This is a genomic window from Halorubrum rutilum, assembly GCF_042665015.1.
Lineage (GTDB): Archaea > Halobacteriota > Halobacteria > Halobacteriales > Haloferacaceae > Halorubrum > Halorubrum rutilum.
Window position 1 is genome coordinate 1 of record NZ_JBHTBL010000003.1, and the last position, 55,706, is coordinate 55,706.

A 55,706-nucleotide genomic window follows, 5' to 3' on the forward strand; every position below is an offset into this window, starting at 1 on the left:
TGAAGGCCGTGCCGTCAGTGGATCCTTCCGCGCGGGTCGATCGGTCCCCCGCGAGTCCATAGCAGCCCCTCGTTTTTGCGGAGGTGCTCAAACGGCGAGAGGAAAGGCTATTAACGACGTTTCGCACCGGATTTTTTGAAAAAAGAAGATCCACGATCTGAGTGAAAGATGTCGTTCGGGCAATCGCTAACAAAACAATCTCAGACTCTCCAGAGGGAATTCGGTGAACACCGCTGAAATGTAGCTCTCAACACGATCTCCTAATATTTGACATGGACGCTTTTGATTCTGCAATCTACGCACCTCCCTTGGATTGACCAGTGTGTGAGGTATGTGAATAACCCCAGATTGCGGTTGATATTAGACACGATTGTGGTCAATTTGGTGGTGCTAGTTTAATTCGAGCCAGTTCAGTTACTTTAGAATGATTAGATCACCTCGGTACATGCAGTATAGAATAAGTCACCTGTAAAAATATGCTCAATATTACCAGAGGGCATGAACGCTATTTCAAAAACGTGAGACTCTAGCGGGTGGTATCAATGACTATCGCAGTTGACGCCGCGCTCATGAACCTGATCAGTCCAAAATTATTTATAAATTATCATGAATTAGATCCTGTAACCTCATACTAGTTCAACACCGATGTAATCAGCCTTTACTACAGAATGAGAATAAAGCCGACTAATAAAGTAAATAAACTACTTGACTAGCTGAAGTCGTAATTCTGTTCTAAGATTACGTTTCCGCTCGGGTCATGGATTATCCGGACTACCACTTCCCCACTAGGAGAAGTAATACTACTGTAGTCTAGTGATTTTTGCTCTCCAGTCTCCCAAGTCCCCTGATCAATGCTACTACTTGCGACCTGACCATCTACGGAGAGCGTGAGATCTGCCGTGTCAATTGTCTGTCCGCCGGTCTTTGTTACGTTGATGACCGACGAATTGTTGCCATCGATGGTGAAACTCGCCTGCGGTGCGGTATCACTTACTTGATCGCCCAGTCCGAGCACGAACGTCCCGATGACGGCGGCCAGAATCACAGTGATCGCGACCATGAGGATGACTCCGATCACGGGACTCACCGCGCGGTCGTCCGATTTGAATAGGTTGCTTGGTTTCATTGTTTGAACCCAGCGATCCACCGACGAAACGGCCGCTCCGTTCCGATCGGTTAGCTGGTTACCATACTGTACGTCGGAACCACTTATGTAGTTACTGGCATAAATATCAACGCCGAAAATTAGCTACGCGCGGACGCATTCGCGGATACGTCCGTAGGGTCGTGCGATTCACGTTCCGAAACTACCGGCGTCGGGTTCCCCCGATATTCGGGGATCGCAGCGGCTTCGTTTCGCGTGGGCTTCCGCGGATGTGCCGCCTCGCGCACGTCGAGCGGTAGCCCCCGCGAACCGCCGGTCTCGGTCCGTTGAAAGCGATTAAATACTCTCGGCGAATCGGTCGGGACATGGGCGTCTCAGAGATACTCGAGGGAACGAACCTCTCGCATCGCCAGATGGGCGCGATCATGATCGGCTGGCTGGTGCTCGTCACCGTGGTCGCCGTCGGGCTGCTGGTGTACACGTCGCTCAACTTCGCGTAGCCGCCCTCGCGGCAACCCCGTCGCCAACCCCCGAAGCTATCACCGGGCGGGGGGAACGACCACGCGATGGACCCCGCCGAGCGACGGATCGTGGCGTTCACTGCCGGGTCGCACGGGCTCGTTCACACGTACGAGCTCTCGATCCCGATCCTGCTGACGGTGTGGATCGCCGAGTTCTCGACGACCGCGGCCGCCCTCGGACTCGTCTCGACGGTCGGCTACGGGCTGTTCGGCGTGGGCGCGCTCCCGGGCGGCATCGTCGTCGACCGGTTCGGCTCCAAGCCGGTCATCCTCGCCTGCCTCGCCGGGATGGCGGGGTCGTTCCTCCTCGTGAGCGTCGCGCCGAACCTCGTCGCCCTCGCGCTCGCCGTCGGCGTCTGGGGCGTCACCGCGAGCGTCTACCACCCCGCGGGGCTGTCGCTGCTCTCGAAGTCGGTGGACCAGCGCGGGACCGCGCTCGGCTACCACGGGATCGGCGGCAACCTCGGGATCGCGCTCGGCCCGCTTGCGACCGCGCTGCTCCTGTTGGCGTTCGACTGGCGGATCGTCGCGGCCGCGCTCACGCTGCCGGCGGTCGCCGTCGCCGCCTACGGGGTCACCGTCGACGTTGACGCGGCGTTACCGGACCCCGCGGCCACCGACGGCGGGGAGGGAGACGACGAAAACCCGGACGCCGCCGGGAGCGGCGGCGCGAAGGGCGAGGTCTCGCTGTCGACGATCGCCGACGACACGCGCGTGCTGCTCGCGGGGGGGTTCCTGATCGTCTTCGCGTTCGTCACCTTCAGCGGGCTCTACTACCGGACGTTCCTCACGTTCCTGCCGGACCTCCTCGGCGACGTCCTCGGCGGACTCATCGACGTCCAGCTCATCGACCCGGAGAGCCCGTACGCCGAGGAGTTCGACGTCGCGCGGTACCTCTACGTCGCGATCCTCACCGTCGGCGTCTTCGGCCAGTACCTCGGCGGCCGGATCGCGGACCGGATGCCCCCGGAGCGCGGCCTGATCGTCCTGATGTCGGTGTTGGCGGTCCTCGCGCTGCTGTTCGTTCCCGCCAGCGGCGGCACCGCGACGTTCCTCGCGGTCTCGCTCGCGCTCGGCGTCGCGCTGTTCACGGTCCAGCCCCTCTCGCAGGCGACGGTCGCGGCCTACTCGCCGAGCGAGGCGCGCGGGATCTCGTTCGGCTACACCTACCTCGGGATCTTCGGCGTCGGATCGCTCGGCGCCGCGCTCGCCGGGACGGTCCTCACCCGCGCCGGCCCCCGCGAGCTGTTCCTCGTCCTCGCCGGGATCGCGGCTATGGGCGCGCTCTCGGCGGCCGCGGTCGCCCGGTTCGCGACCCGACCGGATTAGGATCGCGCGTCGCGCGTTCGGATCATCCCTCGGATCGGTCGTCGCTGTGATCGTCCTCGTGGTCGCCGCCTTCCTCCCTGTCGATTTCCTCGTCGCGCTCGTCTCCGTCGGTCTCCTCGTCGACCGCGTCGTTTCCGTCGACGTCGCCCTCCTCGCCGACCTCGATGCGGACCGGTCCGTCGTCCCCGTGCTCGCCGTGTGATTCCCCCTCCGGCACGTCCGCCGCGTCCGCGTAGTCGTCGAGCGTCGTCTCCCGGGGTTCGCCGCGGTTCCCCTCCAGTTCGCTCAGCGCGTAGCCCACGGCGTAGCCGGTCGATCCGCCCAGGAAGGCGCCGATCCCGGCGCCGACCGGGCCGCCCCGAGCGCCGAGCACGGCGCCGGTGAACCCCCCGAGGGTGGCGGCCCGCTCCGCCTCCCGTTCGGACCGGGTGCGGTCTCGGTCGGCGATCCGATCGGCGGCGCGGCCCTCGTCGCGGTCGTGAGCGGTCATACCGGCGGGTAGGGGCTCCGGCGGTCTATACGCTTCGCCGGCCGGGGACAGGGGGAGAAACTCGGCCCGGTCGGTCTCGGCCGCTCAGACGGTGTGTTTCGCCTCTTCCTCGTCGTCGACGACCTCGACGCCGCGGTTGTTCACCGCGTGGGGGTCGAGCCCCTGCTCCTGGAGGAACTGCTTGTAGAGGCGCTCGACCGTCTCGCCGTCCTTCTGCCGGTCGCTGGCGTGGTCGCACAGCTCGACGAGGTTCTCCGGCACGTCGTTCTCGTGGACGATCCAGTGGTTGATCGTGTCCGAGAGCCGGCGGATGGGCGAGGTGAAGTGGCCGTAGATGTCGAAGTTGAGCGCGTGGTGGCCCCCGAACGGGTCGTTCATGTACTTCGCGCGGGGCATCACCTTCAGCACGGCGCGCTGGATCTTGTCGAGCTGGCGGCCGGGCGACTCTTCGAGGGCGGCGTTGACCGCCTTCCGAGGATCGTCGCCCCACGCGCTGCCGGGGATGGAGACGGAGTCGAGCTCCTGGATCTCCTTCAGCGCCTCGTTCCACTGGTCCGGCGTCGGCTGCGGGTGGACGCGGTACATCGCCTCGACGCCGCGGTCCCACATCAGGGTGTGCGTCACCGCCTTGTTCGCCTTCAGCATCGACTCCTCGATGATGGTGTGCGCGCGGTCGCGGCGCGGGTTTAACACGAGCGAGCCGTCCTCCTTGCGCTGCTCGTGCATCCGGTCGGCGAGCTCGAAGGCGAGCCGGTTCTCCTCGCCGAGCGGGAGCGAGGGGTCCTCTAACCGCTCCTCGCACTGCTTGTAGGTGAGCCGCTCGTCGGAGTTGATGACGGACTTGTAGATGTCGATGTCCTCGAACGAGAGGGTCTCGTCGTCGATCTCCATCTCGACGGTGTGCGCGAGCCGGTCCTCGTCGGGGACGAGCGAGCAGACGGTCTCCGCGAGCACCGGCGGGAGCATGTGGATCGTGTAGTCGGGCAGGTAGACGGTGTTCGCCCGCTTCACCGCCTCCTCCCACATCGCCGTGTCGGGCGTGACGTAGTGGGTGACGTCGGCGATGTGGACCCACAGCCGGTAGGCGCCCTCCTCGCGCTCGATCGAGATCGCGTCGTCGAAGTCCTGCGCGTCGATCGGGTCGGTGGTCCACGTCGTGAGGTCCCGGAGGTCCTCGCGCTCGTTGATCTCGGCCTCGATCTCGTCGTAGACGCCCTCCGTCCGCGTCTCGGCCTCGCGGAGGACCTCGCTCGGGAACTCGTCGGGGATCTCGAACTCCTCGAACAGCTCCGTCCGCTTCTCGGCGAGGCGGTCCGCGAGCTCCGGCGTTATCGTCACGGGACCCTGGTCCTCGGCGGACCCCGGTTTCGGCTCGTCGTCTGACATACCGGGACCAACGCGGGTCCGTTAGAAAGGCCTGTCGGGGTTAGCGGCGCGTCGAGGCCGGACGGACGGGGTGCCCTGTCGAGACGGGGCGGAGAGTCGTCGAATACGCGCGCTAGCGGTCGCGGTCCGACGGCTCCCGATCGCGGTCGGAGCGGTCGGAGCGGCCGCGAGACCCGGTCGCGCCGGCGCCGCCCTCGTCGGCGCCCCCGTCGCCCGCGACCGCGTCGGTATATCGGGCGAGGAACTCCTCTCGCGAGAGCCCGTCGGCCTCGATCGAACAGACCAGCGACTCCAGCCCGTCGCGGGGCTGGTGGCAGAGCTCGTCGTCGCAGTCGGTACAGAGGTACTCGAACTCCTTGTCGCGCCGGTTCCAGCGGTTCCCCTCCTTGTCGTACTCGCGCGCGTCCTCGCGCAGCAGCGAGTCGCCGCACGCGATACAGGTCACCGACCGCCGGTCCCGGCTCTTCCGGGAGCGCCACATGATAGCTCCCTCGGACCCTCCCCACTTAGCGTTTGGTGCGAGGGACCGCGCGGCGCGCTCGCGCTGCCCGGGCGTCGCGGGACGCGTACAGCTATACGTCGGGCGTCGCTCTCCCCGGTATGACGATCCGCGAATCCGACCTCCCGGGCGTCGGGAAGAAGTTCGAGATCGAGCTCGACGACGGCGAGATGGTCGTCGTCATCCACAACACGGGGAAACGCGAGGTGTTCCGCCGCCCCGACCCGGACGCCGACTCGGAGAAGGCCTTCGAGTTCTCGGACGACCTCGCCCGCAAGATCGGCTCGATCATCGAGGGCGCCTACTTCCAGCCGGTCGAGCCCGACACGCAGGAGACGACGCTCCCCGGCGGAATCCTCCTGGAGTGGTACGAGCTCCAGCCGGGCTCGCCGCTGATCGGCGAGACGCTGGCGAGCGCGGACGTCGGCAACCGCACCGGGCTCGCGGTCGTCGCGATCCAGCGCGACGGCGAGGTCATCGACAGCCCGACCGCCGACACCGCGCTCCGCGAGGGCGACACGGTCATCGGCGTCGGGACGCCGGAGAACTGCGCGGCGTTCGAGGCGCTCCTCACCGAATGAGCGGCCGCGCCTTCCCCGGACCGATCCCACCGGTCGGCCGTTTCGAGGGTGACCGGTAGTGGCGCTGCTCGACGTCGGCGTCATGTTCGCCGCGGTCGCGGTCGCCGGCGCGCTCGCGAACCGCCTCGGCCAGTCCGTGATCCCCTTCTACATCGTCGCCGGGATGCTCCTCGGCGAGTTCGTCCTCGGACGGGTCGCGCTCCCGGCGGTCGGGACCGTCCACGTCCCCGAGACGGAGTTCATCGCGCTCGGCGCGGAGCTCGGGATCGTCTTCCTCCTCTTCTTCCTCGGCCTCGAGTTCAACCTCGACCGCCTGCTCGCGCGGCGGCGGCCGATCGGGGCGGCGGGGACGATCGACCTCGCGAACTTCGGCGCCGGGCTCGTCCTCGGGTGGCTCGTCTTCGGCGCGCCCCTCCCGGCGTTCCTCGTCGCCGGGATCGTCTACATCTCCTCGTCGGCGGTGATCACGAAGTCGCTCATCGACCTCGGCTGGATCGCCAACGACGAGGCCGAGCCGCTGCTCGGCACCCTCGTCTACGAGGACCTGTTCATCGCCGTCTACCTCGCCGTCGCGTCCGCCTTGGTGCTCGGCGGCGGCGACGTCGGCGCGGCCGCCGTCGACGTGGGGATCGCGATCGGGTTCATCCTTGCGCTGCTCGGGGTCGTCCGGTTCGGGGCGCCGGCGTTCGACCGGCTGGTGGCGACGGACAACAAGGAGTTCGTCGCGCTCCGGTCGATCGCGACCGTGGTGCTCGTCGCCGGCGCGGCGCTCGCGCTCGGCGTCAGCGAGGCGGTCGCCGCCTTCTTCGTCGGGATGGCGTTCGCCTCGACCGACTACGCCCACGAGATCGAGACGCTGCTCGAACCCGTCCGCGACACGTTCGCGGCGGTGTTCTTCTTCTGGATCGGGCTCGTCACCGACCCGCTGCTGTTCGGCGGCGTGGCGGCGCTGGTCGCGCTCGCGGTCCTCGTGACGACCCCGACGAAGCTCGTCACCGGCTTCCTCGCCGGGCGCGCGTTCGACCTGAACGCCAAGCGGTCGACCCGCGTCGCGCTCGGGATGACGACCCGCGGGGAGTTCTCGCTGATCATCGCGACGGTCGCCGTGAGCGGGGCGAACGCCGGGACGTTCGACCCGGCGCTGGCCGCGACGATCAACGCGTTCGCGGTCGGCTACGTGCTCGTGATGGCGGTGCTCGGGACGACGCTGATGCAGTACTCCGGGCCGTTCGAGTCGGTCGCGGTCTCGTGGTTGGATCGCGACGTGGGCGATAGGGGTGGCGAGCGTCTGTAAGCGACCGACGGCGGATCGGCGGAGAACGTCTCCGAAGTTCCGACCGGTCGGTTATCCGTGACCGGTTTCTCTGCGGTGAATCATTCCAAAGCCCCAGCCGCTCGGCTATACGGTGTTGACATCGGCTCTGTGGCGAACACGTCCAAAGCCCCAGCCGGGAGGACGGCGCACGCTCGCTGCGCTCCTCACTCGGTCGCTCACTTCGTTCGCTCCCTCCCTGCGGTGCTTGCGTCGCCTGTGCCGTCCTCCCGGCTGCCCCTTTGAGTCCCCACCCGCCCAGCACGCCACCGCAGCCTCACGCCTCCCCAGCCTTGTCGGTCGGCCGTCGCTTCGCTCCGGCCGACCGACTCCCTCGCGCGGCGCTCCTCGTGGCCGCCGGTGGCGGCCACTCGGAGGCGCGCGCCACCGCACCGGCTGTTCGCGCTATACGTCGCTCCCGACGCTCTCAGCAACTATCGGTAATCGCGGAGAAGCCGTCTACTTCTCTCCTTCCGCCAGTTCCTCGAACACGGCGTCGACCATCTCGCCGGTCTCCGCGACGATCGCGTCCATCTCCTCGTCGTCGACGGGCATCCCGAGGAGACGCGCGATCTTCATGATCGAGACGTGGTAGACGACCTGTTCGCCGGGCGACACCTCCCAGACGATCATGTTGCAGGGGAACAGCCCCCCGATGCGCTTGTCGGTCGCGTCGAGCGCGCGGTCCGCCATCCTCGGGTTGCAGGCGCCGAGGACGTAGTACGGGTCGCGGTCGGCGTCGACCTTCTCGTTCAGCATCTCGGACGGGGAGAACTCGACCGGGATCCCGAAGCCGGCGTCGAGACAGACCTCGCGGACGCGCTCGATCGCGGACTCGTGGTCGGTCGACAGCGTCGCCCGCGTCTCGCCGTACTCCTCGGGGTCCAGCTCGTGCGGATCGAAGGGGATCGCCATACCGCGACTGCGCTTCGCCGGAACAAAAAGGCCGCGGCGGCGCGGGAGCGGCGCGGAACGGAGCGGGGCGGAGCAGTGCGGGGCGGAGCAGTGCGGGACGGAGCGAGGCGGGACGGAGCGGCGGCTACTCGGTCGCGACCGGGCCGCGACCGACGAGCTCCTCCACCTCGGCGACGAACTCGCTGCGACTCTCGAACAGCGGCACCTCGGACGCCGCGAGGACCTCGTCGAGGTCGCGCGGCCCCTCCGGGCTTCGAACCGTAGCGTCACCCTCCTGGGCCACCACGTCGCTGCGCTTCGCGGGCCACGTGAGCCGGGACGCGACGCGGGCGATCGGCTCGCCCGCCACGTCCGGCCCCTCGCCGAGCTCGACGACCGGTTCGCTCTCCTCGCCCTCGTCGGTGTCGCTCATGCCCCGCGGTTCCGCTCCGGCGACACTAATGGTTTCGATGCGGACCGGCCGCCCCCTCGTCCGGCGGCGCCTCTCGCACCCGAAATAATTCGGTGTTAGAATTATCCGATCCGACACGGATGTCCGACTGCGGCGTAGGCACACGATTCCCGTGTTTCCCCTCGGGCTCCGGTCTCCCGGTGTCGGAGCCCTCGCGCTCCCCCTCTCCCGTCGTTTTCGCGCCTCCGGTTCGCTCTTCGCGCGCGGAGCGCCTCGACTCGCGCCGTGCGGCGCCGACGGTCACCGCCACCCGCGGTCGGTGTCGTTCAGCCGCTCCCGACCGTCGGCCGTGACGGCGACGAGGTCCTCGATCCGACAGCCGAACCGCCCGTCGAGGTAGACCCCCGGCTCGACCGAGACGACCGTCCCCGGCTCCAGCTCGCGGTCGTTGCCCGCGACGAGGTACGGCTCCTCGTGGACGTCGAGCCCCACCCCGTGGCCGGTCCGGTGGACGAACGCGTCGCCGTACCCCGCGGCCTCGATCACCTCCCGCGCGGCCCGGTCGACCGCCCCGGCCGCGACCCCCGGCTCGACCGCGTCGACCGCGGCGGCCTGCGCCTCCCGGACCGCCTCGTGGACGCGCTCGTACTCCGCCGGGGGGTCGCCGTCGAAGACGAGCGTGCGCGTCTGGTCGGAGGGGTAGCCGTCGACGCGCGTGCCGAAGTCGAGCACGACGGGCTCGCCCGCCCGGATCTCGCGGTCGCCGTGGCCGTGGTGCGGCTTCGCGCCGTTCGGACCGGACCCCACGATCGTCTCGAAGGCGACGCCCGTCCCGCCGTGCGCGGCCAGCCGGTCGGCGATCCGCTCGGCGAGCTCGCGCTCGGTCATCCCGACCGCGTCGGCGCCCAGGTCGCGGAGGTCGCGCACGGTCGCGTCCGCGGCGGCGGCCGCCTCGCGCAGCGCGGCCAGCTCGGCGTCGTCCTTGCGCGCCCGGAGGTCGGCGAGGGCCTCGCTGGCGAGCCCCCAGGTCGCGTCCGGCGCCGCCGCGCGGAGGTCCTGCGCGAACGTCGCCCACATCGTGTCGTCGACGAGGAGCCGTCCCCCGCGCAGGCCGCGGTCGGCGAGGAGGTCGCGGGCGGCCGCGACCGGGTCGTCGCCGTCGGCCCACGTCCGCACGTCGGCGACCGTCGTCTCCTCGCGCACTCGCGTCTCGTACAACTCCGGAACGAGGAGGGCGGGCGCGCCGTCTCCATCGTCTCCCGCCGCCGGCACCGCGAGCAGGAGGTGCCGCTCGCTCGGCTCCGCGTCGAACCCGGTGAGGTACCGGAGGTTCCGGCTCGGGAAGCAGACGAGCCCGTCGGCCTCGACCTCCCGGAGCCGCGCCGCCGCCCGGCCCCGTCGGTCGGCGTGAACGTCGTCGGTCATGGACGCCATCGGCGCGGCGGCCGCTTATAAGTAGGGACTCCTTGACGGCGCGGTAAGCTGCGCGTAACGATATACCTGGCCGCGCTACGGGAAGCCATGAGCACCGAGAACGCGTCGACGTTCGACTGCCCCGAGTGCGCCGTGACCGCCCCGTCTGCGTCCGTCCCGTACGACGCCCTCGGCTACGCGGTCTGTCCGGTCTGCTCGCACGCGACGGGCCCGGACGGAGACCGATCGGACGGGGCCTGATCCGCCGGCGCCGACCCGCCCCACGGCCCGCCCGAACCGGGTCGCTTTAGCCGCCGGGTCCGTCCTCTGTGGTATGAGCTGGGCTCTGGGACGCGACGACGAGGCGATCACCGAGTGGGAGCGCGCCGACGGCTACGCGACGGTCCGGGTCCGCGAGCGCGCCGACGGCGGGTTCGTCGTCCGGCTCGACGTGATGGAGCAGGCCGCCGACGCGTCGGCCTACGAGCGCGAGCGCTTCGCCGACCGCGAGGCCGCGCTCGACCGCGCCGCCGAGTGGCGCGAGGAGCGGGCGCTCGACGACTGAGCCCGGTCACCGCTCGGGGTGGACCGGCGCGTCGAACCCGCCCCTGACGAGCGGCTTCGCGACGTGACGGCGGGCGCTCGGGGGGACCTCGTACCAGCCGGGCGCCAGCTCGCGGTCGAGCTCGCGGGCGACCTTCCCGGGCGCGGCGGCCCCGCAGTCGCGGCAGCGGTACCCCTGCCCCCGCCCCGCCGACGACATCGATCGCCCGCAGTCCGGACAGGTCGGCACGGCCGGCTCGGTCCGCACGAGGTCCCGCACGGCGAACTTCTCCAGCTTGAGCGTCGCGGTCGGCTCCTCCGCGCTTCCCCCGTCCGGGTCGCGCCGCTCGTGCTCGCCGCACAGCGTCACCCGGTCGCCGGGTCGGAGGGCGCGCACGCGGTCGCGGAAGCGGCCGGTCGGCGCGAACGCGACGCACCGGAGGCGAACCGCGTCGCCTCCGGTCGTCCCCGCGTCGCCCCCGGCCGCCCCCGCGTCGTCCCCGGCCGTCCCCGTGTCGGTCGCCGCCCCGGGCGGCGCGACGTCGACGTGGACGTGCCCCCCCCGCCTCGTCTCCGGGTCGCTCGCGACCGCGCCGGCGACCCGGTACCCCGCGCCGTCGCGGAGGTCGCCGATCCGCCCGGGCGCGAGGTGGGCGTCGGTGCCCTGGTTCGTGAGGAAGGTCGCGGCGCGCTCGACCGGCTCGCTCTCGATTGCTTCGGCGACCTCCCGACACGCCGCTGGGTCGTCGCCGCGGATCCCGTGGAGGATCGGGCCGGGAGCGTTCGGGACGCAGACCGCCTCGCCGGTCCCGCGGTCGACGGTGTCCCAGACGGTCGGATACCCCGCGTCGGCCGCGGCGAAGACGCTCTCGACGTCGACCTCGCGGGGCGTCCCGCAGCGGTCCAGCTCGCGGTACGAGATCCGCTCCGCCGTCCAGTCGTCGAACGCGGCCGGGGCGCCGACCGCCGCGAGCGCGCCGATCCGACCCCGACCGGCGACGGCCGACGCCTCCGTCTCTCCCCCGGTCCCGAACGCGGCGTGGCGGTAGCCGTGCGCCTCGGCGAGGTCGAGGGCCTCGTCGAGCGCGAGTCGACGCCGGAGCGCGCGCCGGGCGAAGTCGGCGACCGCGTCGGGAATTCTCGCCGCCGAGGTCGGCGGTGCGTCGCCGCCCTCCTCCGGGGTGCCCGTGAGAGCGCCCGGCGCGAACGGGTCCCCGGCGACGTCGACGTCGGCGACCACGAGGCCGGGCGAGGTCCGCGGGTCGTCGGCGGCGGCGAACTCCCGGACCGCCTCCGCGGCGAGGTCGAACGCCGCCCCGCCGTCGACGCCGGAGACGTGGACCGCGACGGCGGCGTTCCCCCGCGTCTTGTGTCTCACGGCGGGGTTCAGCCGGACGAGGAACCGGCGGCGGACTCGCCCTCCGGCGGCTTCGAGCCGCTCCGCGAGCCGCGCGCCGACGTACGTCGTGCACATCCCCCGCTCGCGGGAGTCGGTATCGTCGACGGCGACGATGGGCATACGCGCCCTTGTCCGCTCCCCGACAAACCGGTTTCGCCCGGCACGCCCTTTCGCCCGGTCGCCCCTCGTCCCCGCCCCTTTCGCCTCGCCCGCGCCGGCCGACCGGCGCCGAGTCGACCGTCGGTATTTAATCGCATCGCCGGGTATCTCCGGAAAACCGCAAGCGGGCGACGGCTTCGAGCGCGCGCAAAGTGACACAACGCATATATACGGCGAGCCGCTTACTTCGGGTATGTCCCGGACTGCGCTGATCGAAAACGTCACCGCGATGCTGGAGGACGCGGGCTTCCTCGTCAGCGACCGGTGTGCGGTCCGGCCCAAGAGCTTCGACGTGGCGGCCCGGCGCGACGAGGACCTGCTCCTCCTGAAGATCCTCGGCAACGTCGACGCGCTCGACGCGGAGACCGGCGCGGAGATGCGCCGGCTCGGCGAATACCTGCAGGCGACGCCGATGGTGATCGGGGTCCGAACCCGCGACGAGGAGCTGAAGCCCGGCGTCGTCTACTTCCGGCACGGCGTCCCGGTGATCAACCCCGACACGGGGTACGACCTGTTCGTCGAGGGGATGCCGCCGCTCATCTACGCGGCGCCCGGCGGGCTCTACGTGAGCCTCGACGGCGACCTCCTCGCCGACGAGCGCGAGGAGCGCGGCTGGTCGCTCGGCCGGCTCGCGACCGAGCTCGGCGTCTCCCGGCGCACCGTCTCGAAGTACGAGGACGGGATGAACGCCTCCATCGAGGTCGCGATCCAGCTGGAGGAGCTGTTCGACGAGCCGTTCTCCAGCCCGGTCGACGTGCTGGAGGGCGCGGACGAGGTGCGCGACGCGGAACCGACCCCCTCGGCGCCGGACACCGACCCCGACGACGAGCACGTCCTCGGCGTGCTCACCAACGCCGGCTTCACGGTCCACCCGACCGCCCGCGCGCCGTTCAAGGCCGTCTCCGAGGACGACCAGCGCGCCGAGACGCGGGTGCTCACCGGCCACTCGGCGTTCACTCCCGCGGCGGAGAAGCGCGCGCGGATTATGTCCTCGATCGGCGAGGTCGCCCGCACGCGGTCCGTCTACTTCACCGAGGAGGAGGAGAAGCGCGAGTCGGTCGACGGCACCGCCCTCGTCTCCTGCGAGGAGCTCGCGGGCATCACCGACCCCGAGGAGATCCGCGAGCTCATCCGCGACCGCGCCGCGGCGCCGTCCGAGGCCTGAAGACCCGGGACGACGCTCCGCCGTCGGCGGCCGAAAACAACCGTCGGACGGACGTTATCGACCGAACAGCCGACTGAAGAAGCCGCCGCTCTCCGCCTCCTCGCCCTCGGACTCGTCGCCGCTCGCTGCCTCTCCCCCGCTCGCCGACTCGTCGCCACTCGCCGCCCCGTCGCCGCTCGCCGTCTCCTCGTCGCTTCCCGCTGTCCCCTCACCGCTCGCAGCGCCCCCGTTTCCGTCTCCGTCGCCCTCCGCGAGGACGGTGTTCATCGTCCCGGTGTCGTCGTCGCGGAACGGGACGCTCCCCGCGAGTTCGTCGTCGTCCGCCGGCGCGGCCTCCCCCGTCTCCCCCGGGGAGGACTCGTCGCCGGCGGCGTCCGAGTCGGTCGATTCCCCGCCGTCGGCCCCGTCGCCCTCGGACTCCGCGCCGTCGAACGCCCCCGCCTCGTCCGCCTCGTCCGCCTCGATCATCGCTTCGAGGTCGTCGCCGTCGACGCGCCCCTCGCCGACGGTCTCCGTCTCGCCGGGCGTCGCCGCGTCCCCCTCGGAGACGGGGTCCTCGTCGGCGACGATGATCTCCTCCTCGTCGCCCGGGTCGCTCAGCCCGCCGGACTCGGCGTCGGCGACGATGATGTCCTCGTCGCCCCCGGCGTCCCGGTCCCGCCGCGCCCGCTCCTCGTCGTTCGCGTCGCCGTCGCTCGCATCGTCGTCTCCCTCACCGTCGTCCGACTCGGCATCGTCCGCGTCGCCGCCGGAGTCACCGACGCCGTCGCCCTCGACCGCCGCGCCGGTCAGCGCCCGGGCGAGATCCCGGTAGGCCCGGGTCGCGGGCGCGTCCGGCGCGAACGTCGGGAGCGGGCGGTTCGCGGCCGCCGCCCGCACCACCGCGTCGTCCTCGGGGATCCGGCCGAGGACCGTCGCGTCGAGCACGTCGGCGACGTCGTCGGGTCCCCCGGCGCCCGTCCCGTCGGGGTCGGCGTCCGGGTCGACGCGGGTGATCGCGGCGCCGGCGACCGCGCCCCCGAGCCGCTCGGCGAGCTGCCGGGTCTTCTCGGTGTCGCCGAGGGCGCTCCGCTCGGCGGTCGAGACGAGGAGGGTCTCGTCGGCGACCGCGAGCGGGAGGCTGGAGTCGTGCGAGAGCCCCGCGCCGGCGTCGACGAACACGTAGTCGGCGTCGTCGAAGGCCGCGACGACGTCGGCGAGCCCGGCGGGGTCCGCCGACGCGTAGGCGTCGAGGTCGGTCGCGCCGGGGACGACGCGGAGCCCCTCGGGGCCCTCGTGGACCGCGTCCAGCGGCTCGGCCTGCCCCGCGAGCACGTTGTGGAGCGTCGTCTCGCCGGGCGTCACGCCCAGCGCGCCCGCGAGGTTCGCCATGCCGATGTCGGCGTCGATCGCGACGACGTCGGCGCCGGCGCCCGCCAGGACCGTCGCCGTCGCCGCGGTCGTGGTGGTCTTCCCGACCCCACCCTTCGCCGACGCGACCGCATACACCGTTGCCATACGGTGACGGTCCGGCGACTGGTACTTAAATGTGGGCGGCGGGCGCCTGACCGGAGAGCGCTCGGTGCCGGGGATCCCCCTCGGATTCCCGGCGAGATCACCGGCGACGCCCGCCAACTTTCGCAAACACCTTATACGTCGCTTGTAGAGTTTCAGGCGATTAGTAGCATGGCCAGACCAGAGGTGCTCGACCGGATCAAAGAGGCTGAACGGGAGGCGGACGAGATCATCGCGGAGGCGGAATCGGACGCCGACGAGCGCCTCGCCGAGGCTCGAGAGCGCGCGGAGGCGATCCGCGAGGAGGCCGAGGAGGAGGCGGAGTCCGAGGCCGAGGAACGGCTCGAAGCGGCCCGCGAGGAGATCGAGGAACGCCGCCAGGAGATCCTCGAAGCGGGCCGGTCCGACCGCGACGAGCTCGAACGCGAGGCCCGCGAGCGCGTGGACGCGGCCGTCGACTACGGGGTCGAACGGTTCGAGGAAGCGGTGAGACAACAGGCCGAGGAGGCGGTGGATGCTCAGGCCTGAGCGGATGAGCAAGGTGTCGGTGACGGGCTCGAAGCGCGTCATCGACGACGTCATCGAGGCGGCGTACGCCCACCACTCCCTGCACGTCACCGACTACGACGAGCGCTACGAGGGGTTCGCGCCCGGCGAGTCGCTCGACGGCGCCGAGGCGGTGAACGAGCGGCTCGTCACCGTCCGCTCGCTGGAGAGCGTCCTCGACGTCGAGGGCGACGAGGTCGACGCGGCCCGCGCCGTCGACGACGAGGCGCTCGAACGCGAGCTCGCCGACGTCCGCGAGCGCGTCAACGCGCTCAACGACCGACAGGACGAGCTCCGGGCCGAGATCCGCGACCGGGAGGAGGAGATCGACCGCATGGAGCCGTTCGCCGACCTCGGTATCGACCTCGACCTCCTGCGCGGCTACGACTCGCTGGAGGTCGTCGTCGGCGAGGCCAAGCCCGAGGCCGTCGAGGCGGCGCTCGCCGACGCCGAGGGGATCGAGGCCGCCGAGGTGTTCGCCGGGAGGGGCGTCGTGGCGGCCTTCGCGAGGCCCGCCGACGGCGCCGAGGCCGGCGTCCTACAGGAGTCGCTCATCGGCGTCGACATCGCGCTGCTGGAGGTGCCCGAGGCCGACGCCACCCCGAGCGAGTACGTCGCGGAGCTGGAGCGCGAGCGCGAGGGGCTCCGCGCCGACCTCGACGAGGTCGAGGCTGAGCTCGCGGCGGTGAGAGAGGAGGCGGCCGGCTTCCTGCTCCGCGCCGAGGAGCAGCTCACCATCGAGGCCGAGAAGAAGGAGGCGCCGCTCTCGTTCGCGACCACCGAGAACGCGTTCGTCGCCGAGGGGTGGATCCCCACGTCGGTCTACCCCGACTTCGAGGCGACCATCGCCGACGCCGTCGGCGACCACGCCGAGGTCGAGGAGCTCGAACGCGCCTCGTTCACGCCCGACGGCGACCACCACACCGAGGCGGTCGGCGGCGACTCCGGGGACGAGGGCGACGCCGCGGTCGCGACCGACGACGAGACCGACGCCGCGGACGCGACCGTCGAGAAGGCGGCCGCCACCGACGGCGGCCACGCGACCCACGGCGACGACGACCCGCCGGTCGTCCAGGACAACGGGGACGCGGCGGGCCCCTTCGAGCTGCTCGTCCAGGGGTTCGGGCGGCCGCAGTACACCGAGTTCGACCCGACGCTCCTCGTCTTCCTCACGTTCCCGCTGATGTTCGGGTTTATGATCGGCGACGTCGGCTACGGCGTCCTCTACGCCGGGATCGGCGCCTTCCTCTACAACAGGTACGAGGGGGCGTTCCGCGAGCTCGGCGCCGTCGCGATGTGGGCCGGCGGCTTCACGATCCTGTTCGGGATCTACTTCGGGATCGACGTGTTCGGCTACCACGCCTACCAGCTGTTCGGCCTTCACTGGCCTGTAGACGGGAAGGGCCTCTCGCCGGCGGACATCGACTGGGCGCTGTCGTTCCTCGTCGTGAGCGTGCTATTCGGGCTCGTCCACCTGAACGTGGGACACGCCCTCTCGTTCGTGAGCAACTACCAGCAGCACGACCTCAAGCACGCGCTGTACGAGGGCGGCTCGTGGCTGCTGATCCTCAACGGCGCGTGGGTCTGGATCTTCAGCCAGCACGTCCCCGGCCCGAAGCCCGACTTCCTCTTCGAGTCGTTCTCGATCCTCACCTTCGGGGCGGTGTCGTTCGGCGGCTTCCCGGTCGCGGTCGGCTACGCCGCCATCGCGGCCGTCCTCGCGGGGGTCGTCCTGCTCGCGATCGGTGAGCCCCCGGAGCTCGCGGAGGTGCTCTCGCCCATCGTCAACGTCATCTCGTACGCCCGGATCATGGCGGTGCTGCTCGCGAAGGGCGGGATGGCGCTCGCGGTGAACCTGCTCGCGTTCGGCGCGTACATCGACGGCGGCGGCGACGGGAGCTTCCACTTCATCTTCAGCGCCGACTACCTCGCCGAGGTGCGGAACACGGCCGACTACGAGCTCGTCTTCGCGGGGATGACGACCGCCTTCGACCCCGCCTCGATCGGGCTCGTCGGCGTCGTCGCGCTCGTCGCCGGCGTCGTCGTGGCCGTCGTCGGCCACGTCGTCGTCCTCCTGCTCGGCGTCACGTCCGCCGGCATCCAGGCGGTGCGCCTCGAATACGTGGAGTTCTTCGGGAACTTCTACGAGGGCGGCGGCGACAGCTACCTCCCGTTCGGCTACGACCGGGAGTACACCACCGAGGAGTAGGCGGTCCGGCGGCGACGTCCCGCCGGCCGTCCCGCTCGCTTCGGACCCGCGCTCGGCGCCCTCGGCCCGGCTCACACCGGCCGCCGTCCGCGGGTCCGCGCCCGCTTTAGCCGCGTTTCCGTCCCCGACTGCGGCCGCTCTATTCGGTCGTTTTGGGAAGCTTTATGACTACTGTGGCGGCAACTACCTACCGTTCGGAGACGAGCAACCGCAACTACTACCAATGCTTGAAGCTACCAACGCACTCGGGAACGCCGTACTGTCCACCGCCGGTGGAACGCTGACCAACCCTAGCGCCGCAGCCGCCCTCGCGGTCGGGCTCGCGGCCCTCGGCGCGGGATACGCGGAGCGCGGTATCGGTTCGGCCGCCGTCGGCGCGATGGCCGAAGACGACGATCTGTTCGTCAACGGGCTCATCCTGACGGTGCTTCCCGAGACGATCGTCATCCTCGCACTCGTCGTCGTCTTCATCGTCTGAGCGGCATCCCCTTTCCACACAATGAGTTTGGACACTGTCGTTGAGGACGTTCGAGACGAAGCCCGCGCGCGTGCAGAGGAGATCCGCGAAGCGGCGGAGTCCGAGGCGGACGAGATCGTCGCCGAGGCGGAGGCCGACGCCGAGCGCATCCGCGAGGAGCGGCTCGCCGAGGTCGACCGACAGATCGACCAGGAGCGCGAGCAGGCGCTCTCGTCGGCCAAACTCGAGGCCAAGCAGGAGCGGCTCGGGGCCCGGCGCGACGTCTTGGAGGACGTCCGCGACGACGTCGAGGCGGCGATCGCCGACCTCGACGACGACCGACGGCGCGAGCTGACCGAGACGCTGCTCGACGCGACCCTCGCGGAGTTCGACGACGACGAGGACGTCGCCGTCTACACCCGCGCCGAGGACGTCGAGCTGCTCGAGGAGCTCGTCGCCGACCGCAACGCGCAGGTCGACGGCGAGATCGACTGTCTCGGCGGCGTCGTCGCCGAGAGCGACACCTCTCGCGTTCGCGTGAACAACACGTTCGACTCGGTCCTGGAGTCGGTCTGGGACGACGAGTTGAAGAGCATCTCGGAGCGACTGTTCGACCAATGAGCGCCGCCGGGAGCTCGAACCCAGAGTACGTCGTCGCGCGGGTTCGTGCCCGCCGCGGCAGCCTCTACGGCGACGAGGAGTACCGCAAGCTGACCCGCATGACCCCGGCGGAGATCGCTCGGTTCATGGAGGAGTCGAGCTACGGCCGAGAGATCAACGCCCTCGGGAGCCGCCACGGCGGCGTGGACCTCATCGAGTACGCGCTGAACCGGAACCTCGCTCAGCAGTTCGAGGGGATCTTGGAGTGGAGCGAGGGGCGGCTGTACGACCAGATCGCCCGCTACCTCCGCAAGTTCGACGCGTGGAACGTGAAGACGGTCATCCGCGGCGTCTACACCGACGCGGACCAGTCCGACGTCGAGGTCGACCTGATCCGCGCCGGCGAGTTCGACGACCGGCGGATCCGCCGCCTGCTGGAGGCGGACTCGATCGACGCCGTCGTCGAGGCGTTGGAGGACACGATCTACGGGCCGCCGCTCCGCGAGGCGTACGCCGAGTACGAGGAGACGGACGTGCTGGTCCCCCTCGAAAACGCCGTCGACCGCGCGTTCTACGAGCGGCTCCTCTCCGGGCTCGGCGACGACGAGCCGACCCGGCAGTACGAGGCGTTCCTCAAGGCGGAGGTCGACTTCCGCAACGCGACGAACGCCCTCCGGCTCGCCCGGTCGGGCGCGGACGTCGACCCCGCGGCGTACTTCATCGAGGGCGGCGAGCTGTTCACCCGCGGGTCGCTCGCGCGGCTCGCGCGGAACCTCGACGAGCTCGTGGAGTACATCGCGGACAGCCAGTACGCCGACGAGCTCGGCCCGGCGCTGCGCGAACTCGAGGAGGCGGACAGCCTCATCGCGTTCGAGCACGCGACCGACCGAGCGCTGCTGGCGTACGGCGACCGGCTCGGGACGGTCCACCCGGTGTCGATCACCCCGGTCATCTCGTACATCCTCGCGAAGGAGCGCGAGGTGGAGAACATCCGGGCGATCGCCCGCGGGAAGGAGGCCGGGCTGTCGCCGGACGAGATCGAATCGGAGCTGGTGATAACATGAGCCAGGAGATCGCCGTCGTCGGCAGCCCCGAGTTCACCACCGGGTTCCGGCTCGCCGGCGTGCGGAAGTTCGAGAACGTCCCGGACGACGAGAAGGACGAACGCCTCGACGACGCCGTCGAACGGACCCTCGACGACGAGGACACCGGCATTATCGTGATGCACGACGACGACCTCGACCACCTCTCGCGGGGGACCCGCGAGGCGGTGGAGGGGAGCATCGAGCCCGTGCTCGTCACGCTCGGCGGCGACGGCGCCGGCAGCGGCGGGCTGCGCGACCAGATCAAACGAGCCATCGGGATCGACCTGATGGAGGAGGACGACTAACATGAGCAAAGCAGAATCCACGGAGACCACCACGGCCGAAAACGGTGTCATCCAGAGCGTGAGCGGTCCGGTCGTGAGCGCCCGCGACCTCGACGCCCGCATGAACGACGTCGTCTACGTCGGCGACGAAGGCCTCATGGGGGAAGTGATCGAGATCGAAGGCGACATCACGACCATTCAGGTGTACGAGGAGACCTCCGGGGTCGCCCCCGGCGAGCCCGTCGAGAACACGGGCGAGCCGCTGTCGGTCGACCTTGGTCCGGGCATGCTGGACGCCATCTACGACGGCGTCCAGCGTCCCCTGGACGTGCTGGAGGGCAAGATGGGCAGTCCGTACCTCGACCGCGGGGTCGACGCGCCCGGCATCGACCTCGAAGACGAGTGGGAGTTCGAGCCGACCGTCGAGGTCGGCGACGAGGTCGGCCGCGGCGACGTGGTCGGCGTCGTCGAGGAGACGGTCACCATCGACCACAAGGTGATGGTGCCGCCGGACGCCCTGGAGGAGGGCGAGACCACCGAGGTCACCGCCGTCGAGTCGGGCTCGTTCGACGTCACCGAGACGGTGGCCGAGCTCGCCGACGGGACGGACGTCTCGATGCACCAGGAGTGGCCCGTCCGCGAGGCGCGCCCCTCCGCGAACAAGAAGACCCCCCGGACGCCGCTGGTGTCCGGGCAGCGCATCCTCGACGGCCTGTTCCCCATCGCGAAGGGCGGGACGGCCGCGATCCCGGGCCCGTTCGGCTCCGGGAAGACGGTCACCCAGCACCAGCTCGCGAAGTACGCCGACGCGGACATCATCGTCTACGTCGGCTGCGGCGAGCGCGGCAACGAGATGACCGAGGTCATCGAGGACTTCCCCGAGCTGGAGGACCCGGCCAACGGCAACCCGCTGATGGCCCGCACCTCGCTCATCGCGAACACCTCGAACATGCCCGTCGCGGCGCGTGAATCCTGCATCTACACCGGGATCACGATCGCCGAGTACTACCGCGACATGGGGTACGACGTGGCGCTGATGGCCGACTCCACCTCGCGGTGGGCGGAGGCGATGCGCGAGATCTCCTCCCGGCTGGAGGAGATGCCCGGCGAGGAGGGGTACCCCGCGTACCTCGCCGCCCGGCTGGCGCAGTTCTACGAGCGCGCCGGCTACTTCGAGAACGTCAACGGGACGGAAGGGTCCGTCTCGGCGATCGGCGCGGTGTCGCCGCCCGGCGGCGACTTCTCCGAGCCGGTCACCCAGAACACGCTGCGCATCGTGAAGACGTTCTGGGCGCTCGACGCGGACTTGGCGGAGCGCCGCCACTTCCCGTCGATCAACTGGAACGAGTCGTACTCGCTGTACAAGGACCAGCTGGACCCATGGTTCGAAGCGGAGGTCGCCGACGACTGGGCCGAGAAGCGCCAGTGGGCGGTCGACGTGCTCGACGAGGAGACCGAACTGCAGGAGATCGTCCAGCTCGTCGGGAAGGACGCCCTGCCCGACGACCAGCAGCTCACCCTGGAGGTCGCCCGCTACCTGCGCGAGGCGTACCTCCAGCAGAACGCGTTCCACCCGGTGGACACCTACTGTCCGCCGGAGAAGACGTACCTCATGCTGACGACGATCGAGACGTTCAGCGACGAGGCGTTCAGGGCGCTCGACGCCGGCGTCCCCGTCGAGGAGATCGTCGACACCGAGGCCGCCCCCCGGATCAACCGGATCGGCGTCCAGGAGGAGTACGAGGAGTACGTCGAGGAGCTCAAGGCGGACATCACCGAGGAACTCCGGAGCCTCTACTGACCATGAAAGAGTATCAGACCATCACCGAGATCAGCGGCCCCCTCGTGTACGCCGAGGTCGACGAGGCGATCGGCTACGACGAGATCGTCGAGATCGAGACGGCACAGGGGGAGACGCTGCGCGGACAGGTGCTCGAATCCTCGGAGGGCGTCGTCGCCATCCAAGTGTTCGAGGGCACGAGCGGTATCGACCAGAACGCGTCCGTCCGCTTCCTGGGCGAGACGATGAAGATGCCCGTCACCGAGGACCTCCTCGGGCGGGTGCTCGACGGCTCCGGCCGCCCGATCGACGACGGCCCGGAGATCGTCCCCGAGGAGCGCCAGGACATCGTCGGCGCGGCGATCAACCCGTACTCCCGGGAGTACCCCGAGGAGTTCATCGAGACGGGCGTCTCCGCGATCGACGGGATGAACACCCTGGTCCGCGGCCAGAAGCTCCCGATCTTCTCCAGCTCCGGCCAGCCGCACAGCGAGCTGGCGATGCAGATCGCCCGACAGGCGAGCGTGCCGGAAGAGGAGGAGGGCGACGACGAGGAGAGCTCCGAGTTCGCCGTCATCTTCGGCGCGATGGGGATCACCCAGGAGGAGGCCAACGAGTTCATGGAGGACTTCGAGCGCACCGGCGCCTTGGAGCGCTCGGTCGTCTTCATGAACCTCGCGGACGACCCCGCCGTCGAGCGGACGGTCACGCCGCGGATGGTGCTCACCACGGCCGAGTACCTCGCCTTCGAGAAGGATTACCACGTCCTCGTCATCCTGACGGACATGACCAACTACTGCGAGGCGCTCCGCGAGATCGGGGCGGCCCGCGAGGAGGTCCCGGGTCGCCGGGGCTACCCCGGGTACATGTACACCGACCTGGCGCAGCTGTACGAGCGCGCCGGGCGGATCCAGGGCCGCGAGGGGTCGGTGACGCAGATCCCGATCCTCACGATGCCGGGCGACGACGACACCCACCCGATCCCGGACCTGACCGGGTACATCACGGAGGGGCAGATCTACGTCGACCCCGACCTCAACAGCCAGGGCCTGCAGCCCCCGATCAACGTCCTCCCCAGCCTGTCGCGGCTGATGGACGACGGGATCGGCGAGGGGCTCACCCGCGCCGACCACGCCGACGTGAAAGACCAGATGTTCGCGGCGTACGCGGAGGGCGAGGACCTGCGCGACCTCGTGAACATCGTCGGCCGCGAGGCGCTCTCCGAGCTGGACAACAAGTACCTCGACTTCGCGGACGCCTTCGAGTCGGAGTTCGTCGACCAGGGCTTCGACACGAACCGCGACATCGAGGAGACGCTCTCGATCGGCTGGGACCTGCTCTCGATGCTCCCGAAGGACGCCCTCAACCGGATCGACGAGGAGTTCATCGAGGAGCACTACCGCGAGGAGGACTCCGAGCGCAAGGTCGTCGAAGCGGCCGACTGACGCGGCGTTTCTCCACTTTTCGCTCCCCGGCTAGCGGCCCGCGTCGACGTCGGCGGGAGCCGACCGCGCGCGGGCACGCGGCGACTGAAAAGAATTAACCGCCTCGGAGCGGAACGATTCCCCAATACGATGGCCAAGGACGTCAAACCGACGCGGAAGAACCTGATGGCGATCGAGGACCGCATCGAGCTCTCCGAGCGCGGTCACGACACGCTCGAACAGAAGCGTGACGGGCTCATCATGGAGTTCATGGACATCCTCGATCAGGCGCAGGACGTCCGGTCGGAGGTCTCGGAGAACTACGAGACGGCCCAGCGCAAGATCGACATGGCCCGGGCGATGGAGGGCGACGTCGCCGTCCGCGGCGCGGCCGCGGCGCTGAAAGAGCACCCCGAGATCACGACCCAGTCGAAGAACATCATGGGCGTCGTGGTCCCGCAGATCGAGTCCTCGAAGGTGAAGAAGAGCCTCGACGAGCGCGGCTACGGGCTGCTCGGCTCCTCCGCCCGCATCGACGAGGCGGCCGACGGCTACGAGGAGCTGTTGGAGAAGATCATCCTCGCGGCCGAGGTCGAGACGGCGATGAAGAAGATGCTCACGGAGATCGAGACGACCAAGCGCCGCGTGAACGCCCTGGAGTTCACGCTCCTCCCGAACCTCTACGAGAACCAGGAGTACATCGAACAGAAGCTGGAGGAGCAGGAGCGCGAGGAGATCTTCCGCATGAAGAAGATCAAGGCGAAGAAGGAGGAAGAGGAGAAAGAGGAGGAGGAAGAGGCGGCCGCCGCCGAGGCCGCCGCGGCCGAGACCGAGGAGCCGGAGCCCGCGGACTGACGGCTCTCCTCGGACCGCGCCGTTCCGCGCTCGCCCACCGACCCCGCGTCTCATCCATCGCTTCTCATGTCCTGTCCCCGCTGTGGCGCCGACCTCGTCGCCTTCGCCGTGCCGCCCGCGCTCCGCGAGCGCGCGCCGGCCGCGACGGCGGCGATCTGCACCCGCTGTCTGCGGACGTTCGCGGCCGACGGGAGCGGCGAGGCGGTCGCCGCCGACGTCGACGCGGACGCCCCCGATCCCGACGCTTCGCCCGCCGACCTCGACTTCTCCGCCGTCGACCCCGCGTTCCCCGACGGCGAGGCGGGCGCGGCGCTCGCGCTGCTCTGCGGCGAGCTGGAGTCGTTCGCGCTCAACCGCGCCTCGATCGAGGCGCTCGCCGAGCACGCGGAGCGGTCGGGGGCCGACGTCTTCGCGTTCCTGGAGCGGCTCGACGCCCCGGACGCCGCGTTCGACCTCGACCGGCGGCGGGCGGCGCTGCTCGACGCGCTGTGAGCGCCCGTCGGCGGGAGCGCCTCAGGAGTCGTCGAGGTCGACGCCCGGCGGGTCGTCCCACTCGTCCTCCTCGTCCGTCTCGTCGTCCGCCTCGGTGCCGGCCGGGCCGAGCGACCGCTCGCCGCGCCGCCGCTCGTGGACGGCGAGGCCGGCCTTGCGCGCGTCGCTCCCGCCGGCGTAGGGGTCCTCGGAGGGGTCGTACGATTGCTCCTCGCGCTCGAAGAGGTACGCGAAGAGGCCGAACAGCGGGACGGCGAAGGCGATGAGCGCCCACTTCCGTCGGTCCATCCCGCGTTTCGGCGCGTCGACGTAGACGTACGCCGCGAAGCCGACGAGCCACGCGAGCGGGACGCCGACGAGGATGGCGACGACGAGCGGTTGCATACCCCCGCTTCGGGCTCGTCGTCTTAAGTGCACGGGTGGGGTTCGGGTGAGGCGCGGTCGCGCGGCGGTCGCGGGGGCGTCGGTCTGGCGCCCGCGTCCGCGCTCGCGAGGCCGGCGCTCGGAGGCCGGCGCTCCGCCCGGCCGAAGGACACTATCCGGTGGAGCCCGTACCGATCCCATGCAGCTGTTCTGGCACCGACGCGACCCGCGGACCAGGGACAACGCCGGGCTCGCGGCCGCCGCGCGGGCGGGGACCGTCGTCCCCGTCTTCGCCTACGACGCCGACCTGTTCGAGACGGTGGGGGCGCGCCAGCGGGCGTTCCTCCTCCGCCACGTGAAGCGGCTGGAGGCGCGCTACCGCGAGCTCGGGAGCGACCTCGTCGTCCGCGCGGGCGACCCCGCGGAGGTCCTCGTCGAGGTCGCCGACGAGCACGACGCCGAGACGGTCTTCTACAACGAGTACTACCGGCCGGCCCGACGCAACCGGCAGCGCGCGGTCGAGGACGCGCTCGCGGGCGCCGGGGTGGGGACGGACGCGCGCACCGACGCCGTGCTCGTCGACCCCGGCCGGCTGGAGGAGCGCTACGCGAACCACAGCCGGTTCCACGACGACTGGGGGACCGTCCCCAAGTCCGGGCCGTATCCGGAGCCCGACCCCGAGTCGCTCGCGGCCGTGCGCGACGGGAAGACGGTCCCCGAACCGGACGCCGACATCGACCTCCCCGCGGCGGGGTACGAGGCCGCCCGCGAGCGGTTCGACGACTTCCTCGACTACGGGATCGCCTCGTACAACGACACCCGCGACGACCTGCGGCGCGCCGTCGAGGCGCCGACGCGCGCGGTCTCGCGCATGTCGCCGTACCTCGCGACCGGCGCGATCGGGATCCGAGAGGTGTGGGCCGGCGCGAGCGACGTCTACGAGGCCGTGACCGGCGGCGAGCGCCGGAACGTCGACAAGTACCGCTACGAGCTGTCGTGGCGCGAGCAGATGTACCACCTGCTCTACTACAACCCCGACCTGGCGGTGTCGAACTACAAGTCGTTCCCGAACGCGATCGCGTGGCGCGACGACGACGCCGACTTCGAGGCGTGGGCGCGCGGCGAGACCGGGTACCCGCTCGTGGACGCCGGGATGCGCCAGCTGAACGCGGAGGGGTACATCCACAACCGCCCGCGGCAGGTCGTCGCGAGCTTCCTCACCAAGCACCTCCTGATCGACTGGCGGCGCGGGGCGCGCTACTTCACGAAGCAGCTGATCGACCACGACTACGCGTCGAACCACGGCGCGTGGCAGTGGACCGCCTCCACCGGCACCGATTCGGTCGACGTGCGCATCTTCGACCCGGTGAGCCAGATGAGCAAGTACGACGACGGCGCCCACTTCGTCAAGGAGTACGTCCCGGAGCTCCGGGACGTGCCCGCCGGGAAGGTCGTCGACTGGCCCACCCTCTCGCGGCGCGAGCGCGAGGAGCTCGCGCCCGACTACCCCCACCCGATCGTCGACCGGAACGAGGGGTACGAGCGCGCCCAGCGCGTCTTCGAGGAGGCGCTCGGGAAGCGGTGAGAGGCGACTATACATACACACAAGAGCAGTCGGCGCGCGCCTCCGAGTGGTCGCCGAAGGCGGCCGCGAGTAGAGAGAGACCTTCGGTCTCTCTGACAGCCGGCGGCTCCGCCGCCGGCGAGAGCGCGTGCGAGGGAGTCGGCCGTCCGGAGCGAAGCGGAGAGCGGCCGACGAGGCTGGGGAGGCGTGAGGTGCTGTGCGCTGCGGTGCGGGGCGGGACTCAAAGGGGCAGCCGCGAGGACGAAGCACGGCGACGGTAGCACCGCAGCGAGCAACGCGAGCGAGGAGCGCACCGAGCCGCGCGAGTCCTCGCGGCTGGGGCTTTGGAGGTGTTCTCTACGTCACCGACAGCAACGACTTATAAGCGAGCGGCTGGGGCTTTGGAGGTGTTCTCTACGTCACCGACAGCAACGACTTATAAGCGAGCGGCTGGGGCTTTGGAGGTGTTCTCTACGTCACCGACAGCAACGGCTTGTAAGCGAGCGGCTGGGGGTTCGGAGGTGCTCGCAGTCGACTCACGATCAGTCCTGGCTAATTATAAACACACAACCGACACGTCCGAGCGTTCATCACCGTCCCCTCGCCCGATCCGACGGTTTAAAACGCTCACCGTAGCAACGACCCGCTAATGAGTCTCGTCGTTACCGACACCCTGGCAGACGAGCGCGTCGAGTTCACGGCCGACGGCGACGTCACGCTGTACGTCTGTGGGCTGACGGTGTCGGACGACCCTCACCTCGGCCACGCCCGGCTGTGGTTCCACGCCGACGTCCTCCACCGGTGGCTGGAGCACCTCGGCCACGACGTGCGCCACGTCGAGAACGTCACCGACGTCAACGAGAAGATCGCGGCCCGCGTCGGCGAGCGCGACGCGTGGGCCGCCGAGCGCGACGTGGCCGAGGCGTTCACGGCCACGACGTTCGACGCGATGCGCGGGCTGAACCTCCTGCGCGCCGAGGTGTACCCCCGCGTCACCGAACACGTCCCCGAGATCCGCGAGCTCGTCGAGACGCTCGTCGAGAAGGGGTACGCCTACGAGTCGAACGGCTCCGTCTACTTCGACGTCACGACGTTCGAGGAGTACGGGAAGCTCTCGAACCAGGACGTCGACGAGCTGGAGGCGCAGGGCGAACCGGACGAGCGGTCGGAGAAGCGCAACCCCGCTGACTTCGCGCTGTGGAAGGCCGGCGGCGTGAGCGAGGCCGCCGCGCGCGAGCACGCGAAGCACGACCACGGCGACTCGGTTCCAGAGGGCGAGACCTGGGAGTCCCCGTGGGGCGAGGGGCGACCGGGGTGGCACGTCGAGTGCTCGGCGATGTCGACGACGCACCTCGGCGACACGCTCGACGTTCACATGGGCGGCCGCGACCTCGTCTTCCCGCACCACGAGAACGAGATTGCCCAGTCGGAGGCGGCCACCGGCGAGACGTTCGCGCGCCACTGGCTCCACGTCGGCCTCTTGGAGATGGCGGGCGAGAAGATGTCCTCTTCGATCGGCAACTTCTGGACCGTCCCGGACGCCCTCGACGAGCTCGGCGTCAACGTGATCCGGACCTTCTACGCGGGCGCCGCCTACCGCTCCGAGCAGGCGCTCACCGAGGAGACGATCGCCGAGGCCGAGGAGCGCTGGGAGCGACTCTCGCGCACCTACGACCGCGCCGTCGACGCGCTCGACTCCACCGACGCCCGCGCGAAGGCCGAAGACGACGAGCTCCGCGAGGCGGTCGCGACCGTCCGCGACGACTTCGTGGCCGCGATGAACGACGACCTGAACCTCCGCGAGGCGACGGCGGCGCTGTTGGACCTGACCGACGCCGTGAACCGACACGTGGACGCGGTCGACGAGGATGACGCGGACGCCGAGGCCGCCTACGACTACCGCGCCCTCCGCGAGGCGGTTGAGGCGTTCGAGGACCTCGCCGGCGACGTGCTCGGCCTCCAGTTCGGGAGCGAGACCAACGGCGACGTGGACCTGGCCGGCGAGCTGGTCGAACTCGTGCTGGACGTGCGCGAGGCCGAGCGCGAGGCCGGCAACTACGAGCGCGCCGACGAGCTCCGGGACGCGCTGCGGGAGGTCGGCGTCAAGATCGAGGACGGCCCGGACGGCGCGACGTACCGGTTCGAGTAGGGCGGGGCTGTCTTCTTTCGAGCCCGTGAGTACCGCACAGGGGACAGTTTCGAAACTCCGGCCGCTCGGCTGTCGGTTCTTGATACCGGAGCCACGGTGAACACCTCCAAAGCCCCAGCCGCGAGGCCACCGTACGCTCGTTGCGCTCCTCGCTCGCTCCGCTCGCTGCGGTGCTTCCGTCGCCTACGGTGGCCTCGCGGCTGCCCCTTTGAGTCCCCACCCCGCCCAGCACGGCACCGCAGCCTCACGCCTCCCCAGCCTCGTCGGTCGTCCTCCGCGTTGCTCCGGACGACCGACTCCCTCGCACGCGCTGTTCGCGCCCTCCGGGCGCTCACAGGCGCGCGCCACCGCACCAGACGGAGAAAGACTCCCTACTCAAGCACGTGCTGCGTGTCGTACGATCCGAGCACTTTGACCCACCCGTTGTCGGCGATGGCCTCGACGTCTCCCACGGCGGCCGCCATGTGGTCCTCGTAGAGGCCGGCGTCGACGTCGAAGTGGAACAGGTAGTCGCCGAGGCGCTCGCCGCTCGGGCGCGACTCGATCCGCGAGAGGTTGAGGTTGCGGTCGGCGAACGCCTCCAGCAGTTCGAGCAGGAGCCCGGGGTAGTTCGCGTTCGGGTAGACGATGAGGGTGGTCTTCCCGCCGGCGTCCGAGCGCGCGGACGTGGGCGCGACGACGAGGAACCGCGTCGCGTTCGAGGTGCGGTCCTGGATGTCCTCCGCGAGGATCGTGAGGTCGTCGCCGGCGTTGTCCGGGTGCCCGATCCCCGCGATCCGGGCGTCCTCGCGGGCGCGCTCGACCCCGCGGGCGGTGGAGGCGACCGCTTCGAGCCCGGCGTTCGGGTACTGCTCCTCCAGCCAGTTGCGGCACTGCGCGAGCGCCTGCGAGTGGCTGGCGACGACCTCGAACTCCGACCCCTGCGCGAGGAGGGCGTGCCGGATCGGAGTGACGACCTCGCGGGTGACGGCGACGTCGAAGTCCGCGAGGGCGTCGAGGCTCTCGGTGACGGAGCCCTCGATGCTGTTCTCGATGGGGACGACTCCCCGCTCGAACTCGCCGGCCGCGACGGCGTCGACGATGGCGGTGACCGACTCGCGGAACGACACCTCGGCGGCGACGGCCCGCGCCGCACGGTGTGAGTACGTGCCGGCGGGACCGAGCGTGACGGCGTTCATCGCCACTACCTATCAGAGCGCGTTAGAAAAACGTGCTGGGTCCCGCCTGGCCGGGCGAGCGATGGAGGCGACGGGAGCGACGGGAGCGGCGGGAGCGACGAAAACTGCGAGGGCGCCTCACGCCGGGACCCCGCCCGCGAGGAGCCCGGCGTCGACGAGCAGCAGGGCCGCGAGCCCGGCGCTCGCGAGCAGGTACGGGCGCGAGAGGGCGGCGAGCCGCGCCGCGGTCGGCTCGTCGCCGCCGAGCGCGTCGACCGGGAATCCCTCGGCCATGTACGTTCCCCAGCCGATATCGGGGTCGACCTCGCGGCGCATCCGGAGGACGCCGAGCTCCACGAGACCGTTCATGACGCCCCACAGCGAGAGCATCGCGAGGACGGCCCATCCCCTCGCGCTCGCCGCGAGGAGGTCGAGCGGCGTGTATAGCCTCCAGATCATGTACGCGCCGGTGACGGGGAGGACGACCCCGGTCCACCGCGTGACCATGAGGAGGCGGTGCGCGGCGTCGACGAAGGCCGCCCGGCCGAGCGTCCCGTCGGCCGCCCGCGGGAGGGTCGCGTAGGCGACGTACAGCGTCGCGCCGGTCCACAGCGCGCCGGAGACCACGTGGAGGACGAAGGCGGTCGTGAGGAGCACGCGAACCGATCCGGGCGCCCGGGAAATAAAGACACGCCGGCGTTCCCGGCACGTAGCGCCGCGACCGACGACGGGGACCGGACGGACCCCGACGACTACGGGAGTCGGAGCGTCCCGACGTACCGGTGCCACCCGTCGACCGTCTCGGCGTACTCGTACGCCTCCGGCGGCTCGATCCCCCAGGCGCGGAGCCCGTCGTCGACGCCGTCGACGTACGTCGCGAGGAACGACCCGCGGTCCCGGAGCGTCGGCGGCGCCCGCGCGTGCTCGGTCTCGAACCGACAGCGCGCCGTCCGGCCGTCGCCGGTCGGGTCGATCCGGAGCCGGAGGTCCGAGCGGAGCCGCTCCCGGACCGGCGGCGGGTCGCCGCGGAGGTGTCCCTCGCCGAACGCGTCGAGCGCCGCGAGCGCCTCGTCCGGGACGTGGTTCACGTCGGAGAGCGGGGCCGCGGACACCTCAGTCGTTCGGCACCGCGGCCAGCGCCCCCTCGACCGTCCGGACCGCGGTCGCGCCGTCGCGCCGCCCCACGACGACGACGAGCGCGTCCCCGGCGACCCCCGCGGCCGCGACGTCGACGTCGACGGCTGCGAGGCGGCGGAGGACGGCCGCGAGCGCCGGGGCGTCGACGTCGCCGGTCCCGAGGACGGCCGTCCGGCGCCCCTCGGGGACGACCGCCGCGCCGCCGACGACGAGGAGGGGGTCGACGTCGGCGTCTCCGGAATCGGGACCGCCCCGTCCCTCGACCACGCCGACGCCGCTCCGCATCGACACGCTCGCCGCGCGCTCGGCGGTCGCGTACGCGGGGAGCTCCTCGCGGAACCGCCGGAGCGCGGCCGCGATCGCGTCCGTGTCGGCGTCGCCGTCGCGGCCGAGGTCGGCCTCGTCGGCGAGCCACGCGGCGGCGGCGCTGTGGTTCAACACGCCGGCGCGGAGCGCGTCGAGGACGAACGGGCGGGCCCGGGCCGCCTCGCGGGCGTCGGCTGCCAGCGACATGGTTCCCCCTGCGGCGCGGGACGCCATGGCGATTTCGGTCGCCGGACGGCGGACCGGCGGCGCCCGACCGGTTTCCCGCGATCCCGGACGTGCCGAAGTCCCTAAGAGCGGCGCGCCCCCAGCGTGGGTATGCAGTCGCTCGTCATCGTCGCACACGGCTCGCACCTCAATCCGGAGTCGAGCGCGCCGACGTACGACCACGCGGACACGATCCGCGCGACCGGCGCGTTCGACGAGGTGCGCACCGGGTTCTGGAAGGAGGAACCGCACTTCCGGGAGGTGCTCCGCACCGTCGAGGGCGACGAGGTCTACGTCGTCCCGCTGTTCGTCTCGGAGGGGTACTTCACCGAGCAGGTGATCCCCCGCGAGCTCCGGCTCGACGGCTGGGACGTCTCGGAGTGGGACTCCGACGGCCTCTCGGCCGACCAGGCCACGCTCGTCGCCGAGGACATCGACCGCGAGGTCCACTACTGCGGGCCGGTGGGGACCCACCGCGCGATGACCGACGTGATCGTCCGGCGCGCGGAGTCGGTCACCGGCGACCCCGACGTGGGCGACGGCTTCGGCCTCGCCGTCGTCGGCCACGGCACCGAGCGCAACGAGAACTCGGCGAAGGCGATCGAGTACCACGCCGACCGGATCCGCGAGCGCGACCGCTTCGACGAGGTGGAGGCGCTGTACATGGACGAGGACCCCGAGGTCGACGACCTCCCGGAGTTCTTCGAGAGCGACGACGTCGTCCTCGTTCCCCTCTTCATCGCCGACGGCTACCACACCCAAGAGGACATCCCGGAGGACGTGGGGCTCTGTGAGGACCACACCGAGGGGTACGACGTGCCGACCGCGGTCGACGGCACCCGGATCTGGTACGCCGGCGCCGTGGGCACGGAGCCCCTGATGGCCGACGTGATCTTGGAGCGCGCGGCCGACGCCGGCGCCGACCTCGGGACCGCGCTCGACGACGTGCGCGAGACCACCCGCGTCGCGGCGGGGGACTGACCGTGGTCGACTCCGCCTCCGACGCGACCGTGAACGAGGCCGCCGCGGCCGACGGCGCCGAGGGAACCGAGCCCGAGGTCCCCGAGATCGACCTCCCCGGCGACGCCTTCGACGCGGTGCTCGACGCGCTCGCCGACCGCGACCCCGACGACCCGCTCCGGTTCGAGGGGTTCGGCGTCGCCCGCGACGCCGGCGCCGACGGCGAGGACGGTGACGACGCCGCGGGCGGGTACCGCCTCGACCCCGCCGACGGCGACCCCCGCACCGGGCTGACGGAGCGCGAGCTCCACGCGGCGCTCGCCGATCGCGCCCCCGCGGTCACGGACTGGTACGCGTTCGAGCGCGTCGTCGGCGAGTTCGGTCCCCGCCGCGCGTTCCTGCGCTGGCTGGAGGACGCCGACGGCGCGACCGTGGCGACGCGGTACGCCGCGCTCGCGGAGGGGATCGAGCGCGCGTGGGGCGAACTGAAGATCACGGCCACGGTGACCGACCGCGGCGAGCGCCGGTACGACGTGCGCCACGCCGACGACGCCGGCGTCCCGGTCGACGAGCTCGACGCCTACGACGACCCGCTCGACGCCCGCGACCTCGTCAAACGCGACGCGAAGGGGCGCTACCGCCCCCTCAAGACCGCGCCGTCGCTCGCGGGCGGGTGGGTCTTCCCCGACCTCGGCCCGCGGGACGCCTACGAGGCGGTCGAGACGATCTACCCCGCGACGGTCGCCAACTGGCACCGCGAGCGCGAGGGCGAGCTCGACGTGAACCACTGGCGCGAGACGATGGCGCGCCAGTCCGGCATCTACGGCGTCGTGAAGACGTGGGACCGCGGTGAGGGGTACGAGCACGTCAACTGGGTCGCGGAGGCCTGCTGCGACGACTCGCAGTGCCTGAAGCGCCGCGAGTGGGAGTACGACGACGACACCGACCTCGACGTCGACGGCGGCGACGGCGCCTTCCCCTGCCGCGAGCCCTGTTCGGTCGTCGTCTCGGCCGCCCGCAAGTGGACGCGTCTGGAGAGCGAGCAGCCCCGGACGTACGAGTTCGAGCTGACGCCGAGCGAGAAGGAGCAGGTCGAAGACATCATCGACGCGGTCGCCGACGGCCGGATCGACGAGATCCGCGAGGCCGACACGAAGGAGGGGGCGAACCGCTACCGGACCCGATTCCTGCGCGCCAAGCTGTTCGACGACGAGGGGAACTTCGCGGGCGTGCCGACCGATCCGGACGAGGACGACGAGGGGTAGCCGCGCCGCGCGTCGACCCTCCCGCATGCGGGCGATCTTAAGTTGTGTCACGAAACCTTTAGACGGGAGAGCGGCCTACCCCGGTGCAATGAGTCGCGGCCCCGAGCTGATAATCACGGAGAAGGACAACGCGGCGCGCCGCATCGCCGACATCCTGAGCGGCGAGTCCGCGACGGCGGAGCGGCAGAACGACGTGAACGTGTATCGGTGGGGCGGCAAGCGCTGCATCGGCCTCTCGGGCCACGTCGTCGGCGTCGACTTCCCGGCCGAGTACAACGACTGGCGCGACGTGGAGCCCGTCGAGCTCATCGACGCGCCGGTCACCAAGGAGCCGACCCAGGAGGGGATCGTCGCCGCGCTGCGCAGGCTCGCGCGCAACGCCTCCCGGGTCGTCATCGCGACCGACTACGACCGCGAGGGCGAGCTGATCGGCAAGGAGGCGTACGAGCTGGTGCGCGAGGTGAACGAGGACGCCCCCATCGACCGGGTCCGCTTCTCCTCGATCACGAAGAACGAGGTGCGGGAGGCGTTCGCGAACCCCGACGAGCTCGACTTCGACCTCGCGGCCGCCGGCGAGGCCCGGCAGGTGATCGACCTCACGTGGGGGGCGGCGCTCACCCGCTTCCTCTCGCTGTCGGCCCGCCAGCTCGGCGACGACTTCATCTCGGTGGGCCGGGTGCAGGGGCCGACGCTCAAGCTCATCGTCGACCGCGAGCGCGAGATCCAGGCGTTCGACCCCGAGTCGTACTGGGAGCTGTACGGGGACCTGACCAAGTCCGGCGGCGACCCCTTCGAGGCGCGCTACTTCTACCTGAACGACGAGGGCAACGAGGCCGAGCGCGTCTGGGACGGCGACGTCGCGGAGGTCCTGACGGAGGCGCTGGCGGCGGCCGACGAGGCGGTCGTCGACGACGTGCGCCGCCGCACCCGCACCGACGACCCGCCGACCCCCTTCAACACCACGGCGTTCATCCGCGCCGCCGGCTCGCTCGGCTACTCCGCCCAGCGCGCCATGTCGCTCGCGGAGGACCTCTACACCGCCGGCTACGTCACGTACCCGCGGACCGACAACACGGTGTACCCCGACGATCTAGAGCCCCGCGAGCTGATCGAGGAGCTCTCGGCCGCCTCGACGTTCGGCGCGGACGCGAAGAGCCTGCTCGACCAAGAGGAGATCGAGCCCACCGAGGGCGACGAGGAGACGACCGACCACCCGCCGATCCACCCGACCGGCGAGCTCCCCTCGGCGTCGGACCTCTCGGAGGACGAGTGGGAGGTGTACGAGCTGATCGTCCGGCGGTTCCTGGCGACCTGCGCCGAGCCGGCGACGTGGGAGCGGCTCCGCGTCGTCGCGCTCGCGAACGGCGAGGCGACCGCGATCGCCGAGCGCGCGGACGGGCTCGCGGCCCTCCGGGACCCGGCGGACGCCGACGGCCCCCCCGACCTCGTCGCCGACGGCGGGCTCCGGCTGAAGGCGAACGGGAAGCGCCTCCTGGAGGCCGGCTATCACGACGTCTACCCGTACCGCTCCAGCGACGAGCGGATCGTCCCGGACGTCGAGGTCGGCGAGACGCTCGCGCTCACCGACCGGCGCACGGACGCGAAGGAGACCCAGCCGCCGCGCCGGTACGGCCAGTCCCGGCTCATCGAGGAGATGGAGAAGCGCGGCGTCGGCACGAAGGCGACCCGCCACCGCACCCTCGAAAAATTGTACGACCGCAACTACGTCGAGAGCGACCCGCCGCGCCCGACCCGGCTCGCGGAGGCGGTCGTCGAGGCCGCCGAGGAGTTCGCGGAGCACATCGTCAGCGAGGAGATGACCGCGCAGTTAGAGCGCGACATGCAGGCGATTGCGGCCGGCGAGAAGGGGTACGACGAGGTGACGGAGGCGTCCCGGGAGCTGCTCGACCGCGTCTTCGACGACCTCACCGAGTCGCGCGAGGCGGTCGGCGACCACCTCCAGAAGTCGCTGAAGGCGGACAAGACGCTCGGTCCCTGCCCCGAGTGTGGGTCGGACCTCCTCGTCCGGAAGTCCCGGCAGGGGTCGTACTTCGTCGGCTGCGACGGCTACCCCGACTGCGAGCACACGCTCCCGCTCCCCTCGACGGGGAAGCCGCTCATCCTCGACGAGAGCTGCGAGGCGCACGACCTCAGGCACGTGAAGATGCTCGCGGGCCGGAAGACGTTTGTCCACGGCTGCCCGCAGTGCAAGGCCGACGAGGCGGACGACCAGGAGGATGAGGTGATCGGGACGTGTCCCGACTGCGGTGAGGGCGCGGCTTCGCCGCGCGACGGAGGCGGTGAAACCGCCGACGCCGGCGGCGAGCTGGCGATCAAGCGCCTCCGCTCCGGCTCCCGGCTCGTCGGCTGCACGCGCTACCCCGACTGCGACTACTCGCTGCCGCTCCCGCGCCGCGGCGAGATCGAGGTCACCGACGAGACCTGCGAGGAACACGACCTCCCGCACCTCCGGGTCCACTCCGGCGACGAGCCGTGGGAGCTCGGCTGTCCGATCTGCAACTACCGGGAGTTCACGGCCCGCCAGGAGGGCTCCGAGCTCCAGACCGTCGAGGGCATCGGCGAGAAGACGGCCGAGAAGCTCCGGAACGTCGGCGTCGACGGCGTCGACGACCTCAAGTCCGCGGACCCGGACGACCTCGCGGCCGACGTCGACGGCGTCGGCGCCGACACCGTCCGGAACTGGCAGGCGAAGGCGGACTGAGCGGCGCTCCCCCCTCTTCTCCTCGCCCTCGACCGCTCCACCCACAGAGACATAAACGCGGGACGCGTCAGTCCGATTACGTATGGGTCGCGATCGCGAGGCCGACGGCGACGCGGACGGGGGCCTCTCGGCGGGCGAGGGGAGCGACGCGACCGGCGAGCGCCGGCCGGACGCGTCCGTCGGCGATGCGGCCCCGCCCGTCCTCCGCTCGTTCATCGACGCGATTCCCACCCCGACGCTCGCGTGCGACCCGGACACCCGCGCGATCCGCGCGGCCAACGCCCCGGCCGCCGACCTGCTCGACCGCGACCGCGGGGCGCTGACGCTGACGGGGCTCGACGACCTCGGCGAGGCGGAGCGGACCGTCGCCGGCGAGCCGATCGGGAAGGCGGTCGCCGACGCGCGCGACGCCGGCGGCGTCGCTCGGTTCGAGTGGACCGTCTCCGACGCCCCGCTCTGGCGCCTCGAACTCGCGGTCCGCGCGGCGACGATCGCCGACCGGGAGTGGCTGATCGTCGGCCTGACCGACGTCACCGACCGAGTCTCCGCCGAGCGGCGGCTCCGCTCGCAGCTCCGGGTCACCGACGCGATCGCCGCGACGGTCCCGGCCGCCCTGTTCGAGTGCACCGCGCGCGGCACCCTCTCGCGGTGGAACGACCGGCTCGCCGCGGACGTCGGCTACGGGGGCGAGGCGCTGTCGGCCACCGCGCTGCCGTCGCTGTTCGACGAGGAGACCCGCGACGCCGTCGCCGACGCGCTCCGGTCCGTCTACGGCGACGGGGCGGGCGCGGAGTGCGAGGCGACGCTCGTCACGCGCTCGGGCGAGCGCGTCCCGTACCGCCTCTCGCTCGGACCGGTCACCGACGGCGACGAGGTCGTCGGCGCGGTCGGGGTCGGCGAGGACCTCACCGAGGCGTCGGTCCGCGAGGAGCGGCTCGCCGTCCTCACGCGGGTGCTCCGCCACAACTTCCGGAACGACCTCAACGTCGTCACGGGGTTCACGGAGCGGGCGATCGCCGAGGTCGACGACCCGGAGCTCGCCGCCGAGCTGGAGCGCGTCGTCGACACCGCGGAGCGGCTGTTACGCGTCGGCGAGACCTCGCGACGGGTCGAGCGGCTGCTCGCGGACCGCCCGGCCCCGCGGCCGACCGACCTCGCCGACGCGGTCGAGGAGGCGATCGCCATGCTCCCGCCGGCGCTCCGCGAGCGCGCCGACGTCGAGGTCGACGTTCCGACCGGGATCACGGTGTCGGCCGTGGGCTACCTCGCCGAGGCGATCGCGGAGCTCGTCGACAACGCGATCCGACACGGCGACGCGGCGCGTCCCTCGGTGAGCGTCACGGCCGCCGAGCTCCCCAGCGAGTCGTGGGCGTCGCTGGTCGTCGCCGACGACGGCCCGGGGATCCCGCCCGCCGAGCGCGCGGTGCTCACCGGCGAGGAGACCCCGCTGGAACACGCCAGCGGGCTGGGGCTCTGGTACGTCAACTGGATCGTCACCGCCGGCGGCGGGAGCTTCGACATCGGCGAGACCAAGACCGGCGGCACGCGGATCGAGATCGAGCTCCGCACGCCGGACGGGGAGTAGGACCGACCCGTCTCCGACCGACGCCCCGATCAGTCGACGAGCCGGACCTCGTCGCCGACGGCGACCCCGTCGGCCGCGCCCGCCGGGAGCTCGACGACCGCGTCGGCCCGGCCCCGACCCAGCCCGACGAACGGGGCGAGCCGCTTCCGCTCGGTCACCTCGCCGTCGACGAGCCACAGCGCGTCTATCGCGAACGGGACGAACAGCATGTGGAGCCACCGCGCGTCGACCCCGTCGAACGGGAACACGAGCGCGTAGCCCTCGGGAACGGAGCGTCTGAACATCAGCCCGCGGGCCTGCCGGAGCGTCGACCGGGCGACCTCGACGTCGCTCGCGAGGACGGTCGGGTCGCCGTCGTCGACTGCGGAGTCGCCGTCGCCGGTCACGGCGTCACCGGCGGTCGCGGCGTCGTCGGACCGACCGCTGCGGTGGACGAGTCGCACGCTCCGCACGTGGCGGGCGTCGGATAAATAGCCTCGCTATCGACCGGGGCCGCGGACCGCCGCCCGAGAGACGGTCGTCGTCGCCGGCGCGCCCCGGTCGAGGAGTGCCCCGCCGCCTCAGCTCGCGCTCCCGTACGTCTCCTCGAGGTACTCGACGATGTCGTCGCTCTCGGGCATCCCCTCGACCCCGTTCGCCTCGTCGACGAGGACGGGCACGCCGGTCTGCCCGCTGACCTCCTCCACCTCGGTGCGCTCGGAGTGCGAGCGCGGCACCATCACCGACTCGTACTCTAAGTCGAGGTCGGCCAGCTTCGTCTTCACCTTCGCGCAGTACGGGCAGCCCTCCAGTTCGTAGAGCGTCAGGTTTGCCATCACGCTCCCTACGGCGTAGACGCGTAAAGAAGTACGGTGGACGGTGCGCGCGCCGCGCACGGGCGGCGGTCCGGTCCGCCGCCGCGCCGTCCGTGCTACAGGATGTAGCCGGCGGTCGAGAGCACGTAGTAGGCCGCGAGCAGCGCCGCGATGACGTACTGCCCGAGGGCGACGTCGTCGGCCTCGCCGATCGCGACCTTGATCAGCGGGAACGCGACGATGCCGGCCGCGAGCCCGTCGGCGATGGAGTAGGCGAACGGCATCACGGTGACCGTGAGCCCGGCGGAGACGGCCCACGCCGGGTCGGTCCAGTCGACCTCGACGAGCCCCTGGAGCATCATCACGCCGACGACGATCAGCGCGATGAAGGAGGCGTACGCCGGGATCGCGGCGACGACGGGGATCGCGGCGAGCGACAGCAGGAAGAGGACCCCGACGACCAGCGCGGTCAGCCCGGTGCGGCCGCCCTCCTCGACGCCGGTCGACGACTCGATGTACGTCGTCACCGTCGAGGTGCCAAGCACCGCGCCGAACGTGGTCCCGACCGCGTCGGCCATCAGCGGCCGGTCCATGTCGGGGAGGTCGCCGTCGTCGTCGAGGAAGTCGCCGAACTGCGAGACGCCGATGAGCGTCCCGGCGGTGTCGAAGAAGTCGACGAAGAAGAACGTGAACACGACCAGGACGAACGTGAGCGGGTCGATCCCCGAGAGCCCGTCGACGAACGCGCCCGCCAGCGGCGTGATGTCGTACTGCGCGGCGGGGAGCGACTCGGGCGTGACCGTCCCGCGGGCGAACACGCCGCCGAGCGTGAGCGCCCACCCCGCGAGCGCGGTGGTGAGGACGCCGACGATGATCGCTCCCGTCACGTTCCGCGCCCACAGCACGAACGTGAACACGAGGCCGAGCACGCCGAGGATCGCCCACGGGTTCGCGAAGACGTTCCCGAGTGCGACGAGCGTCGCGTCGTCGTTGACGACGACCTGTAGCTCCTGGAGGCCGATGAACAGCAGGAAGAGTCCGATCCCGGCCCCGACCGACCGCTTGACCGGCTCGGGGAACAGCCGGATGACGTACTCGCGGGCGCCGATCGCGGTGAGCAGCATGAAGAGCACGCCCTCGACGAAGACGGCGGCCAGCGCCGTCTGCCACCGGACGCCGAGGCCCAACACGACGGTGAACGCGAAGAAGGCGTTGAGGCCGAGCCCGGGCGCGAGCCCGAACGGCCGGTTGGCGTAAAAGGCCATCACCAGCGTCGCCACCGCCGAGGAGAGCACCGTGGCGATGGCGATCATCTGGATCACCTCCCCCTGGCTGTACCCCTCTATCCGGATCGCGTTCGAGAGGATCGTGGGGTTGACCACGATGATGTACGACATCGCCAGAAACGTCGTGACCCCGGCGACCAGCTCCGTCCGGACGTCCGACCCGTGCGACTCGACGTCGAACCGCGCCGCCAGCGCGTCTGAAAGGCCCATGTACGGACATGGCTCGTCAGTATCTCCACATAAGCCTTGCTGAACGAAATCGGGATGTATCCACGTATATGCGTATTTTCATCGGTTTCTCCCCCGACGAACCGAAAAATACTGGTCGAACGTGCCTACTCGAACGTCGTCAGCGCGCCGACCGGGGCGTCGGTGATCGCCCTCGCGCGCTCCATCCCCTCGTCGCCGACGGCGATGAGGGTGAACACCCCGGTGACGTCGGCCTCGGCCTGGAGGGCGATGTCAAGGAGGAGCTCCTGGGTCTCGCCTGACCGGATCAGGTCGTCGACGACGAGGACGGTGTCGCCGGCGTCGACCGCGCTGGCGGGGAGGTAGTAGGTGAGCTCGATGCCGGAGGCAAGCCGCTGGCGCGACTCGATGAACTCCTCGACGGCGGTCTCCTTCGACTTCTTGGCGTACGCGAGGCGCGCGTCGAAGAAGGAGGCCATCGCCGCGCCCAGGGTGATCCCGTCGGTGGCGGCGGTGAGGACGACGTCGGGCGACTCGAACGCGAACGTCTCCGCGGCGACCGGCGCGACGAGGTCGAGGAACGACTGGTCGAAGACGACGCCGGAGTTGTCGACGTACCCCTCGTCGTCGAACTCGACGCGGGCGATCAGCTCGTCGGCGAGCGCGTCGCGGCCGACCGCCTCGACGACCTCGCTCGCCCGGTCGGCGCCGGGGAGCACGTGGCCGTTCACGTACCGGTTCAGGTCGCCCGACGGGAGCCCGGTCACCGCGGAGAGCTCCTCGTACGTGCGCGTCTCCTTCAGCATCCGCAACACGGCGACCGCCTGCAGCTGGAGGGCCGCCTTCTCTGCGCGGTTCATGGGAATGATCGCGATCGCACAAGTATGAATACGTCGAAGTCGATCGCGGTATCGATACCCACGTGCGTGCGTCGCACGACCGCGGATCCGGACGCCGGGCGGCGCCCCTCGACGCCGACCTCCGCGCCCGTCTCACTCCGCCGGCGCGTCGAAGAACGCCGCGGGATCGTCGATCGCGATCTCGACGCGGTCGCGGTCGTCGAGCGGTCGCAGCCGGACGGTGAGCGACCCGGACGCCTCGGCGGCCGCGCGCAGCGAGGCGAGGTCGTCGTCCCCGAGATACGTGGGCACGCACAGCGCCACCTCCGCCGCGTCGTCGGTGGCGACCACCAGGCGGTACGCGACGCCGCCCGCGGCGCCGGCGTACACGTCGACGCCGTCGACGGCCGCCTCGTCGACCGCCTCCAGCGCCGCGTCGAACTCCGACCCGGGCAAGAGCACGTCGATCCGGGCGGCGTCGGCGACGGGGTTCACCTGCCCCGGGTGGCCCGCGACCGCGGTCCAGCCGCGCTCTCGGTACGCCGCCGCCGTCGACTCCGCGTCCGCCTCGACCGCTCCCCACCGCGGTCCGAGATCGGGTGCGTCCATGTCGCCCCGCTACCGCCGGCGCCCCTACATAGGCGTCGGTTTCCGCTCGCGTCGGGGTTTCGTGCCACGGCGTCGCACGACAGGGATTCGCGACGCCGTTCTGTCGCCGGATCGCCGGCAGGCGGGGCCGACAGCCCCTGTGTCGGCCGGTAGGTTCATAACGTTCTGCTGTCTGGGATCGGCTATGCCGACTGACAGCGACGAACACGTCGACAGGCGGACGGTGCTCAAGTACGCCGGGACGGCCGGCGCGGTCGGGATCGCGGGTTGCACGGGCGACGACGGCGACGGGTCGGACGGCTCCGACGGCGGCGACGGCACGGACGGCGGGGACGGTTCCGACGGCGAGGACGGCTCCGACGGGGGCGACGACGCGTTCGAGCTCGGCGTCACCATGGGGCAGATGGACTCCGGGCTCGACCCGCAGGACCACGCCGAGACGAACACCGAGATCATCACCGGGCAGCTGTACGAGGGCCTGCTCGACCGCGACAAGGAGGGCGGCATCATCGCCGGCCTCGCCGACGAGTGGGAGCGCACCGACGACGGCAGCGTCCGATTCACCCTGCGCGACGGCGTCACGTTCCACAACGGCGACGAGCTGACCGCGGAGGACGTCCGGTTCAGCATCCGCCGAATCGTCTTCAACGACGTCGGCATCGCCAGTCCGCAGACGAACGACCTCGGCCCGGTCTCGGAGGTCACGACCGGCGACGGGGAGGTGACGGTCTCCTTCGAGGGGTACAACCCGATCGCGTTCCAGCTGTTCGCGACGAACGGCGACGTCATGCAGCGGTCGTGGGTCGAGGAGCACGGCGGCGACTACATCAACCGGAACGCCAACGGAACGGGACCGTTCCGCCTCACCGAGTACGACTCCGGCAACGAGGTCGTCTACGGGCCGAACGAGGAGTACTGGGACGGCGCGCCCGCGGTCGACGAGCTCAGCATGACCGCCTCCAGCGAGTCGAGCACGCGGGTCAACCAGCTGCTCGCCGAGGAGACGGACATCGTGACGAACGTCCCGCCGAACGAGGTGTCGCGGGTGAACGGCTCCGACGTGGCGACGATCAACTCCGTGCCGAGCGCGCGGATCATCTTCCTCCAGATGCGCTACGACGTGGAGCCGTTCTCCAGCCGGCAGTTCCGGCAGGCGATGAACCACGCGGTCGACGTCGAGAGCATCATCGAGAACGTGCTCAACGGCTTCGGGAACCTCACCGCACAGCCGACCCTCGAAGGCCACGTGGGGTACAACCCCGACATCGATCCGTACCCGTACGACCCCGACGAGGCCGAGCGGCTCGTCGAGGAGTCCGGCCACGCCGGCGTGGAGATCACGCTTCAGACGCCGATCGGGCGCTACCTCCGCGACGTCGAGATCGCGCAGGCGGCGGCCAACCAGATCGACTCGCTGTCGAACGTCTCCTGTGAGCTACAGCAGCGCGAGTTCTCCTCGCTCGTCCAGGACGTCACCGCGCCGAACATCGAGGACCGCCCGCACTTCACCCTCCTCGGGTGGGGGAACGCCGAGTTCGACGGCAGCCAGACCCTGACGCCGTTGCTCTCCTCCGAGGGCGCGCTCACGATCTTGGAAAACGACGAGCTCGACGGGCTCCTCGACGAGGCGGAGTCGACTCAGGACCCCGACGAGCGGGCCGACATCCTTCAGGAGGCGAACCAGCTCGCACACGACCTCGCGCCGTGGGTGTTCATGCACCAGCAGTTCAGCGTCTACGGCGTCTCCAACGAGATATCGTGGGAGCCGCGGGCCGACGAGTTCATCGACCCGGACACGGCCACCCGACAGTAAGGCGACCGCCACCTCTCCACACCGCTATTCATGTCACTCGGCAGATTCGCACTCAAAAGAAGCCTCCAGGGGGTCGGCGTCGTCTGGGGCGTCGTCACCGTCGTGTTCGCGCTCCGGTTCGTCACGCCCGGCAGCCCGATCAACGCGGTCGCCCCGCTCGACGCGTCACAGGAGACCCGACAGGCGATCGCGGCGGAGCTGGGGCTCGACCAGCCGCTGTACGTCCAGTACGGGCGGTACGTCTTCGAGCTGCTTCAGGGCGACATGGGGCGGTCGTACATCCGCGGCCAGGAGGTCACGACGCTCGTGTTCGAGCGGCTCCCGGCCACCGTCGAGCTCGCCGTCGCCGCGAGCGTCGTCGCCGTCGTGCTCGCCGTTCCGCTGGGCGTGATCAGCGCGACCCGGCGCAACGAGCCGGTCGACTACGGCGCGACGCTGCTGTCGCTCGGCGGCATCTCGACCCCGAACTTCTGGCTCGGGATCATGCTCATCCTCGTCTTCGCCGTGGAGTTCAACATTTTCAACACCAGCGGTCGCGGGGTCGCCGTCGGCGACGTCGCGCTGTCGCTCGTCACCGCCGAGCCGTTCGTCGGGACGCTGCTGACGTGGCTCGCGTACATCACGCTGCCCGCGATCGCCCTCGGCACCTACTTCATGGCGCTCATCACCCGGCTGACGCGGTCGGGGATGTTGGACGAGCTGAGCAAGGGGTACGTCCGGGCCGCGCGGGCCAAGGGGCTCCCCCGGACCCTGATCCGGTACAAACACGCGCTCCGGAACACGCTGATCCCGGTGATCACCGTCCTCGGGCTCCAGCTCGGGACGCTGATCGGCGGCGCCGTCATCACGGAGGCGGTGTTCTCGTGGCCCGGGCTCGGCACGCTCGTCATCGACAGTATCAACCAGCGCGACTGGCCGGCGCTCCAGGGCAGCCTGATCGTCATCGGGACGAGCTTCGTCCTCGTCAACATCCTCGTCGACGTGGTGTACGCCTACCTCGACCCCGAGGTGGTGACCGACTAACATGGTCTCTTCACGTGTCATACGCAATCTCAAGAAGGAGTTCAGGGGCAGCGGGCTCGCGAAGCTCGGGCTGGCGCTGGTGGCGGTCATCCTGTTGACCGCCGTGTTCGCCCCCTTTATCGCGCCGCACAACCCGACCGAACAGCAGCTCGACCAGAGCGAGCTCCCGCCGATCGGCTTCTCGCAGACGGAAGAGCGGACCACCTCGCAGATGGTCGACGGCGAGATCCAGACGGTCACCGAGGAGGTCGAGATCACCGCCGACCCCGACCACGTGTTCGGCACCGACGGGCTCGGCCGCGACATGTTCTCGCGGGTGGTGTACGGCGCCCGCACGTCGCTCGTCGTCGGCGTCCTCGGCACGCTGCTCGCGGCGTCGATCGGCGTGCCGGTCGGCCTGCTCGCCGGCTACCACGGCGGGCGCGTCGACGACACCCTGATGCGGATCGCGGACGTCAGCCTCGCGTTCCCCTCGCTCGTGTTGGCGGTGGCGCTGATCGGGCTCTGGGGCCGCGCGGCGGTGGCGGTCCCCGACCCGTTCGTCGCCGCCGGGCTCGCGCCGGAGATGCCCGAGAGCTTCGTGTTGCCGATAACGGTGGTGATCGTCGTCGGCCTCGTCAACTGGGTGTGGTTCGCTCGGGTCGCCCGGGGGGAAGCCCTCTCGCTGCGCAGCCAGGAGTACGTGAAGGCGTCGCGCGCGCTCGGCGCCGACGACAACGCGATCATCCTCCGGCACGTCCTGCCGAACGCGATCACCCCGATCATCGTCCTCGGCACCGTGCAGGTGGCGGCGATCATCCTGTTAGAGAGCTCCCTGTCGTTCCTCGGCTTCTCCGGGACGACGCTCTCGTGGGGGTTCGACATCGCGCAGGGGCGCGACTACGTCTCCTCCGGCCAGTGGTGGATCGCCTCGATCCCCGGGCTCGCGATCATGCTGTCCGTGATCGGGATCAACCTGCTCGGCGACTGGCTGCGTGACGCCTTGGACCCCGGCATCGAGGGCGAAGGGGGTGCGGCGTGACATCCTCACCCGCCGTGAGCGGCGGGGCTTCCTACAGTGGAAGGCTCGCTACGCGAGGAGGTTTCGGAACTGTACGCCGAGAGGGTCATTTGTCGGGGGTGTCGACTCGCCGCCCGGTGTTCCATGGTGGTGTCACAGCCACTCCCGTCCCCTGGCGAGTCATCGCCTGCCGGTTTCCAAGCCAGGCTCTCTCCCCACGGGTTGAGGCGACCGGCAATGTTGGCCGCCGCGTTGATATCTGCTTGATACTCAGTCACCCAACACTCGTCGTTCGTACATCGGAACGCCGCCTGCGACGACCGCGAGCCGAGATGACCACAGGCATGGCACGTTTGGCTCGTGTATGCCGGGCGCACTTTTTGTACCGGGATGCCCGCGTCGAGAGCTTTATCCTCGATACGGCCGGTGAGACGGGCAAACGCCCAGTTGTGGAGCCGCCGGTTCATCCACGCCCCATAGTCGAGATCCTCGCGGATATCGGTCAGGTCTTCGAGAACAATAACTGGGTTCTCAAAAGACCGGGCGTACTCGACGGCTTCGCGGGAGGCCTTCTCAACGATATCTGTCAGGGCGTTTTGGTAGTGGCCAAATCGGTCATCTATCCGCCACTCGGCGGCGTCACGCTCTTGGAGACGACGGAGAGTTGTGAACATCTCTTTGCGGAGGTGTCGCGCTCGACCACCATCGTAAATGTATGGTTGGGTTGGGGTACCACTATCCGTCAGGGCACAGCCCGTCAGGAGCTTGGATTCACCGATGTCAAAACCAACTGGCGTCGGATCGTCCGGCTCTGTCGGTTCTGCGACTTCGTACTCGACGGTGACGTGGAGCACCCAGCTGGTGGGACGGTCTTGCAGTCGGAACTCGCCGACTGTCAGGTTGCCGTCGAACAGGTCGTCCCACAGTTCCCGCTGAGCGGGGTTGATGCGGAGCGGAATCCAGAAAGCGTTGCCACGGCCGGCCTGCGGAACGCGCCAGCAGAACCCGTGCTCTCGCTCTTCAGAGTGATCGATCTTGAATCCCCGATTCGTGAAACGAATCGGGTGGTCTTCGTCCAATTCCTCGGCGTTATACGTGTTCAAAAGTTCCGGGACGTAATTTTTCAGCGCGTCTTTCGCATAAGACGTAAGAGTATATCTGGTGACAATATTATTAACAGCCGATTGCGTATCCGCCCCGCTCTCGAACGACCGAAAAAGAGCACGACGATACGTCGCCACAGTACGCTGAAGCCGACGCTCTTTGTGCGCCGTCGGCGGCGCGAGTGTGGCTTCAAGTGTTTTCGTGACCGTAGCGGTCATCCAACAATACCACATACCCTCCGAAGGTTCATAAGAATATATAATACAATCTTCATGAATATCAAAAAACATCCATCTCAAGATCGAGGAAGACCAGTACGAGGCATTAAGTGGGTTCAAAAACCGACACGGTTACTCGTGGAAGATTCTTCACCTCAAGGACTACCGTACACTCGACACCAACGAGAGGCAGTAGATGGACAGCCGAGTGTCGCAACTTTCCCTACCCCAAGCAGCAGGATCTCGTGCTCACAAAAAGATGAGTGACACTACCCCCCCAGAAAATGTGACCGTGCCCGCTGACGCCGTCCGCGGGGGCGACACTGCGCTGACCGGGACGCTCGGGCCAGACAACGTGCTCTCGGTCGAGGACCTCTCGACCCGCTTCTTCACCGAGGAGGGACAGATCAACGCGGTCGAGTCGGTCTCGTTCGACCTCCGCGACAACGAGATCCTCGGGATCGTCGGCGAGTCGGGCTCCGGGAAGTCGGTGACCGCGCTGTCGCTCATCGACCTCGTCGAGTCGCCGGGACGGGTCACGGAGGGCGAGATCTGGTACCGCAACCCCGACCTCGCCGACGAGTTCCGCGCGGACGACGCGGTCGGCGTCGACGGCGACCACGTCGACCTCCGGACGGTCCCGCCGCGCGTCCGCCGGTCGCTCCGCGGCCCGTCGTTCAGCACCATCTTCCAGGACCCGATGAGCAGCTTCAACCCCTCGATCACGGTCGGCGAGCAGATCGCCGAGGCGGTCGAGGTCCAACGGCGCGCGGACGCGAACCCGCGGTCGACGCGCTCGCGGACGCAGGGGTACGGGCTCGGTCGGTTCCTCCTCGACGGGATCGTCCCCGGCGGCGGCTACACCAGCGACGAGAGCACCGAGCGGGCGATCGAGCTGCTCGAACGGGTCGGGATCCCTATCCCCGCCGAGCGCGTCGACGAATACCCCGGCGAGTTCTCCGGCGGGATGCTCCAGCGCGCGATGATCGCTCAGGCGCTGGCCGGCGAGCCCGACGTGCTGATCGCCGACGAGCCGACGACCGCCCTCGACGTGACGATCCAGGCGCAGATCCTCAACCTCCTGCGCGAGGTCCAGGCGGACCGCGGCATGAGCATCGTTCTCATCACCCACGACCTCGGCGTCATCGCGGAGATGTGCGACCGGGTCTGCGTGATGTACGCGGGCGAGGTCGTGGAGCGCGGGACGCTCGACGCGGTGTTCGACGACGCCGTCCACCCGTACACGGAGGGGCTCTTGGGGTCGATCCCCGACCTGGAGGACCCGCGACCGCGCCTGCAACCGATCGAGGGCAACGTCCCCGGACTGGTCGACGCCGAGATGGACGACCGGTGTTACTTCGCCGACCGCTGTCCGAAGGCGATGGAGTCGTGCCTGGCGAAGCCCGCGGAGCGCGTCGTCGACGCCGACGCCGAACACGGGGCGAAGTGCGTGCTCGCGGACCGCCCCTACGACCCGAGCGAGGCGCTTCCCGAGGACCACTTCGGGGGTGACGGGGAGTGAGCGATCCCCTCCTCGCCGTCGAGGGGCTCCGGAAGCACTACGCGGACGAGGGGTCCCTGCTCGACCGGCTGCTCGGCGCGGAGACGGAGAGCGTGAAGGCCGTCGACGGCGTCTCCTTCGAGGTCGCCGAGGGCGAGACGCTCGGGCTCGTCGGCGAGTCCGGCTGCGGCAAGTCGACCACGGGCGAGACCGTGCTCCGCCTGCGCGAGGCCACCGAGGGCCGCGTCGCCTTCGACGGGCGGGACCTCTCTGAGCTGACCGACGCGGAGCTGACGGAGTTCCGCAAGCGCGCGCAGATCGTCTTCCAGGACCCGTTCTCCAGTCTCGACCCGCGCATGACTGCCGGCGATATCGTCACCGAGGGGCTCCGTATCCACGGGCTCCCGCGGAGCGACCCGAACGTCGAGACGGTCGCCGACGTGACCGTCGAGGGCGACTCCCTCGACCCCGGCGACGTCGCGGTTCGCGTCGACGACGACGTCGATCGCGTCGTCGACGCCGAGGAGGGGATCGCGCGCGTCGCCGTCACCGTCCGCGAGGACGCGGAGGGCGTCGCCGCCGAGGTTGACCGGCGGCGCGACCTGCTCGGGACGACCGTCGAGACGACCGAGGACGGCGTCGTCGCGACGGTCTCCGTCGACGCCTCCGACCGGCGGATCCGCCTGGCTCGCGCCGGGAGCCTGCTCGAACGCGTCGGGCTCTCGGCCGACCAGACCGACCGCTACCCGCACGAGTTCTCCGGCGGCCAGCGCCAACGGATCGGGATCGCGCGGGCGCTCGCGGTCGACCCGGAGTTCATCGTCCTCGACGAGCCCGTCTCGGCGCTCGACGTGTCGGTGCAGGCGCAGATCCTCAACCTGCTCGACGACCTCCAGGCGGAGTTCGGGCTCACCTACCTCTTCATCGCGCACAACCTCGGCGTCGTCCGGCACATCTGCGACCGCGTCGCGGTGATGTACCTCGGCGAGATCGTCGAGGTGGGGCCGGTCGACGAGCTCTTCGCGGACCCGGCGCACCCGTACACGCGGGCGCTGCTGTCGAGCGTCCCGCGGGTGACGACCGAGGAGCGGGACGGCGAGTTCGAGACGCTCCGCGGCGACGTGCCCTCGCCCCGAAACCCGCCCGCGGGCTGTCGGTTCCACACCCGGTGTCCCGAGGCGCGGACGGCCTGTCGCGAGTCGGCGCCGCCGGCGTACGACGTCGGTGAGCGCCGCTCGGCGGCGTGTTTCCGCGCCGACGCGGACCACCCGTACTGGGAGAGCGAGCCGATCGGAGAGAACGCCCGCGACGCGGCCGAAGAGGCGGGCGACTGAGCGGTTCCGCGGGGGATCCCCTTCTCGGCTCGCCCGGCACCCGGTAGCGAGCGCCCTCCGCGTCCCCCGAGCTCTCCTCCCCGCGCTCGGAGCGCGTTCAGCTATCGGGTTCGATAACTGGCGCACTACAGTTAAGCGTCGACGAGGCGACCGGACGCGTGTACAGGCCGAATCGGCGGCGACCGGCGCCCCGATCCGGCGACTCGCCTCACATGATCCCGGACACGACCCCGTCGAACCGCGCGCTCCGTACCGCGCTCTGTCTCGCCCTCTGTCTCTCGCTCGTCGGCGCCGGCGTCGGAACGGGACCCGCGACGGCACAGGCGGCGCCAGCAATTGATGTGATGATTGGTGGTGAGTCATTTACCGACAACAGCGAAATCACTGTCATGACGGATCCAACCGCCAACGTCACCGTCAGCTCGAACGGAACGATCGACTTAATCGAGATTCGCGTTAACGGAGTGATCCGTCACTCGTACCACCCTAACTCTCAGTCGTTTAATCGAAGCATCGCGCTTGATCTTGACCCAAATAAAAATACCGTGGAGGTGATTGCGAGAGGAGCAGAGGTCGCTTCGTCGGAAACGACAGTTATCAAACACACTGCCGCGCCGTGGGTCCGCTACAGCTCGCCGTTCTCTACGAGTGTTGTAGGTGGACCCCCCAACGAGACGAACGTCTCTGGAGGCCAGGTGACGCTCGCCGGCACGCTCCATACAGCATCAGACGTTGAGTGGATCTGGATTGAACGCACACATTTTAAATACGCTTCTAATCAGTCTATCCCAACTGAGCGTAACGTCTACCGGCTCCCGAAACCGGGCGACTCGTTTTCACAGGATCTGTTGCTTGCGAACGGAACAAACAGAATTGTGGCACGGTATGCTGACTCAACCGGTCGGATACGAAAGGACTCGTTCCGATTGATCGTCGACGATGTAACTGACCCGACTATCACGCTTCACGCACCGAACGAGAGCTACACCGATTCAGTACGTGTCCGGGGAACCGTTCGTGACGAAACAAAACTCCACCGGGTGACACTCAGTCGCACCAGCAACGGCGCATCGCAGGTACTGTTAGCCGGCGACGAGCCTGGACCGGAGCCGGAGCGACTCACCTATGACGTTAACACGACGATCGATCTGTACGATACCAACGAGGATAACGAGTTCCGCCTTGTCGCCGAAGATTCCTCTGGCAACGTTGAAAATCAAACATTCAGCGTTGCGTATGATCCAACCCCGCGTGTGACCGTTACGGAGAACGTGACCAATGTGACTGCCAAGACGGTTCACGTTGCCGGCAATGTCTCAGAAGCGCAGATTCGCCGTGTGACACTCGAATCGATCGACACGCGGTCCGGCGAACGGCTCGACATCGCTCGAGTGTACGAGGCAGACGCGCCGCCAGCGACGACCGTTGATCTTAATCATACGCTCACGGCCGTCCCCGGTAAAACCGCCGTCAATCTCATTATTGCGTATGAACACGGACAGTACTCTCGGTCGATCACGCCGGCAGTCAGTACGCCACCCGAGTCGGCCGACGAGGAAGCGACGGACACCTCCGCCGCTGACGGAGCTGGAAGCGACAGGAACGAGGACAGATCCGGATCTGACGACGAATCGAGTGGCAACGCGAGCATGGTGACCGGGGATGGTGATACGCCGGTAACCGGTGACGAGAACCCGTTAGATCGAGCCGGTCCCGTGTTCGTCCCCATCCGAACCCGCGAGGCGCTCGGCGGGGTCGCAGTTGTGGGAGCGACATATCTGCTCGGCCACCGGATTTGACCGGAATCGTCGCGAAACGGGGCCCACTCTCCTTGTGGTGGTGTTCTTTGCATCCGTCCCGAAACAGTACGGACGCGGAGCATCGAAGCAATCTCGGCCGAACCAAGACGACGACCAGAGGAGTCCGTTAATTGTACTCAGTCGGCCCGGCGATGACGGAGCCATCTCGCTGAATCGAGACCTCGATGTCGAAGTCACTCGCAGACCTCGAGAGGTCGAACTCGCAGCCGACAGCGCCGTCAGATTCTACTGTGGCCACGCAGTTGAGCACCTGGCTGATACCGCCGCCCGACTCGTCGGCCTCCACGCGGATGATCACTGACCCCTCCGGCGCGAGGTTGGTGTCCGCGGTCACGGAGAGCTGCTCGTCGTCACCCACAGAGCGGTTGGTAAACTCGGCGGTGGGCTCGACGACAGTGAACGGCTCGCGCAACGAGACGCGCGGCACCGGCTCCGGAGCGGCCTCGCCGACCGTCAGCTCCACGGCGTACTCCTCGGTCGCGAGCGCGTCCGTGTCGATCATCGCGACGAGCCCACCATTGTCTATGTCGTATGCGGTCTCGACCGCCGCGAGCGGCGCGGTCGGCCCCTCGCCGTCCGCCGTCGTCAGACGGAGGTCGACGCCGTACCCAAGTGTCCCCTGTCCCGCGGGCCCGTACAGCACGGTCCCGCGCTCGTGATGGGTCGTTCGCTCGCCGTCGAGCGCGACGCTTACAGCCTGTGGCCCGGTCACCTCGGGGTTCTCCATCGCGTAGGCCAGCCGGAACGTCTGATTGCTCGCGATGGTGACCGACCGGTCGAACGTAATCGTCATGCGACCGTCGGTGCTCGTCCGAGTGTTTTGGATCGCGATCCCCACCGAGCGGTCGATGTAGCCGTCACCCGTCTCATCGATCCCGATTGCCTCGATGTCGCTCCGGGTGAACTGGTGGACGGTCCGCGGCGGGACGGCGTCATCAATGCCGTAGTCGATCGTCACTGACCGCACCGAGACATCCTCGTCAGGTGCCGTCTCAATTGTGTGAACTGTCTGTGCGCTAGGAGCGCTGTTAGCGGGAAACACGAGGTTGTTCGCGGGCGCAGGTGATTCAAGAATTCCGCCGATTCCGCTGACGGCGAACGCCGTCCGCACCTGGTCACTGCGGGCGGCAGAGAGCGGATCGGCTGCGTCCGTCTCGCTCGTCCCGTCATCTGCGCTCGCGTCGCCCGAGCTGCCTGCTGTCGTCTCGGAGTCGCCCGCTTCCGGATTGAGTGAGGCGTCTGGAGCGACGACGGTCGCGTTGCTGCTGCTGGCGGTCGGCTCCTCAACGGCGAGCACGGCCGCGACGCTTGTCTCGGCGGTCGAGACGATCAGGTTGTAGCGCCCGGTGTCGAGGACGGCCCCCTCAGGTGGGTTCGCCTCAGCGAGGAGCCGGGCCTCGTCTGCGTCGCCAGCCGCGGTGAATCGCTCGTCGCCGTCGACACCCTCGCCGTGGAACGTGTTGGCGCGGACCTGGACGGTCCCGTCGCCGTCGCCGTCGTGTACGCGAAGCGTCGCCCGGTATGGCAGACTAGCTGCATTGATCTGGAGGGTTGCTCGGTCGGCGTTGCGCAGCTGCAGATCGATCGTTGCGACGTCACCCTGCGCCACCGTCGTCCGAGCGTCGCCGAAGCCGACGGCGGGCTCGGACTGCGCCGCCGCGGGGGCGGCCAGCGGCGCGGCGATCCCCGCGACACCGACGAGGAGGACCGCCGCGAGGGTGAGACGTGTGTCCATGTATGCCCTGATCTACCGCCGTCGCGGGTAAATACTTTCTGTGACGGGGTTTCGAGAACGGTGGCTACAGACGTTCTACCGTGGTATCGGGGAATCACGCACCACGGCACAACTGGACTAGTCGGAGGTATCGAGCGCGCTCACGGCGAGTTCGCGGTTTGGAACGGCTCATCGTTATAAAATACAAGGAGAATACCCGCGCCTTCAGGCGCGGGATGAATCCGACAACTCTGACACACCCTACTATCGATAGCAAGTTTGGATATTCCACCGTTCTCAGCCAGATCTTTTATTGATGACCTAACTATAACTTGTTATAGGGTGTTTCAGATGCTGGAAGTCCACCGCACCCACCAAGCGAAAATCCTCAACCACGGTCAGGTAGTGGAGTCGCTTGACAGGCACGGGTGGTCAGCCAGCAAGCTCTGGAACGTCGCTAACTACTACTCCCGCGAAGTATGGGATGAAACAGGTGAAATCCCCGATCACGGAGACCTCAAAGACGAGTTGAAGACCCACAACAAATACAAAGGGCTGCACAGTCAGTCCAGTCAGCGCGTTCTGGAGGAACTCGCTGAAGCCTTCAACTCGTGGTACGGCTCCGATGATGACAGAGATAACCCCCCCGGCTACCGCAAAGAAAACTACTACGACCAACAGGGTCGTCGCGTCCACGAAGAACACCCGCGTAGCACGGTGACGTGGAAACAGAAAGGCATCCGTCACGACTCAAAGAACGATCGGGTTCGCCTCTCAAAAGGTCGAAATCACAAGGAGTATCCCCGAGCGAGAGAGTACATCCTCGTTGAGTACGAAACCGCACCCGGCGTCACCGTCGAAAATCTACAACAGGTTCGCGCCGTCTACGACAACTCAAACGGGCAATGGGAACTACACCTCGTCTGCAATGACGAAGTTGAGACTCCTGACGCTCCCGGCACCGAGACGGCAGGTATTGACCTCGGTATCTGTAACTTTGCCACCGTTGCGTACAGTACCGAGGAAGCTGACCTCTACCCCGGCAACCGGCTGAAACAGGACGGCTACTACTTCCCAAAAGAGATTGCCAAGTGCGACGACTCAGGTGGCGAAGAAGCCACCCGTCTACACGCGAAATGGTCGGAGCGGCGCACTCACTTCTTCCACAGTCTCGCCAAACATATCGTTCAACGGTGTGTTGAAAACCAAGTTGGTCGTATCAACGTGGGGGACTTGGGGGGTATCCGAGAGGACGAAGATGGTAGCTCAAAGAACTGGGGTCGGCACGGAAACCTCGACTTGCACGGGTGGGCGTTCGACCGCTTCACGGACCTGCTCGAATACAAGGCGAAAGTGGAAGGCATCAAAGTCGTAGAAGTGTCCGAGCGCGACACGAGCAAGACGTGTTGTATGTGTGGGAGAGAAGACGGTAGTCAGCGTGTTGAGCGTGGTCTATACGTCTGCGAGGAGTGTGATGCGGCGTTCAACGCAGACGTGAACGGGGCGGAGAACATCCGTCTCAACATGAACGAAAGTAACTCCGAGTCTTCGGCCAGTTTGGACGAGGATAGGAGTACCGGCTGGTTGGCACAGCCCGGAGTCTACCTATATGATTTGTCCAGCGGATTCCAACCGCAGGATCAAGTGGTAGACTGCAAATCCTAATATCCCAAACCAGCGGCGCGGTGCCGTGGGATTCCTCCGCCTTCAGGCGGAGGAGGATGTCAACTCCGCGGACCGTCGATCACGGGATGAGCGAAATGAGCGACTTTTTCACCAGTCTCCGTCCCGCCTCCGTGAGCTCACCGCTCGTACTCCCGTTCGCGATCGTTCTCGGAGCGATCGTGTACAGCGCCCACGGCATGAGGTACGAGGCGTCAGCGAACGAAATCCCGTCGAGGTGTTCGTCTTCGAGTTCCGGAGTCGTTTGCTCGTACGCTCCCGCACTCGTTCCGATACACATCACGGTGCAATCGGTAGCGCTGAACGGATGCGTCTCGTGAGCCAAGACGACGACCGGTCGCTGGGGATGCGCACCCGTCGGATCCCGCGCCCAACAGACGGTTCCCGCAGGTAGCTTACTCATCGGACTCGTCGCGCTCCGCTTCCAGCGCGTCGAGTTCCGCGTCGAGTTCGTCGTTGGTACGATCCTCACCGATCCGCTTCTCCGGTTCCTCGGGCGTGACGTCGTCGTCGCGGTGGCGACCGAACAGCCGGTCGACTTGGTCGAGGCTGGCGACGTACCGCCGGACGTCGGACCGGTCGTCGATGGCGTGATAGTAGCCGTCGTCAGTCTTCCCGACGAGGCCCTCGTCGCGGAGGCGCGCGAGCGTGGTCGTGGCGGTCCCGCGAGGGACGTCGAGCTCCTCCGTGACCTCCTGCGGCGAGTACCCCCAATCGGGGTGACGGTAGAGAAACGCCGCGATGTCCGACTTCGTGGTCCCCGGTCGCAGTGGAAGGTCGGCGTCGTGATCGTCGAGGAGTACCGGCATGGTGTAGCCGACTGTAATCGGTTGTACCATATGACTGTTGTGCCCGATCACGGCAACGCCGGAGCGTTCGTCACGGTCATCCGGTCGCCCGAGGAGTGGTGCG

At 69.2% G+C, this 55,706-nt stretch carries 52 protein-coding genes; 30 read left to right on the forward strand and 22 right to left on the reverse strand.

What is annotated here, in order from left to right; all coding sequences use genetic code 11:
• Positions 1–709: 709 nt before the first annotated feature.
• Positions 710–1,126, reverse strand: a complete 417-nt coding sequence (locus ACFQMF_RS03945; protein WP_256410014.1) for a type IV pilin domain-containing protein — start codon at positions 1,124–1,126, stop codon at positions 710–712.
• Positions 1,127–1,470: 344 nt separating this feature from the next.
• On the opposite strand from ACFQMF_RS03945, the gene ACFQMF_RS03950 reads away from it, so the two are divergent.
• Together ACFQMF_RS03950 and ACFQMF_RS03955 are read left to right on the forward strand one after the other, a co-directional pair.
• Complete coding sequence (locus tag ACFQMF_RS03950; protein ID WP_255310119.1) at positions 1,471–1,605, forward strand: hypothetical protein; 135 nt, start codon at positions 1,471–1,473, stop codon at positions 1,603–1,605.
• Between the two features lie 66 nt (positions 1,606–1,671).
• Positions 1,672–2,955 carry an MFS transporter gene (locus ACFQMF_RS03955; protein WP_256410015.1) on the forward strand — a complete coding sequence of 428 codons (1,284 nt, stop codon included), beginning with the start codon at positions 1,672–1,674 and terminating at the stop codon, positions 2,953–2,955.
• A gap of 22 nt (positions 2,956–2,977) precedes the next feature.
• Here ACFQMF_RS03955 and ACFQMF_RS03960 read toward each other — a convergent pair whose 3' ends face one another.
• The 3 genes from ACFQMF_RS03960 to ACFQMF_RS03970 all read right to left on the reverse strand — a co-directional run bounded on the left by ACFQMF_RS03960 (position 2,978) and on the right by ACFQMF_RS03970 (position 5,312).
• The gene (locus ACFQMF_RS03960) at positions 2,978–3,445 is read right to left on the reverse strand and encodes a hypothetical protein (protein WP_256410016.1); all 468 of its coding nucleotides are present in this window, start codon (positions 3,443–3,445) and stop codon (positions 2,978–2,980) included.
• 84 nt (positions 3,446–3,529) lie between these two features.
• On the reverse strand, positions 3,530–4,831 hold the full coding sequence (locus ACFQMF_RS03965; protein ID WP_256410017.1) for a ribonuclease catalytic domain-containing protein: 1,302 nt from the start codon (positions 4,829–4,831) through the stop codon (positions 3,530–3,532).
• 112 nt (positions 4,832–4,943) lie between these two features.
• Positions 4,944–5,312: a DUF7562 family protein gene (locus tag ACFQMF_RS03970; RefSeq protein ID WP_256410018.1), complete on the reverse strand. Its 369-nt coding sequence runs from the start codon at positions 5,310–5,312 to the stop codon at positions 4,944–4,946.
• Between the two features lie 119 nt (positions 5,313–5,431).
• Between ACFQMF_RS03970 and ACFQMF_RS03975 the strand changes: the two genes are divergently transcribed.
• Positions 5,432–5,911 carry a cation:proton antiporter regulatory subunit gene (locus tag ACFQMF_RS03975; protein WP_256410019.1) on the forward strand — a complete coding sequence of 160 codons (480 nt, stop codon included), beginning with the start codon at positions 5,432–5,434 and terminating at the stop codon, positions 5,909–5,911.
• A 58-nt stretch (positions 5,912–5,969) separates the two neighbouring features.
• Positions 5,970–7,205 carry a cation:proton antiporter gene (locus tag ACFQMF_RS03980; RefSeq protein WP_256410020.1) on the forward strand — a complete coding sequence of 412 codons (1,236 nt, stop codon included), beginning with the start codon at positions 5,970–5,972 and terminating at the stop codon, positions 7,203–7,205.
• 477 nt (positions 7,206–7,682) lie between these two features.
• Here the strand turns inward: ACFQMF_RS03980 and ACFQMF_RS03985 are convergent, their stop codons facing one another.
• The 3 genes from ACFQMF_RS03985 to ACFQMF_RS03995 form a co-directional block, all read right to left on the reverse strand.
• Positions 7,683–8,138: a DUF302 domain-containing protein gene (locus ACFQMF_RS03985; protein WP_256410021.1), complete on the reverse strand. Its 456-nt coding sequence runs from the start codon at positions 8,136–8,138 to the stop codon at positions 7,683–7,685.
• A gap of 124 nt (positions 8,139–8,262) precedes the next feature.
• Entirely contained in the window at positions 8,263–8,550 is a 288-nt protein-coding gene (locus ACFQMF_RS03990) for a DUF5789 family protein (protein WP_256410022.1), read from the reverse strand.
• Between the two features lie 279 nt (positions 8,551–8,829).
• Positions 8,830–9,954, reverse strand: a complete 1,125-nt coding sequence (locus tag ACFQMF_RS03995; protein ID WP_256410023.1) for an aminopeptidase P family protein — start codon at positions 9,952–9,954, stop codon at positions 8,830–8,832.
• A gap of 96 nt (positions 9,955–10,050) precedes the next feature.
• Between ACFQMF_RS03995 and ACFQMF_RS04000 the strand changes: the two genes are divergently transcribed.
• Both ACFQMF_RS04000 and ACFQMF_RS04005 read left to right on the forward strand, forming a co-directional pair.
• Complete coding sequence (locus ACFQMF_RS04000; protein WP_256410024.1) at positions 10,051–10,203, forward strand: hypothetical protein; 153 nt, start codon at positions 10,051–10,053, stop codon at positions 10,201–10,203.
• A gap of 73 nt (positions 10,204–10,276) precedes the next feature.
• Entirely contained in the window at positions 10,277–10,507 is a 231-nt protein-coding gene (locus ACFQMF_RS04005) for a DUF7543 family protein (RefSeq protein ID WP_256410025.1), read from the forward strand.
• Between the two features lie 6 nt (positions 10,508–10,513).
• Here the strand turns inward: ACFQMF_RS04005 and ACFQMF_RS04010 are convergent, their stop codons facing one another.
• Positions 10,514–12,004, reverse strand: a complete 1,491-nt coding sequence (locus ACFQMF_RS04010; protein ID WP_256410026.1) for a tRNA(Ile)(2)-agmatinylcytidine synthase — start codon at positions 12,002–12,004, stop codon at positions 10,514–10,516.
• A gap of 232 nt (positions 12,005–12,236) precedes the next feature.
• On the opposite strand from ACFQMF_RS04010, the gene ACFQMF_RS04015 reads away from it, so the two are divergent.
• On the forward strand, positions 12,237–13,208 hold the full coding sequence (locus ACFQMF_RS04015) for a transcriptional regulator (protein ID WP_256410027.1): 972 nt from the start codon (positions 12,237–12,239) through the stop codon (positions 13,206–13,208).
• 54 nt (positions 13,209–13,262) lie between these two features.
• Here ACFQMF_RS04015 and ACFQMF_RS04020 read toward each other — a convergent pair whose 3' ends face one another.
• A complete protein-coding gene (locus ACFQMF_RS04020; protein ID WP_256410028.1) occupies positions 13,263–14,705 on the reverse strand; it encodes a nucleotide-binding protein in 1,443 nt (480 codons plus the stop codon).
• A 168-nt stretch (positions 14,706–14,873) separates the two neighbouring features.
• Here ACFQMF_RS04020 and ahaH point away from each other — a divergent pair, with 168 nt between their 5' ends.
• From ahaH to ACFQMF_RS04070, 10 genes are all read left to right on the forward strand, one after another.
• A complete protein-coding gene (gene ahaH / locus ACFQMF_RS04025; protein ID WP_256410029.1) occupies positions 14,874–15,230 on the forward strand; it encodes an ATP synthase archaeal subunit H in 357 nt (118 codons plus the stop codon).
• A gap of 4 nt (positions 15,231–15,234) precedes the next feature.
• On the forward strand, positions 15,235–17,457 hold the full coding sequence (locus tag ACFQMF_RS04030) for a V-type ATP synthase subunit I (RefSeq protein ID WP_256410062.1): 2,223 nt from the start codon (positions 15,235–15,237) through the stop codon (positions 17,455–17,457).
• Positions 17,458–17,680: 223 nt separating this feature from the next.
• On the forward strand, positions 17,681–17,935 hold the full coding sequence (locus ACFQMF_RS04035; RefSeq protein ID WP_092565591.1) for a hypothetical protein: 255 nt from the start codon (positions 17,681–17,683) through the stop codon (positions 17,933–17,935).
• 21 nt (positions 17,936–17,956) lie between these two features.
• Positions 17,957–18,535 (forward strand): V-type ATP synthase subunit E, encoded by a 579-nt coding sequence (locus ACFQMF_RS04040; RefSeq protein WP_256410030.1) that lies wholly within the window; start codon positions 17,957–17,959, stop codon positions 18,533–18,535.
• The gene (locus ACFQMF_RS04045) at positions 18,532–19,578 is read left to right on the forward strand and encodes a V-type ATP synthase subunit C (RefSeq protein ID WP_256410031.1); all 1,047 of its coding nucleotides are present in this window, start codon (positions 18,532–18,534) and stop codon (positions 19,576–19,578) included. Before ACFQMF_RS04040 ends, ACFQMF_RS04045 begins: the two co-directional genes overlap by 4 nt.
• Positions 19,575–19,904, forward strand: coding sequence for a V-type ATP synthase subunit F (locus ACFQMF_RS04050; protein ID WP_092566743.1), 330 nt, complete (start codon positions 19,575–19,577; stop codon positions 19,902–19,904). Before ACFQMF_RS04045 ends, ACFQMF_RS04050 begins: the two co-directional genes overlap by 4 nt.
• Position 19,905: 1 nt before the next feature.
• Positions 19,906–21,684: a V-type ATP synthase subunit A gene (locus tag ACFQMF_RS04055; protein WP_256410032.1), complete on the forward strand. Its 1,779-nt coding sequence runs from the start codon at positions 19,906–19,908 to the stop codon at positions 21,682–21,684.
• 2 nt (positions 21,685–21,686) lie between these two features.
• Complete coding sequence (locus ACFQMF_RS04060; protein WP_256410033.1) at positions 21,687–23,108, forward strand: V-type ATP synthase subunit B; 1,422 nt, start codon at positions 21,687–21,689, stop codon at positions 23,106–23,108.
• 129 nt (positions 23,109–23,237) lie between these two features.
• Complete coding sequence (locus ACFQMF_RS04065) at positions 23,238–23,942, forward strand: V-type ATP synthase subunit D (RefSeq protein ID WP_256410034.1); 705 nt, start codon at positions 23,238–23,240, stop codon at positions 23,940–23,942.
• 66 nt (positions 23,943–24,008) lie between these two features.
• A complete protein-coding gene (locus ACFQMF_RS04070) occupies positions 24,009–24,434 on the forward strand; it encodes a DUF6276 family protein (protein ID WP_256410035.1) in 426 nt (141 codons plus the stop codon).
• 21 nt (positions 24,435–24,455) lie between these two features.
• On the opposite strand, the gene ACFQMF_RS04075 is transcribed toward ACFQMF_RS04070, so the two are convergent.
• On the reverse strand, positions 24,456–24,818 hold the full coding sequence (locus ACFQMF_RS04075) for a hypothetical protein (RefSeq protein ID WP_256410036.1): 363 nt from the start codon (positions 24,816–24,818) through the stop codon (positions 24,456–24,458).
• Positions 24,819–24,996: 178 nt separating this feature from the next.
• Here ACFQMF_RS04075 and ACFQMF_RS04080 point away from each other — a divergent pair, with 178 nt between their 5' ends.
• Positions 24,997–26,382, forward strand: coding sequence for a cryptochrome/photolyase family protein (locus ACFQMF_RS04080; protein WP_256410037.1), 1,386 nt, complete (start codon positions 24,997–24,999; stop codon positions 26,380–26,382).
• Between the two features lie 628 nt (positions 26,383–27,010).
• Positions 27,011–28,510, forward strand: coding sequence for a cysteine--tRNA ligase (gene cysS, locus ACFQMF_RS04085; protein WP_256410038.1), 1,500 nt, complete (start codon positions 27,011–27,013; stop codon positions 28,508–28,510).
• Between the two features lie 371 nt (positions 28,511–28,881).
• On the opposite strand, the gene pheA is transcribed toward cysS, so the two are convergent.
• From pheA to ACFQMF_RS04105, 4 genes are all read right to left on the reverse strand, one after another.
• Complete coding sequence (gene pheA, locus ACFQMF_RS04090; RefSeq protein ID WP_256410039.1) at positions 28,882–29,688, reverse strand: prephenate dehydratase; 807 nt, start codon at positions 29,686–29,688, stop codon at positions 28,882–28,884.
• A 117-nt stretch (positions 29,689–29,805) separates the two neighbouring features.
• Positions 29,806–30,324, reverse strand: coding sequence for a copper resistance protein CopD (locus ACFQMF_RS04095; RefSeq protein WP_256410040.1), 519 nt, complete (start codon positions 30,322–30,324; stop codon positions 29,806–29,808).
• A 95-nt stretch (positions 30,325–30,419) separates the two neighbouring features.
• Positions 30,420–30,779, reverse strand: coding sequence for a hypothetical protein (locus ACFQMF_RS04100; protein WP_256410041.1), 360 nt, complete (start codon positions 30,777–30,779; stop codon positions 30,420–30,422).
• A gap of 1 nt (position 30,780) precedes the next feature.
• Positions 30,781–31,317, reverse strand: coding sequence for a DUF7523 family protein (locus ACFQMF_RS04105; RefSeq protein WP_256410042.1), 537 nt, complete (start codon positions 31,315–31,317; stop codon positions 30,781–30,783).
• Between the two features lie 129 nt (positions 31,318–31,446).
• Between ACFQMF_RS04105 and ACFQMF_RS04110 the strand changes: the two genes are divergently transcribed.
• The 4 genes from ACFQMF_RS04110 to ACFQMF_RS04125 all read left to right on the forward strand — a co-directional run bounded on the left by ACFQMF_RS04110 (position 31,447) and on the right by ACFQMF_RS04125 (position 37,867).
• Positions 31,447–32,316: a CbiX/SirB N-terminal domain-containing protein gene (locus tag ACFQMF_RS04110; RefSeq protein WP_256410043.1), complete on the forward strand. Its 870-nt coding sequence runs from the start codon at positions 31,447–31,449 to the stop codon at positions 32,314–32,316.
• 29 nt (positions 32,317–32,345) lie between these two features.
• Entirely contained in the window at positions 32,346–33,560 is a 1,215-nt protein-coding gene (locus ACFQMF_RS04115) for a DR2241 family protein (RefSeq protein WP_256410063.1), read from the forward strand.
• Between the two features lie 88 nt (positions 33,561–33,648).
• Positions 33,649–36,282, forward strand: coding sequence for a DNA topoisomerase I (locus ACFQMF_RS04120; protein WP_256410044.1), 2,634 nt, complete (start codon positions 33,649–33,651; stop codon positions 36,280–36,282).
• An 82-nt stretch (positions 36,283–36,364) separates the two neighbouring features.
• Positions 36,365–37,867 carry a sensor histidine kinase gene (locus ACFQMF_RS04125; RefSeq protein WP_256410045.1) on the forward strand — a complete coding sequence of 501 codons (1,503 nt, stop codon included), beginning with the start codon at positions 36,365–36,367 and terminating at the stop codon, positions 37,865–37,867.
• A gap of 29 nt (positions 37,868–37,896) precedes the next feature.
• Here the strand turns inward: ACFQMF_RS04125 and ACFQMF_RS04130 are convergent, their stop codons facing one another.
• The 5 genes from ACFQMF_RS04130 to ACFQMF_RS04150 form a co-directional block, all read right to left on the reverse strand.
• Complete coding sequence (locus tag ACFQMF_RS04130; protein ID WP_256410064.1) at positions 37,897–38,253, reverse strand: DUF192 domain-containing protein; 357 nt, start codon at positions 38,251–38,253, stop codon at positions 37,897–37,899.
• Positions 38,254–38,427: 174 nt separating this feature from the next.
• Complete coding sequence (locus ACFQMF_RS04135; protein ID WP_137782601.1) at positions 38,428–38,682, reverse strand: glutathione S-transferase N-terminal domain-containing protein; 255 nt, start codon at positions 38,680–38,682, stop codon at positions 38,428–38,430.
• A gap of 95 nt (positions 38,683–38,777) precedes the next feature.
• The gene (locus ACFQMF_RS04140) at positions 38,778–40,157 is read right to left on the reverse strand and encodes an NCS2 family permease (protein WP_256410046.1); all 1,380 of its coding nucleotides are present in this window, start codon (positions 40,155–40,157) and stop codon (positions 38,778–38,780) included.
• A 125-nt stretch (positions 40,158–40,282) separates the two neighbouring features.
• Positions 40,283–40,996, reverse strand: a complete 714-nt coding sequence (locus ACFQMF_RS04145) for a phosphoribosyltransferase family protein (RefSeq protein WP_256410047.1) — start codon at positions 40,994–40,996, stop codon at positions 40,283–40,285.
• A gap of 132 nt (positions 40,997–41,128) precedes the next feature.
• Positions 41,129–41,584, reverse strand: coding sequence for a DUF7529 family protein (locus tag ACFQMF_RS04150; RefSeq protein WP_256410048.1), 456 nt, complete (start codon positions 41,582–41,584; stop codon positions 41,129–41,131).
• Between the two features lie 184 nt (positions 41,585–41,768).
• Between ACFQMF_RS04150 and ACFQMF_RS04155 the strand changes: the two genes are divergently transcribed.
• Genes ACFQMF_RS04155 through ACFQMF_RS04165 form a run of 3 tightly spaced genes read left to right on the forward strand, consistent with a single transcriptional unit; the run spans position 41,769 to position 45,441 of the window.
• On the forward strand, positions 41,769–43,397 hold the full coding sequence (locus ACFQMF_RS04155) for an ABC transporter substrate-binding protein (RefSeq protein WP_256410049.1): 1,629 nt from the start codon (positions 41,769–41,771) through the stop codon (positions 43,395–43,397).
• Between the two features lie 30 nt (positions 43,398–43,427).
• Positions 43,428–44,420, forward strand: coding sequence for an ABC transporter permease (locus tag ACFQMF_RS04160; RefSeq protein WP_256410050.1), 993 nt, complete (start codon positions 43,428–43,430; stop codon positions 44,418–44,420).
• A gap of 1 nt (position 44,421) precedes the next feature.
• Entirely contained in the window at positions 44,422–45,441 is a 1,020-nt protein-coding gene (locus tag ACFQMF_RS04165; RefSeq protein WP_256410051.1) for an ABC transporter permease, read from the forward strand.
• A 5-nt stretch (positions 45,442–45,446) separates the two neighbouring features.
• On the opposite strand, the gene ACFQMF_RS04170 is transcribed toward ACFQMF_RS04165, so the two are convergent.
• Entirely contained in the window at positions 45,447–46,742 is a 1,296-nt protein-coding gene (locus tag ACFQMF_RS04170; protein WP_256410052.1) for a transposase, read from the reverse strand.
• Between the two features lie 259 nt (positions 46,743–47,001).
• Between ACFQMF_RS04170 and ACFQMF_RS04175 the strand changes: the two genes are divergently transcribed.
• The 3 genes from ACFQMF_RS04175 (at position 47,002) to ACFQMF_RS04185 (ending at position 51,376) form a co-directional block, all read left to right on the forward strand.
• Positions 47,002–48,264 (forward strand): ABC transporter ATP-binding protein, encoded by a 1,263-nt coding sequence (locus ACFQMF_RS04175; RefSeq protein WP_256410053.1) that lies wholly within the window; start codon positions 47,002–47,004, stop codon positions 48,262–48,264.
• On the forward strand, positions 48,261–49,577 hold the full coding sequence (locus ACFQMF_RS04180) for an ABC transporter ATP-binding protein (RefSeq protein WP_321169241.1): 1,317 nt from the start codon (positions 48,261–48,263) through the stop codon (positions 49,575–49,577). Before ACFQMF_RS04175 ends, ACFQMF_RS04180 begins: the two co-directional genes overlap by 4 nt.
• A 212-nt stretch (positions 49,578–49,789) precedes the next feature.
• A complete protein-coding gene (locus ACFQMF_RS04185; RefSeq protein ID WP_256410054.1) occupies positions 49,790–51,376 on the forward strand; it encodes a hypothetical protein in 1,587 nt (528 codons plus the stop codon).
• Between the two features lie 127 nt (positions 51,377–51,503).
• On the opposite strand, the gene ACFQMF_RS04190 is transcribed toward ACFQMF_RS04185, so the two are convergent.
• Entirely contained in the window at positions 51,504–53,132 is a 1,629-nt protein-coding gene (locus tag ACFQMF_RS04190; RefSeq protein WP_256410055.1) for a DUF7827 domain-containing protein, read from the reverse strand.
• A 330-nt stretch (positions 53,133–53,462) separates the two neighbouring features.
• Between ACFQMF_RS04190 and ACFQMF_RS04195 the strand changes: the two genes are divergently transcribed.
• Positions 53,463–54,776, forward strand: a complete 1,314-nt coding sequence (locus tag ACFQMF_RS04195; protein WP_256410056.1) for an RNA-guided endonuclease InsQ/TnpB family protein — start codon at positions 53,463–53,465, stop codon at positions 54,774–54,776.
• A gap of 413 nt (positions 54,777–55,189) precedes the next feature.
• Here ACFQMF_RS04195 and ACFQMF_RS04200 read toward each other — a convergent pair whose 3' ends face one another.
• On the reverse strand, positions 55,190–55,603 hold the full coding sequence (locus ACFQMF_RS04200) for a winged helix-turn-helix domain-containing protein (RefSeq protein ID WP_256410058.1): 414 nt from the start codon (positions 55,601–55,603) through the stop codon (positions 55,190–55,192).
• Positions 55,604–55,706 lie beyond the last annotated feature (103 nt).

Excerpts from the sequence above, each read along its gene's own strand:
- ACFQMF_RS04200 (WP_256410058.1), bottom strand. The coding sequence starts at position 55,603 with ATGCCGGTACTCCTCGACGATCACGACGCCGACCTTCCACTGCGACCG.
- ACFQMF_RS04165 (WP_256410051.1), top strand. The coding sequence starts at position 44,422 with ATGGTCTCTTCACGTGTCATACGCAATCTCAAGAAGGAGTTCAGGGGC.
- ACFQMF_RS04055 (WP_256410032.1), top strand. The coding sequence starts at position 19,906 with ATGAGCAAAGCAGAATCCACGGAGACCACCACGGCCGAAAACGGTGTC.
- ACFQMF_RS04045 (WP_256410031.1), top strand. The coding sequence starts at position 18,532 with ATGAGCGCCGCCGGGAGCTCGAACCCAGAGTACGTCGTCGCGCGGGTT.
- ACFQMF_RS03945 (WP_256410014.1), bottom strand. The coding sequence starts at position 1,126 with ATGAAACCAAGCAACCTATTCAAATCGGACGACCGCGCGGTGAGTCCC.
- ACFQMF_RS04150 (WP_256410048.1), bottom strand. The coding sequence starts at position 41,584 with ATGGACGCACCCGATCTCGGACCGCGGTGGGGAGCGGTCGAGGCGGAC.
- ACFQMF_RS04120 (WP_256410044.1), top strand. The coding sequence starts at position 33,649 with ATGAGTCGCGGCCCCGAGCTGATAATCACGGAGAAGGACAACGCGGCG.
- ACFQMF_RS04050 (WP_092566743.1), top strand. The coding sequence starts at position 19,575 with ATGAGCCAGGAGATCGCCGTCGTCGGCAGCCCCGAGTTCACCACCGGG.
- ACFQMF_RS03995 (WP_256410023.1), bottom strand. The coding sequence starts at position 9,954 with ATGACCGACGACGTTCACGCCGACCGACGGGGCCGGGCGGCGGCGCGG.
- ACFQMF_RS03975 (WP_256410019.1), top strand. The coding sequence starts at position 5,432 with ATGACGATCCGCGAATCCGACCTCCCGGGCGTCGGGAAGAAGTTCGAG.
- ACFQMF_RS03985 (WP_256410021.1), bottom strand. The coding sequence starts at position 8,138 with ATGGCGATCCCCTTCGATCCGCACGAGCTGGACCCCGAGGAGTACGGC.
- ACFQMF_RS03960 (WP_256410016.1), bottom strand. The coding sequence starts at position 3,445 with ATGACCGCTCACGACCGCGACGAGGGCCGCGCCGCCGATCGGATCGCC.
- ACFQMF_RS04040 (WP_256410030.1), top strand. The coding sequence starts at position 17,957 with ATGAGTTTGGACACTGTCGTTGAGGACGTTCGAGACGAAGCCCGCGCG.
- ahaH (WP_256410029.1), top strand. The coding sequence starts at position 14,874 with ATGGCCAGACCAGAGGTGCTCGACCGGATCAAAGAGGCTGAACGGGAG.
- ACFQMF_RS04000 (WP_256410024.1), top strand. The coding sequence starts at position 10,051 with ATGAGCACCGAGAACGCGTCGACGTTCGACTGCCCCGAGTGCGCCGTG.
- ACFQMF_RS04060 (WP_256410033.1), top strand. The coding sequence starts at position 21,687 with ATGAAAGAGTATCAGACCATCACCGAGATCAGCGGCCCCCTCGTGTAC.
- ACFQMF_RS04015 (WP_256410027.1), top strand. The coding sequence starts at position 12,237 with ATGTCCCGGACTGCGCTGATCGAAAACGTCACCGCGATGCTGGAGGAC.
- ACFQMF_RS03990 (WP_256410022.1), bottom strand. The coding sequence starts at position 8,550 with ATGAGCGACACCGACGAGGGCGAGGAGAGCGAACCGGTCGTCGAGCTC.
- ACFQMF_RS03950 (WP_255310119.1), top strand. The coding sequence starts at position 1,471 with ATGGGCGTCTCAGAGATACTCGAGGGAACGAACCTCTCGCATCGCCAG.
- ACFQMF_RS04020 (WP_256410028.1), bottom strand. The coding sequence starts at position 14,705 with ATGGCAACGGTGTATGCGGTCGCGTCGGCGAAGGGTGGGGTCGGGAAG.
- ACFQMF_RS03965 (WP_256410017.1), bottom strand. The coding sequence starts at position 4,831 with ATGTCAGACGACGAGCCGAAACCGGGGTCCGCCGAGGACCAGGGTCCC.
- ACFQMF_RS04070 (WP_256410035.1), top strand. The coding sequence starts at position 24,009 with ATGTCCTGTCCCCGCTGTGGCGCCGACCTCGTCGCCTTCGCCGTGCCG.
- ACFQMF_RS04005 (WP_256410025.1), top strand. The coding sequence starts at position 10,277 with ATGAGCTGGGCTCTGGGACGCGACGACGAGGCGATCACCGAGTGGGAG.
- ACFQMF_RS04175 (WP_256410053.1), top strand. The coding sequence starts at position 47,002 with ATGAGTGACACTACCCCCCCAGAAAATGTGACCGTGCCCGCTGACGCC.
- ACFQMF_RS04065 (WP_256410034.1), top strand. The coding sequence starts at position 23,238 with ATGGCCAAGGACGTCAAACCGACGCGGAAGAACCTGATGGCGATCGAG.
- ACFQMF_RS04170 (WP_256410052.1), bottom strand. The coding sequence starts at position 46,742 with ATGACCGCTACGGTCACGAAAACACTTGAAGCCACACTCGCGCCGCCG.
- ACFQMF_RS04010 (WP_256410026.1), bottom strand. The coding sequence starts at position 12,004 with ATGCCCATCGTCGCCGTCGACGATACCGACTCCCGCGAGCGGGGGATG.
- ACFQMF_RS04035 (WP_092565591.1), top strand. The coding sequence starts at position 17,681 with ATGCTTGAAGCTACCAACGCACTCGGGAACGCCGTACTGTCCACCGCC.
- ACFQMF_RS04030 (WP_256410062.1), top strand. The coding sequence starts at position 15,235 with ATGAGCAAGGTGTCGGTGACGGGCTCGAAGCGCGTCATCGACGACGTC.
- ACFQMF_RS04145 (WP_256410047.1), bottom strand. The coding sequence starts at position 40,996 with ATGAACCGCGCAGAGAAGGCGGCCCTCCAGCTGCAGGCGGTCGCCGTG.
- ACFQMF_RS04135 (WP_137782601.1), bottom strand. The coding sequence starts at position 38,682 with ATGGCAAACCTGACGCTCTACGAACTGGAGGGCTGCCCGTACTGCGCG.
- ACFQMF_RS04075 (WP_256410036.1), bottom strand. The coding sequence starts at position 24,818 with ATGCAACCGCTCGTCGTCGCCATCCTCGTCGGCGTCCCGCTCGCGTGG.
- ACFQMF_RS04195 (WP_256410056.1), top strand. The coding sequence starts at position 53,463 with ATGCTGGAAGTCCACCGCACCCACCAAGCGAAAATCCTCAACCACGGT.
- ACFQMF_RS04160 (WP_256410050.1), top strand. The coding sequence starts at position 43,428 with ATGTCACTCGGCAGATTCGCACTCAAAAGAAGCCTCCAGGGGGTCGGC.
- ACFQMF_RS04110 (WP_256410043.1), top strand. The coding sequence starts at position 31,447 with ATGCAGTCGCTCGTCATCGTCGCACACGGCTCGCACCTCAATCCGGAG.
- ACFQMF_RS03970 (WP_256410018.1), bottom strand. The coding sequence starts at position 5,312 with ATGTGGCGCTCCCGGAAGAGCCGGGACCGGCGGTCGGTGACCTGTATC.
- cysS (WP_256410038.1), top strand. The coding sequence starts at position 27,011 with ATGAGTCTCGTCGTTACCGACACCCTGGCAGACGAGCGCGTCGAGTTC.
- ACFQMF_RS04140 (WP_256410046.1), bottom strand. The coding sequence starts at position 40,157 with ATGGGCCTTTCAGACGCGCTGGCGGCGCGGTTCGACGTCGAGTCGCAC.
- ACFQMF_RS04190 (WP_256410055.1), bottom strand. The coding sequence starts at position 53,132 with ATGGACACACGTCTCACCCTCGCGGCGGTCCTCCTCGTCGGTGTCGCG.
- ACFQMF_RS03955 (WP_256410015.1), top strand. The coding sequence starts at position 1,672 with ATGGACCCCGCCGAGCGACGGATCGTGGCGTTCACTGCCGGGTCGCAC.
- pheA (WP_256410039.1), bottom strand. The coding sequence starts at position 29,688 with ATGAACGCCGTCACGCTCGGTCCCGCCGGCACGTACTCACACCGTGCG.
- ACFQMF_RS04105 (WP_256410042.1), bottom strand. The coding sequence starts at position 31,317 with ATGTCGCTGGCAGCCGACGCCCGCGAGGCGGCCCGGGCCCGCCCGTTC.
- ACFQMF_RS04185 (WP_256410054.1), top strand. The coding sequence starts at position 49,790 with ATGATCCCGGACACGACCCCGTCGAACCGCGCGCTCCGTACCGCGCTC.
- ACFQMF_RS04155 (WP_256410049.1), top strand. The coding sequence starts at position 41,769 with ATGCCGACTGACAGCGACGAACACGTCGACAGGCGGACGGTGCTCAAG.
- ACFQMF_RS04125 (WP_256410045.1), top strand. The coding sequence starts at position 36,365 with ATGGGTCGCGATCGCGAGGCCGACGGCGACGCGGACGGGGGCCTCTCG.
- ACFQMF_RS04080 (WP_256410037.1), top strand. The coding sequence starts at position 24,997 with ATGCAGCTGTTCTGGCACCGACGCGACCCGCGGACCAGGGACAACGCC.